This is a genomic window from Pseudomonas sp. 22072, assembly GCF_052046095.1.
In the GTDB taxonomy this organism is placed as follows: Bacteria; Pseudomonadota; Gammaproteobacteria; order Pseudomonadales; family Pseudomonadaceae; genus Aquipseudomonas; species Aquipseudomonas paracarnis.
Genome location: NZ_JBQEQE010000021.1, coordinates 1 through 55,520, shown reverse-complemented (window position 1 = coordinate 55,520; position 55,520 = coordinate 1). Strand labels below are relative to the sequence as shown.

Annotated in this window: 53 protein-coding genes (1 of these 53 running past the window's edge); 21 read left to right on the top strand and 32 right to left on the bottom strand. The window is 61.0% G+C overall.

All coding sequences use genetic code 11. The features are described 5' to 3' along the window. The 3 genes in view from mfd to ACTJLA_RS20210 are tightly spaced (at most 10 nt apart) and all read left to right on the top strand, a layout consistent with a single transcriptional unit that may run on beyond the window. Positions 1-84, top strand: partial view of a transcription-repair coupling factor gene (mfd, locus tag ACTJLA_RS20220; protein ID WP_440841980.1) — the 3' end only. Its footprint begins 3,366 nt before the window's first position; the window shows 84 of its 3,450 coding nt (coding positions 3,367-3,450); its start codon lies off the left edge, out of view; its stop codon occupies positions 82-84. A 10-nt stretch (positions 85-94) separates the two neighbouring features. Next, entirely contained in the window at positions 95-661 is a 567-nt protein-coding gene (locus tag ACTJLA_RS20215) for a CsiV family protein (RefSeq protein WP_072446777.1), read from the top strand. Positions 662-670: 9 nt separating this feature from the next. Next, positions 671-3,361 (top strand): DEAD/DEAH box helicase, encoded by a 2,691-nt coding sequence (locus tag ACTJLA_RS20210; protein ID WP_440841978.1) that lies wholly within the window; start codon positions 671-673, stop codon positions 3,359-3,361. Between the two features lie 101 nt (positions 3,362-3,462). Here the strand turns inward: ACTJLA_RS20210 and nagZ are convergent, their stop codons facing one another. Next, on the bottom strand, positions 3,463-4,473 hold the full coding sequence (gene nagZ, locus ACTJLA_RS20205) for a beta-N-acetylhexosaminidase (protein WP_019818244.1): 1,011 nt from the start codon (positions 4,471-4,473) through the stop codon (positions 3,463-3,465). 135 nt (positions 4,474-4,608) lie between these two features. Further along, the gene (locus tag ACTJLA_RS20200) at positions 4,609-5,316 is read right to left on the bottom strand and encodes a TetR/AcrR family transcriptional regulator (protein WP_034126647.1); all 708 of its coding nucleotides are present in this window, start codon (positions 5,314-5,316) and stop codon (positions 4,609-4,611) included. A 263-nt stretch (positions 5,317-5,579) separates the two neighbouring features. Here ACTJLA_RS20200 and lexA point away from each other — a divergent pair, with 263 nt between their 5' ends. Together lexA and sulA are read left to right on the top strand one after the other, a co-directional pair. Beyond that, entirely contained in the window at positions 5,580-6,188 is a 609-nt protein-coding gene (lexA, locus tag ACTJLA_RS20195) for a transcriptional repressor LexA (RefSeq protein WP_003172575.1), read from the top strand. Between the two features lie 10 nt (positions 6,189-6,198). After that, positions 6,199-6,672, top strand: a complete 474-nt coding sequence (gene sulA, locus ACTJLA_RS20190; RefSeq protein ID WP_005786162.1) for an SOS-induced cell division inhibitor SulA — start codon at positions 6,199-6,201, stop codon at positions 6,670-6,672. A gap of 37 nt (positions 6,673-6,709) precedes the next feature. Here the strand turns inward: sulA and ACTJLA_RS20185 are convergent, their stop codons facing one another. The 8 genes from ACTJLA_RS20185 to ACTJLA_RS20150 all read right to left on the bottom strand — a co-directional run bounded on the left by ACTJLA_RS20185 (position 6,710) and on the right by ACTJLA_RS20150 (position 15,805). Continuing rightward, entirely contained in the window at positions 6,710-6,943 is a 234-nt protein-coding gene (locus ACTJLA_RS20185) for a hypothetical protein (RefSeq protein ID WP_003189656.1), read from the bottom strand. A gap of 702 nt (positions 6,944-7,645) precedes the next feature. Beyond that, a complete protein-coding gene (locus ACTJLA_RS20180) occupies positions 7,646-8,167 on the bottom strand; it encodes a DUF6586 family protein (protein ID WP_314548265.1) in 522 nt (173 codons plus the stop codon). 219 nt (positions 8,168-8,386) lie between these two features. Further along, complete coding sequence (gene topA / locus ACTJLA_RS20175; protein WP_003189652.1) at positions 8,387-11,008, bottom strand: type I DNA topoisomerase; 2,622 nt, start codon at positions 11,006-11,008, stop codon at positions 8,387-8,389. Between the two features lie 114 nt (positions 11,009-11,122). Next, on the bottom strand, positions 11,123-11,359 hold the full coding sequence (locus ACTJLA_RS20170) for a DUF1653 domain-containing protein (RefSeq protein ID WP_003189651.1): 237 nt from the start codon (positions 11,357-11,359) through the stop codon (positions 11,123-11,125). Positions 11,360-11,457: 98 nt separating this feature from the next. Further along, a complete protein-coding gene (gene fadA / locus ACTJLA_RS20165; protein WP_003189650.1) occupies positions 11,458-12,633 on the bottom strand; it encodes an acetyl-CoA C-acyltransferase FadA in 1,176 nt (391 codons plus the stop codon). A 29-nt stretch (positions 12,634-12,662) separates the two neighbouring features. After that, on the bottom strand, positions 12,663-14,810 hold the full coding sequence (gene fadB, locus ACTJLA_RS20160; RefSeq protein WP_003189649.1) for a fatty acid oxidation complex subunit alpha FadB: 2,148 nt from the start codon (positions 14,808-14,810) through the stop codon (positions 12,663-12,665). Between the two features lie 365 nt (positions 14,811-15,175). Beyond that, positions 15,176-15,346 (bottom strand): hypothetical protein, encoded by a 171-nt coding sequence (locus ACTJLA_RS20155; RefSeq protein ID WP_196492034.1) that lies wholly within the window; start codon positions 15,344-15,346, stop codon positions 15,176-15,178. 21 nt (positions 15,347-15,367) lie between these two features. Beyond that, on the bottom strand, positions 15,368-15,805 hold the full coding sequence (locus tag ACTJLA_RS20150) for a hypothetical protein (protein WP_072446782.1): 438 nt from the start codon (positions 15,803-15,805) through the stop codon (positions 15,368-15,370). 105 nt (positions 15,806-15,910) lie between these two features. On the opposite strand from ACTJLA_RS20150, the gene ACTJLA_RS20145 reads away from it, so the two are divergent. Beyond that, positions 15,911-16,351: a universal stress protein gene (locus ACTJLA_RS20145; protein ID WP_034126643.1), complete on the top strand. Its 441-nt coding sequence runs from the start codon at positions 15,911-15,913 to the stop codon at positions 16,349-16,351. 164 nt (positions 16,352-16,515) lie between these two features. On the opposite strand, the gene ACTJLA_RS20140 is transcribed toward ACTJLA_RS20145, so the two are convergent. After that, positions 16,516-18,438 (bottom strand): ATP-binding cassette domain-containing protein, encoded by a 1,923-nt coding sequence (locus ACTJLA_RS20140; protein ID WP_440841971.1) that lies wholly within the window; start codon positions 18,436-18,438, stop codon positions 16,516-16,518. Positions 18,439-18,651: 213 nt separating this feature from the next. Here ACTJLA_RS20140 and ACTJLA_RS20135 point away from each other — a divergent pair, with 213 nt between their 5' ends. Further along, positions 18,652-20,580 carry a transglycosylase SLT domain-containing protein gene (locus tag ACTJLA_RS20135; protein ID WP_054919957.1) on the top strand — a complete coding sequence of 643 codons (1,929 nt, stop codon included), beginning with the start codon at positions 18,652-18,654 and terminating at the stop codon, positions 20,578-20,580. A 133-nt stretch (positions 20,581-20,713) separates the two neighbouring features. Here ACTJLA_RS20135 and ACTJLA_RS20130 read toward each other — a convergent pair whose 3' ends face one another. Continuing rightward, positions 20,714-22,522 carry an ABC transporter ATP-binding protein/permease gene (locus ACTJLA_RS20130; protein ID WP_236281220.1) on the bottom strand — a complete coding sequence of 603 codons (1,809 nt, stop codon included), beginning with the start codon at positions 22,520-22,522 and terminating at the stop codon, positions 20,714-20,716. 214 nt (positions 22,523-22,736) lie between these two features. Between ACTJLA_RS20130 and ACTJLA_RS20125 the strand changes: the two genes are divergently transcribed. Further along, positions 22,737-22,910: a PA1571 family protein gene (locus ACTJLA_RS20125; RefSeq protein ID WP_014717504.1), complete on the top strand. Its 174-nt coding sequence runs from the start codon at positions 22,737-22,739 to the stop codon at positions 22,908-22,910. 154 nt (positions 22,911-23,064) lie between these two features. On the opposite strand, the gene pdxB is transcribed toward ACTJLA_RS20125, so the two are convergent. Beyond that, positions 23,065-24,207, bottom strand: coding sequence for a 4-phosphoerythronate dehydrogenase PdxB (pdxB, locus tag ACTJLA_RS20120; protein WP_314549654.1), 1,143 nt, complete (start codon positions 24,205-24,207; stop codon positions 23,065-23,067). Positions 24,208-24,457: 250 nt separating this feature from the next. On the opposite strand from pdxB, the gene ACTJLA_RS20115 reads away from it, so the two are divergent. After that, complete coding sequence (locus tag ACTJLA_RS20115; protein ID WP_014717502.1) at positions 24,458-25,852, top strand: MATE family efflux transporter; 1,395 nt, start codon at positions 24,458-24,460, stop codon at positions 25,850-25,852. On the opposite strand, the gene tusA is transcribed toward ACTJLA_RS20115, so the two are convergent. Together tusA and rlmM are read right to left on the bottom strand one after the other, a co-directional pair. Continuing rightward, complete coding sequence (tusA, locus tag ACTJLA_RS20110; RefSeq protein ID WP_054898798.1) at positions 25,849-26,094, bottom strand: sulfurtransferase TusA; 246 nt, start codon at positions 26,092-26,094, stop codon at positions 25,849-25,851. The genes ACTJLA_RS20115 and tusA overlap by 4 nt on opposite strands. Positions 26,095-26,223: 129 nt before the next feature. Continuing rightward, entirely contained in the window at positions 26,224-27,300 is a 1,077-nt protein-coding gene (rlmM, locus tag ACTJLA_RS20105) for a 23S rRNA (cytidine(2498)-2'-O)-methyltransferase RlmM (RefSeq protein WP_054898799.1), read from the bottom strand. A 196-nt stretch (positions 27,301-27,496) separates the two neighbouring features. On the opposite strand from rlmM, the gene acnA reads away from it, so the two are divergent. Further along, a complete protein-coding gene (acnA, locus tag ACTJLA_RS20100; protein WP_314549642.1) occupies positions 27,497-30,238 on the top strand; it encodes an aconitate hydratase AcnA in 2,742 nt (913 codons plus the stop codon). Between the two features lie 177 nt (positions 30,239-30,415). Here the strand turns inward: acnA and ACTJLA_RS20095 are convergent, their stop codons facing one another. Further along, on the bottom strand, positions 30,416-31,354 hold the full coding sequence (locus tag ACTJLA_RS20095) for an aspartyl/asparaginyl beta-hydroxylase domain-containing protein (RefSeq protein WP_005786126.1): 939 nt from the start codon (positions 31,352-31,354) through the stop codon (positions 30,416-30,418). A gap of 248 nt (positions 31,355-31,602) precedes the next feature. Continuing rightward, positions 31,603-32,577: a cysteine synthase A gene (gene cysK, locus ACTJLA_RS20090; protein ID WP_003189630.1), complete on the bottom strand. Its 975-nt coding sequence runs from the start codon at positions 32,575-32,577 to the stop codon at positions 31,603-31,605. A 127-nt stretch (positions 32,578-32,704) separates the two neighbouring features. Here cysK and ACTJLA_RS20085 point away from each other — a divergent pair, with 127 nt between their 5' ends. The 3 genes from ACTJLA_RS20085 to ACTJLA_RS20075 all read left to right on the top strand — a co-directional run bounded on the left by ACTJLA_RS20085 (position 32,705) and on the right by ACTJLA_RS20075 (position 36,018). Then, positions 32,705-33,781 (top strand): DUF748 domain-containing protein, encoded by a 1,077-nt coding sequence (locus ACTJLA_RS20085; RefSeq protein ID WP_054898991.1) that lies wholly within the window; start codon positions 32,705-32,707, stop codon positions 33,779-33,781. Positions 33,782-33,994: 213 nt separating this feature from the next. Beyond that, positions 33,995-34,840, top strand: coding sequence for an AAA family ATPase (locus ACTJLA_RS20080; protein ID WP_003189627.1), 846 nt, complete (start codon positions 33,995-33,997; stop codon positions 34,838-34,840). Then, positions 34,840-36,018 (top strand): vWA domain-containing protein, encoded by a 1,179-nt coding sequence (locus ACTJLA_RS20075; RefSeq protein ID WP_003189625.1) that lies wholly within the window; start codon positions 34,840-34,842, stop codon positions 36,016-36,018. Before ACTJLA_RS20080 ends, ACTJLA_RS20075 begins: the two co-directional genes overlap by 1 nt. 42 nt (positions 36,019-36,060) lie before the next feature. Here ACTJLA_RS20075 and ACTJLA_RS20070 read toward each other — a convergent pair whose 3' ends face one another. The 4 genes from ACTJLA_RS20070 to ACTJLA_RS20055 all read right to left on the bottom strand — a co-directional run bounded on the left by ACTJLA_RS20070 (position 36,061) and on the right by ACTJLA_RS20055 (position 39,058). Beyond that, positions 36,061-36,603, bottom strand: a complete 543-nt coding sequence (locus ACTJLA_RS20070; RefSeq protein ID WP_252950348.1) for a hypothetical protein — start codon at positions 36,601-36,603, stop codon at positions 36,061-36,063. A gap of 105 nt (positions 36,604-36,708) precedes the next feature. Next, positions 36,709-37,620, bottom strand: coding sequence for a biotin-dependent carboxyltransferase family protein (locus ACTJLA_RS20065; protein ID WP_054919978.1), 912 nt, complete (start codon positions 37,618-37,620; stop codon positions 36,709-36,711). Further along, complete coding sequence (locus ACTJLA_RS20060) at positions 37,617-38,321, bottom strand: allophanate hydrolase subunit 1 (RefSeq protein WP_314549625.1); 705 nt, start codon at positions 38,319-38,321, stop codon at positions 37,617-37,619. The genes ACTJLA_RS20065 and ACTJLA_RS20060 overlap by 4 nt, the downstream gene beginning before the upstream one ends. Beyond that, on the bottom strand, positions 38,318-39,058 hold the full coding sequence (locus ACTJLA_RS20055; RefSeq protein WP_054898996.1) for a 5-oxoprolinase subunit PxpA: 741 nt from the start codon (positions 39,056-39,058) through the stop codon (positions 38,318-38,320). The genes ACTJLA_RS20060 and ACTJLA_RS20055 overlap by 4 nt, the downstream gene beginning before the upstream one ends. Before the next feature lie 175 nt (positions 39,059-39,233). Here ACTJLA_RS20055 and ACTJLA_RS20050 point away from each other — a divergent pair, with 175 nt between their 5' ends. After that, the gene (locus tag ACTJLA_RS20050) at positions 39,234-40,154 is read left to right on the top strand and encodes a LysR family transcriptional regulator (RefSeq protein WP_034126629.1); all 921 of its coding nucleotides are present in this window, start codon (positions 39,234-39,236) and stop codon (positions 40,152-40,154) included. Positions 40,155-40,268: 114 nt separating this feature from the next. On the opposite strand, the gene ACTJLA_RS20045 is transcribed toward ACTJLA_RS20050, so the two are convergent. Genes ACTJLA_RS20045 through ACTJLA_RS20035 form a run of 3 tightly spaced genes read right to left on the bottom strand, consistent with a single transcriptional unit; the run spans position 40,269 to position 42,156 of the window. Further along, positions 40,269-40,811 carry a DUF2937 family protein gene (locus ACTJLA_RS20045; protein ID WP_034126628.1) on the bottom strand — a complete coding sequence of 181 codons (543 nt, stop codon included), beginning with the start codon at positions 40,809-40,811 and terminating at the stop codon, positions 40,269-40,271. A 10-nt stretch (positions 40,812-40,821) separates the two neighbouring features. Next, a complete protein-coding gene (locus tag ACTJLA_RS20040; protein WP_003189615.1) occupies positions 40,822-41,598 on the bottom strand; it encodes a class II glutamine amidotransferase in 777 nt (258 codons plus the stop codon). A 30-nt stretch (positions 41,599-41,628) separates the two neighbouring features. Further along, entirely contained in the window at positions 41,629-42,156 is a 528-nt protein-coding gene (locus ACTJLA_RS20035; protein ID WP_054919983.1) for a hypothetical protein, read from the bottom strand. Positions 42,157-42,180: 24 nt separating this feature from the next. On the opposite strand from ACTJLA_RS20035, the gene ACTJLA_RS20030 reads away from it, so the two are divergent. Beyond that, positions 42,181-44,223 (top strand): S9 family peptidase, encoded by a 2,043-nt coding sequence (locus ACTJLA_RS20030; protein WP_314549613.1) that lies wholly within the window; start codon positions 42,181-42,183, stop codon positions 44,221-44,223. On the opposite strand, the gene ACTJLA_RS20025 is transcribed toward ACTJLA_RS20030, so the two are convergent. Then, on the bottom strand, positions 44,220-44,501 hold the full coding sequence (locus ACTJLA_RS20025; protein ID WP_054919987.1) for a hypothetical protein: 282 nt from the start codon (positions 44,499-44,501) through the stop codon (positions 44,220-44,222). The two genes, ACTJLA_RS20030 and ACTJLA_RS20025, sit on opposite strands and share 4 nt — an antisense overlap. Positions 44,502-44,579: 78 nt before the next feature. Between ACTJLA_RS20025 and ACTJLA_RS20020 the strand changes: the two genes are divergently transcribed. The 4 genes from ACTJLA_RS20020 (at position 44,580) to ACTJLA_RS20005 (ending at position 46,776) form a co-directional block, all read left to right on the top strand. After that, positions 44,580-45,266, top strand: coding sequence for a spermidine synthase (locus tag ACTJLA_RS20020; RefSeq protein ID WP_034126624.1), 687 nt, complete (start codon positions 44,580-44,582; stop codon positions 45,264-45,266). An 89-nt stretch (positions 45,267-45,355) separates the two neighbouring features. Then, positions 45,356-45,730: a YajD family HNH nuclease gene (locus ACTJLA_RS20015; protein ID WP_054898999.1), complete on the top strand. Its 375-nt coding sequence runs from the start codon at positions 45,356-45,358 to the stop codon at positions 45,728-45,730. 160 nt (positions 45,731-45,890) lie between these two features. Further along, a complete protein-coding gene (locus ACTJLA_RS20010; protein WP_014717486.1) occupies positions 45,891-46,358 on the top strand; it encodes an RNA methyltransferase in 468 nt (155 codons plus the stop codon). A gap of 67 nt (positions 46,359-46,425) precedes the next feature. Further along, on the top strand, positions 46,426-46,776 hold the full coding sequence (locus ACTJLA_RS20005) for a YgaP family membrane protein (protein WP_014717485.1): 351 nt from the start codon (positions 46,426-46,428) through the stop codon (positions 46,774-46,776). 136 nt (positions 46,777-46,912) lie between these two features. On the opposite strand, the gene ACTJLA_RS20000 is transcribed toward ACTJLA_RS20005, so the two are convergent. Both ACTJLA_RS20000 and ACTJLA_RS19995 read right to left on the bottom strand, forming a co-directional pair. Then, positions 46,913-48,133 carry a hypothetical protein gene (locus ACTJLA_RS20000; protein WP_054919989.1) on the bottom strand — a complete coding sequence of 407 codons (1,221 nt, stop codon included), beginning with the start codon at positions 48,131-48,133 and terminating at the stop codon, positions 46,913-46,915. A gap of 13 nt (positions 48,134-48,146) precedes the next feature. Continuing rightward, entirely contained in the window at positions 48,147-48,596 is a 450-nt protein-coding gene (locus tag ACTJLA_RS19995; protein ID WP_003172524.1) for a YcgN family cysteine cluster protein, read from the bottom strand. Between the two features lie 153 nt (positions 48,597-48,749). On the opposite strand from ACTJLA_RS19995, the gene ACTJLA_RS19990 reads away from it, so the two are divergent. Then, positions 48,750-49,343, top strand: a complete 594-nt coding sequence (locus ACTJLA_RS19990; RefSeq protein WP_034126620.1) for a nitroreductase family protein — start codon at positions 48,750-48,752, stop codon at positions 49,341-49,343. Between the two features lie 140 nt (positions 49,344-49,483). On the opposite strand, the gene ACTJLA_RS19985 is transcribed toward ACTJLA_RS19990, so the two are convergent. The 5 genes from ACTJLA_RS19985 to ACTJLA_RS19965 all read right to left on the bottom strand — a co-directional run bounded on the left by ACTJLA_RS19985 (position 49,484) and on the right by ACTJLA_RS19965 (position 54,140). Beyond that, positions 49,484-50,416 (bottom strand): D-2-hydroxyacid dehydrogenase, encoded by a 933-nt coding sequence (locus ACTJLA_RS19985; protein ID WP_054919992.1) that lies wholly within the window; start codon positions 50,414-50,416, stop codon positions 49,484-49,486. A gap of 107 nt (positions 50,417-50,523) precedes the next feature. Next, positions 50,524-50,817, bottom strand: a complete 294-nt coding sequence (locus tag ACTJLA_RS19980) for a YcgL domain-containing protein (RefSeq protein WP_003189597.1) — start codon at positions 50,815-50,817, stop codon at positions 50,524-50,526. Next, positions 50,814-51,947: a ribonuclease D gene (gene rnd, locus ACTJLA_RS19975; RefSeq protein WP_034126618.1), complete on the bottom strand. Its 1,134-nt coding sequence runs from the start codon at positions 51,945-51,947 to the stop codon at positions 50,814-50,816. The genes ACTJLA_RS19980 and rnd overlap by 4 nt, the downstream gene beginning before the upstream one ends. Positions 51,948-52,069: 122 nt before the next feature. Then, positions 52,070-52,669, bottom strand: coding sequence for a class I SAM-dependent methyltransferase (locus tag ACTJLA_RS19970; protein WP_259038396.1), 600 nt, complete (start codon positions 52,667-52,669; stop codon positions 52,070-52,072). A gap of 100 nt (positions 52,670-52,769) precedes the next feature. After that, positions 52,770-54,140 (bottom strand): glutamine synthetase family protein, encoded by a 1,371-nt coding sequence (locus ACTJLA_RS19965; RefSeq protein WP_259038397.1) that lies wholly within the window; start codon positions 54,138-54,140, stop codon positions 52,770-52,772. A 364-nt stretch (positions 54,141-54,504) separates the two neighbouring features. Here ACTJLA_RS19965 and ACTJLA_RS19960 point away from each other — a divergent pair, with 364 nt between their 5' ends. Further along, positions 54,505-55,278 carry a transporter substrate-binding domain-containing protein gene (locus tag ACTJLA_RS19960; protein ID WP_072446802.1) on the top strand — a complete coding sequence of 258 codons (774 nt, stop codon included), beginning with the start codon at positions 54,505-54,507 and terminating at the stop codon, positions 55,276-55,278. Positions 55,279-55,520 lie beyond the last annotated feature (242 nt).

The window sequence follows — 55,520 nt, the reverse complement described above, 5'->3', positions numbered from 1 at the left end:
TTCATGGTGCCGATGGAACGTGCCGAAGAACGCTTCAACACCTTGGAGGCGCTGTTTGAACGCCTCATTCCGAAATCCGTTTAAGGACGCCCCCATGCGCGTGTTCCGTATTTTGAGCCTGTTGTTGGTGGTACTCGCACCTTCGGCCTTTGCCGACAGCCTGTATCAGGTGGAAATGATCCTGGTGCGCCAGAATGCAGAGCCGGTGATCAGTAGCCGCGCCGCGCCGGAAAACTGGGATGCCGGAGCGCCGCGCCTGGGTGAGCGGATGAGCCCGCCGCGCCTGGGCAATATCGTCGACAAGCTGCGCGCCGACGCCAACTACACGGTATTGGCCCACAAGGCCTGGGAACAGAACCTTGGCGAGCAAGCGGTGAAGGTGGCGATCACCGACGGCCAGGAGCAATTCGGCCAGTTCCCTATCGAAGGGGTGTTGAGCCTGCAACTGGGGCGCTTTACCGATATCGACGCGGACTTCTGGATCAACCAGTTCGATGGCAACGGCAGCGTGATCGCCAGCGAACACTTGAGCCAGAAAGACGTGCGCACCAAGAACAACCAGCTCAACTACCTGGACGGCGGCCACCTGGCGCTGCTGATCAAGATCACCTCGCTGACCGCCAAGCCACCCAGCGCACCACCGCCCGACCTTCAGGACTGATTGCGCGCCATGCCCCTGACGTCGTCGTTGACCAAACCCCTGGCCCCTTCGTGGGCCAATCGCTTCAAAGAGCAAAGCCTCGAGCGCGGGCGGCGCTACGCCCTGGAGAACCGCGTGCGCATCGTCGAGTGCGGCGACAGCACCATCACCGCCAGTTGCGAAGGCTCGGGTGGCAACGTTTACCGCCAGACCATCTCACTGCGCGAATCGGCCAAGGGCCTGCTGATCCTGGTGGACAGCCGCTGCACGTGCCCGGTGCACACCAACTGCAAACACATCGCGGCGGTGCTGCTCAAGGTCCAGGAAACCCTGGCCTACCCGGCAGCGGCCCAGGATGCGCAACTGCTGGAAAAACTCCAGGCCGTGCTCGATAACCGCGTTGTCCTGCCGCAGGTGGTGATGGACGACGTGCAACCGGTGCCACGCCTGTGGCTGGCCAGCGTGGAATTCAGCGCGTTCGAGCCGCGCAACGGCAAGATGCAGCGCTATATCCAGCACCGTGCGGCGCTGTCGTTCAACTACCTGGGCAACTATGTCAGCGGGCAAAAAAATGCCGACATCATTGTGCGCCAGGAGACGCAGAGCTTGCGAATCAAGCGCCAACCAGAGCAAGAACAGGCCTATCGCGAACACCTGCGCCTGCTTGGCTTCAAGATCGCCACGCGCCAGAGCAAGGCCCTGCCGGAAAGCGCCGGCGAGCTGTTCGAGATGGTCAATGACAGTGCCTGGCTGAACTTCACCCTCAATGTGTCGCCCACTTTGCGTGCCGAGGGTTGGGAGCTGCAGATCGATGAAGACTTCGGCTTTGACCTCAGCCCCGTCGATGACTGGTATGCCACGGTCGATGAAGGGCCGGAACGCGATTGGTTCGACCTGGAGCTGGGCATCATCGTCAACGGCGAACGCTTGAGCCTGCTGCCGATCCTGCTGAACCTGATGCGCTCTCATACCGAGATCCTCAACCCGGAGAAACTCGCGCGGCGCCGCGATGAAGAGCTGATCCTGGTGAACATCCCCGGCCTGCCCAACGGCCACGGCCCGCTGCAAGTGGCGCTGCCCTACGGCCGCTTGAAGCCGGTACTGGCGACCCTCGGCGAGTTCTACCTGCAGGAAGCCGGCACCACCGCGCTGCGCTTGGCCAAGGCCGACGCCATACGCCTCAACCCGCTGGAAGACCTGCCTCTGCAATGGGAAGGCGGCGAGAAGATCCGCAACTTCGCCCAGCGTCTGCGCGATATCAAGGATTTCACCTGCGTGGCGCCCGAAGGTCTGAATGCGACCTTGCGCCCCTACCAGCTGGAAGGTCTGAGCTGGATGCAGTCGCTGCGCCAACTGGAGGTGGGTGGGATACTCGCGGATGACATGGGCCTGGGCAAAACCTTGCAGACCCTGGCGCACATCCTCACCGAAAAAAACGCAGGGCGCCTTGATCGGCCGTGCATGGTCGTGATGCCTACCAGCCTGATTCCGAATTGGCTTGATGAGGCGGCGCACTTCACCCCGCAGTTGAGAGTGCAAGCACTTTATGGCGCAGGACGTAAGAAACATTTCGCCAACCTGAATGACTACGACCTGTTGCTGACCACCTACGCCCTGCTGCCCAAGGACATTGAACAGCTCGCCGCCCTGCCCTTGCACGTCTTGATCCTGGATGAAGCGCAGTACATCAAGAACCCGTCCAGCAAGGCGGCCCAGGCCGCACGCGAGCTGAATGCCCGCCAGCGCCTGTGCCTGAGCGGCACGCCTTTGGAAAACCACTTGGGCGAACTGTGGTCGCTGTTCCACTTCCTGCTGCCGGGCTGGCTGGGCGACGTGAAGAGCTTCAACCGTGATTACCGCGTGCCGATTGAAAAACGTGCCAGCGAGGTGCGATTGCAGCACCTCAACGGTCGGATCAAACCCTTCCTGCTACGCCGCACCAAGGAACAAGTGGCAACCGAACTGCCACCCAAGACCGAAATCATCCACTGGGTCGACCTCAACGAGGCCCAGCGCGACGTGTACGAAACCATGCGCCTGGCCATGGATAAAAAGGTCCGCGACGAGATCACCCGCAAGGGCGTGGCCCGCAGCCAGATCATCATCCTCGAAGCCCTGCTCAAACTGCGCCAGGTGTGCTGCGACTTGCGCCTGGTCAACGACGCCAACCTGCCCGCCCGCGGTAGCAGCTCGGGCAAGCTCGACAGCCTGATGGACATGCTCGACGAGCTGTTTGCCGAAGGCCGCCGGATCCTGCTGTTCTCACAGTTCACCTCGATGCTGAGCCTGATCGAGGCCGAACTGAAAAAGCGCGGCATTGCCTACGCCCTGCTGAACGGCCAGACCCGGGATCGACGTACACCGGTGAAGGATTTCCAGAGCGGTAAGTTGCAGATCTTTTTAATCAGCCTGAAGGCCGGCGGCGTCGGCTTGAACCTGACCGAAGCCGACACGGTTATCCACTATGACCCCTGGTGGAACCCGGCCACGGAAAACCAGGCCACCGACCGTGCATACCGCATCGGGCAGGAAAAGCCGGTGTTCGTGTACAAGATGATTGCCCGGGGCACGGTGGAGGAGAAAATCCAGCATTTGCAGAAGGAGAAGTCCGATCTGGCTGCGGGCGTGCTGGATGGGCGAACGACGGGGGATTGGCAGTTGGGCAATGACGAGATTGAAGCGTTGTTTGCGCCGTTGCCCAATAAGCAAGAGAAGCGCTGACTGTTAGGCCGCCTTCGCGAGCAAGCCAGCTCCCACACCTGAATGTATTCACAAATCAAAATGTGGGAGCTGGCTTGCCTGCGATGGCCGCGCTTCGGTTTTCAGTCGATCAACTGCGCATCACGCAACGCAGTAAGCGCTGTCAGCCAACGCGGATCCTGTTTGTAATCAGTCGACGCAACCGCCTGCCCACGCATACGCGCAATCCGCGCCGATGGCGTGACCTTCATCCGCTGTGCTGCACTGAGCGCCAGCTCGGCCGCCGCACGGTCATTGCACACCAAGCCCATGTCACAACCAGCGGTCAGCGCCGCTTCGATCCGACTGGCCGCATCGCCGACCACATGGGCGCCGGCCATGGACAGGTCATCGCTGAAGATCACCCCGTCAAACTGCAACTCACCGCGCAGGATGTCCTGCAACCAGCGACGCGAAAAACCAGCAGGCTGGGCATCGACCTGCGGGTAGATGACGTGCGCCGGCATCACGGCGGCTAATTGCTTGCTCAGGCGTGCGAAAGGCACCAGGTCGTTGGCGCGAATCTGCTCCAGGCTGCGCTCGTCATTGGGAATGGCGACGTGGGAATCGGCCTCGGCCCAACCATGGCCAGGGAAGTGCTTGCCGGTGGCGGCCATGCCGGCGCTGTTCATGCCACGGATAAAGGCACCCGCGAGCACGGCAGCGCGCTCGGGGTCGCCTTCGAAAGCACGGGTACCGACCACGGCGCTGCGTTGGTAGTCGAGGTCCAGCACGGGGGCAAAACTCAGGTCCAGGCCCACCGCCAGCACCTCGGTGGCCATGATCCAGCCGCACTGCTCAGCCAGGTATTCAGCGTTTGGGTTATCCGCCAGCGCACGCATGGCCGGCAGGCGCACGAAGCCTTGACGCAGACGCTGTACGCGGCCGCCTTCCTGGTCCACAGCCAGCAGCAGGTCCGGGCGCACTGCGCGAATGGCTGCGCTCAATTCGCGAACCTGGCGTGGGTGCTCGATATTGCGCGCAAAAATGATCAGGCCGCCCACTTCCGGTTGGCGCAACAGATGACGATCCTCGGCCGTGAGCCAGGTACCGGCGACGTCGACCATCAAAGAACCTTGCAGGGCAGCAGTCATAAACCTTCCTTAAATAACGCACACAACCCGTGGTCCCTGCCAGACACGGCAAGGACGACGGGTTGCGAATAAATAGCTGAAATCGGCATGGCGGCTAGCTTAGCGGATGCAAGCGGCCGCGCCCACCCGCAGCGATCAAACCTTGGCGGCGACCGGTACGGTTTTGCTGCGCGGGCGCAACTGGGCGGTGGCCATGGCCGGGTCGGTGACGCCGGTTTCGGCGCGCATGCCAGCGGCAAGGAACGGCACCATCAGGCGCATGACTTGCTCGATGGACGTGTTCACACCGAAATCGGTCTCGGCAATTGCCCGCAACGCCTTGATACCCGACATGCTGAAAGCTGCGGCACCGAGCATGAAATGCACACGCCAGAACAGTTCGATAGGCGGAATACGCGGCGCCGCTTCGTTGACCAGCAGCATATAGCGGCGGAACACCTTGCCGTACATGTCTTCCAGATAACGGCGCAAGTGGCCCTGGCTCTGGCTGAACGCCAGGCCAAGCAGGCGCATGAAGATCGATAAATCGTTGCCGCTACGGGGCTGCACGACCAACGCTTGCTCCACGAGGATTTCCAGCAGCTCTTCCAGGCTGGGCTTGTGATCGGCCTTGGCCTGGCGGCGTTCCAGCTCACGGTCGAGGCTGGCGCAGAACGGGCCCAGAAAGCGTGAGAACACCGCCTGGATCAGGGCCTTTTTCGAGCCGAAGTGGTAATTCACGGCGGCCAGGTTGACCCCAGCCTTGCTGGTGATCAGACGCAATGAAGTTTCAGCAAATCCTTTTTCCGCGAACAATTGCTCGGCAGCATCGAGAATGCGTTCAACGGTTTCCGACTGGGCCATGGCTACTCCGCCTGACAAACACTTGTTTGAAACATACGTTTCAGAGTGTGTCTTGTCAAGCCTGCGGGTCCGCTTTGCGGCTGGTCGGTCATCTGTTTCACCGCTATTTAATCATATCCTCGCAGCTCTGTAGGCAGCGCCGCTTCTGCTCTGTAGGACGGCTGACGGATGACCGTCCAGCGGAGCCGCCAAAAAGGATGATTGCCAAGCGCAGTTCACTGTATATAATCCCAGTCACTGTATAAAAAGACAGAGCGATCAACATGCTAAAACTGACGCCACGCCAAGCTGAGATTCTGGCTTTTATCAAGCGCTGCCTTGATGACAATGGTTACCCGCCTACTCGTGCGGAGATTGCCCTGGAATTGGGGTTCAAGTCCCCGAACGCCGCCGAGGAACACCTCAAGGCCCTCGCTCGCAAAGGTGCGATCGAGATGACCCCGGGTGCTTCGCGGGGTATTCGCATCCCTGGCTTCGAAGCCAAGGCAGACGAGTCGACATTGCCGATCATCGGTCGCGTCGCCGCAGGTGCGCCGATCCTGGCGCAGCAGCACGTCGAGGAATCCTGCAACATCAACCCGACCTTCTTCCATCCGCGTGCCGACTACCTGTTGCGTGTGCACGGCATGAGCATGAAGGACGTGGGCATCTTCGACGGCGACCTGCTGGCCGTGCATACCACCCGCGAAGCCCGCAATGGCCAGATCGTCGTTGCCCGTATCGGCGACGAGGTCACGGTCAAACGCTTCAAGCGCGAAGGCAGCAAGGTCTGGCTCCTGGCCGAAAACCCTGAGTTTGCCCCGATCGAAGTCAACCTGAAAGACCAGGACCTGGTGATCGAAGGCTTGAGTGTCGGCGTCATTCGCCGTTAAAGGAGGCATCATGCAGCTCGTGCACACCCCACAACACACACAACTGTCGCTGTTCGAGGCCTTCATGGCCCAGCCCCTTGCGCCAATCCTCAAGGAAACGGTCGAAGCCCCCTGGGGCGGCGAACCTGAGGCGTTCAGTGAATTGTCGTTGCGCGGTGCGGCTGAGAGCTGCCTGAACCTGCTGGCACCTATCCTGCGCGAATTGAGCGAAGATCAGGACGCCCGCTGGCTGACATTGATCGCCCCGCCCGCCAGCCTCACCCAGGCCTGGCTGCGGGACGCCGGGCTCAACCGCGAGCGCATCCTGTTGCTGCAACCACGCGGCGCACAAAGCGCCCAGCAACTAACCTGCGAAGCCTTGCGCCTGGGCCGTAGCCATACGGTGGTGAGCTGGTTGAACCCACTGAATGCCAGCGCCAAGCAGCAACTTATCAGCGCTGCGCGCACGGGTGATGCACAGAGTTTGAATATTCGATTGGGGTAATGATGGGCGCGCCACAGAAGCAGCCTTCACGAAGGACTCAGTGAAGAACGCGCGGCCCTTCTTCTTTCTCCGGCTCGCCTTCGGCAAGGCGACCTGCCATCTGCACACCCACGCTCAACATGGCTTTAGCCACTTCGACGTGCTGGCCTTGCAGGAAGACTTTGGCGTCTTCGGAGAAATCCAGAATAACCAGAGAACCCTCGTCCTCCGCCCGGCGCAGTTCGATTCGGCCGTCAGGCAGTTCAACAATTTCCAGAAAGGACGTTGGCATAAAAGTCTGTTCTCCACGAAAGGCCTGGATTATATCAGTCATCCACCCAGCCTCGCAGGGGATATGGACAGGTTTGTTGACGGCTTGATGAATGGTGCCCTAGGGAACACGCTTCTCTGTGTGGGAGCTGGCTTGCCTGCGATGGCGGTGGGTCAGTTATCACAGGGCTTTTCTGACTCGCCTCTATCGCAGCATGGGCATCACAGAACTTTGCAAGCTGTAGCAGCCAACGGTAACCACGATGCGAAGCGAGCCGGTCCTGATCTTGATCTGCTTGTGATCTTGATCTGCTTGTGATCTTGATCTGGCTTTTGATCTTAGGCGCCCCGTTAAACCACGCTGGCCGAGCCTAGGCGAGGTGCCGAGTGGTGGGGCAAGAGCGCTTTGGTTACTTTCGCGCTTTTCGAAAGTGACCCGCCGGCGGAACCCTAAGTGGCCGTTACCGCAGGAATGGATATGTACTCGGTATAACAGGGTCGCCTGTCAGGCCGCCATCGCAGGCAAGCCAGCTCCCACAGTTTGATCGCAGGGAATCAGGTAGATAGGTGTCGGCTGGCAGGCCGTCATCGCAGGCAAGCCAGCTCCCACATTTGGATCCTAGGGCGTCAGGTAGATAAGCGTCGGCCGTCCGGCCGTCGCGGGAGCAAGCTCCATCGCCACAGGTTCAGCGTCGCTGCGCAGCCAGCCCCCTCATTTACTCCTTCAACACTCGTTGAGCCCTTCACGAAAGCGCAGCGCCATCTTCTTCAACTCCTGGCGCCAGCCTTCCAACTCTTCGCGGCTCAAAGGCTTGGGCTCATCCTGTTCCAAGGCCACGGCGACGATCAGCGGCTGGGTGACATCCCCCTTGGGCACATGGGGAATACGCGGCGGCTGAAACATATCCGCATGTGCTTTGAGCAGCCGCGCCACCCAACTGTCGGGGCTCTGGGCCATTTCCACCAGTTCGGCCAACTCGGGGATCGCCATGGCGTCCAGCACTTCACGATTCATGATCATTTCTGCACGCGGCACACCGGCCTGGGGTAGGCGGTAGAACCCGGCGATTTCATGGCACAGCCCCAGCAAGGCACCGTACAGGTGGAACAACGCCGCTTCGCGCCCCGCCTGTACCAGCGCGATGGCGTTCATCTCTTTCCCTTCCTCGGCACGGCCAAGGGCCTCCAGGGATAAACCCGCGAAGTAAATTTTCTGATTGGTACGGGTATAGAGTTCGTTGGCCATGACGGCAATCTCCACAACGAATAGGCGTGATGCTGACTGCGTAGGAGCGAGCTTGCTGTGGCGAGGGAGCTTGCTCCCGCTCGACTGCGTAGCAGTCGCCAGCTATTGGGGGCGCTTCGCACCCCAGCGCAAGCAAGCTTGCTCGCCACAACAAACTCAATCCTACAGTAAGCAAAAGCCGTCTATACAGACGGCTTTTGGCGTTAACAGACTAGCGGATCAAGCGCCCTGGCGCTTGTCCTCGACCTTCCACTTGCCGCCGTCGTAGAACGCTTTCCAGCCAGTAGGCTTGCCGTCCACTTCGGTCTGCACGTACTGCTCCTTGGTCTTGCGGCTGTAGCGGATCACGGCTGGACGACCATCCGGGTCCTTCTTCGGCGCTTCACACAGGAAGTGGTACTTCGGATCGATCTCGTCCTTGTGCGGCACGATCTCCATCACCAGTGGCGCACGGGTCTCGCGGTTTTTCGGGAACTGGCTCGCAGCCAGGAACAGCCCCGAAGCGCCGTCACGCAGGATGTAGGTGTCGTTGACCTTCTCGCACTTGAGCTCGGGCATTTTCACCGGGTCCATCTTCGGCGGCGCCGCATCACCGCTTTTCAGCAGTTTGCGGGTGTTCTTGCAGGTTGGGTTGGTGCACCCGAAGAACTTGCCGAAACGGCCAGTCTTGAGCTGCATCTCGCTGCCGCACTTGTCGCATTCCAGGCTCGGGCCTTCATAGCCCTTGATGCGATAGGTGCCCTCTTCGATCTCGTAGCCGTTGCAATCCGGGTTGTTACCACAAATATGCAGCTTGTGCTTCTCGTCCAGCAGGTAGGCGTCCATCGCCGTGCTGCAGATTGGGCAACGGTGCTTGCCACGCAGCACCAGCGACTCGGACTCACCCTCGTCGTCAGCCGCGATTTCATCGCCCGGTACCAGGTTGACGGTCGCCTTGCAGCGCTCTTTGGGCGGCAGGCTGTAGCCCGAGCAACCGAGGAACACGCCGGTGGAGGCGGTACGAATCTGCATCGGTCGACCGCAGGTAGTGCACGGAATATCCGTCATCACCGGCTGGTTGGCGCGCATCCCGTTCTCGGGGTTCTCAGCCACTTCGAGCTTTTTCTTGAAGTCGCCGTAGAACTCGTCCAGCACGTTTTTCCAGTCGCGTTCGCCCTGGGCCACGTCATCGAGGTTCTCTTCCATGCCGGCAGTGAAGCCGTAGTCCATCAGGTTGGAGAAGCTCTCCGACAGACGCTCGGTCACGATGTCACCCATCTTTTCCGAATAGAAACGACGGTTGTGCAACGCAACGTAGCCACGGTCCTGGATGGTGGAAATGATCGCCGCGTAGGTCGACGGACGACCGATACCGCGCTTCTCCATCTCTTTCACCAGGCTGGCTTCGGAATAACGCGCCGGTGGCTTGGTGAAGTGCTGGGACGGGTCGAGCTTGATCAGCTTCAGCGTGTCGCCCTGGGCCATGTCCGGCAGCACATCATCATCGCCAGGCTTGGCGATCTGCGGCATCACACGGGTGTAGCCGTCGAACTTGAGGATACGGCCCTTGGCACGCAACTCGAAATCGCCCGCGCCCACGCTGACGGTAGTAGACAGGTATTGCGCCGGCAGCATCTGGCAGGCCAGGAACTGGCGCCAGATCAGCTCGTAGAGGCGCTCAGCGTCGCGCTCCATGCCGCTCAGCTTGGCAGGCGTGGTGTTGGCGTCAGAAGGACGAATCGCTTCGTGAGCCTCTTGTGCGCCTTCCTTGCTGCTGTAGACGTTCGGCTTCTCCGGCAGGTAGGTCTTGCCGAATTCGCTTTCAATATAGGTACGCGCCATCGCCACCGCGTCTTGCGAGAGGTTGGTGGAGTCCGTACGCATATAGGTGATGTAGCCAGCCTCATACAGACGCTGGGCCATCATCATGGTCTTCTTCACCCCGAAGCCCAGGCGGTTGCTCGCGGCCTGTTGCAGGGTGGAGGTGATGAACGGCGCCGACGGCTTGCTGCTGGTCGGTTTGTCTTCACGCTTGACGATGCTGTAGCTGGAAGCCTTGAGCTTCTCCAGCGCGGCCATGGCCTGGGCTTCGTTCAGCGGTTTGAAGGCCTCGCCTTTCTCACGGGCCACTTCAAAGCGCACATTGGCGCCCTTGGCAGTGCCGAGGTCGGCGTGGACTTCCCAGTATTCTTCAGGAATGAACGCACGGATCTCGCGCTCACGTTCCACCACCAGCTTCACCGCAACCGATTGCACACGGCCGGCGGACAGACCACGAGCGATCTTCGCCCACAGCAGTGGCGAGACCATGTAGCCGACGACGCGGTCGAGGAAGCGACGGGCCTGCTGGGCGTTGACACGGTCGATGTCCAGCTCGCCCGGCTTGGAGAAGGCTTCCTGAATGGCTTTCTTGGTGATTTCGTTGAACACCACGCGCTTGTAGCGGCTGTCATCACCGCCGATGGCTTCGCGCAGGTGCCAGGCAATGGCTTCCCCTTCGCGGTCCAAGTCCGTCGCGAGATAGATGGTGTCAGCATCTTTGGCGAGCCGGCGCAGCTCTTCGATGACCTTTTCCTTGCCCGGAAGGATTTCGTACTTGGCCTTCCAGCCATGGTCCGGGTCCACACCCATGCGCGAAACCAGTTGCTTGCGCGCTTTTTCTTTAGGCGTGAGTACCGGACCTTCGCCCGCGGCGGCCTTGCCGCGCTTGGCGGCAGGCTCCTTGCTGGCGCTAGCCGAACCGCTGGTGGGCAGGTCTCGGATATGGCCGATACTCGACTTCACCACGTACTCGTTGCCCAAGTACTTGTTGATGGTCTTGGCCTTAGCCGGGGATTCCACAATGACCAGCGATTTGCCCATGGATCGGAAAATTCCTGAATTCGAGAAGTGAAAGGCAGTTGGCGCCTGACGCGGCAACGCTATATATAGTGGCAACCGGATGAGGTCAAGCGCAGCATTCTGCGCGACCTGCCGTTATTGCCCTGTAAAAAGACTGGGTTCGGCCGTGACCAAAGCAAAGCGCGGGACCTGCTCGCCGTCAACTTCGACGGTCTCCAGGAACATGCTCAAAGGGCGCACCCAAAAGCCGTATTCGCCATACAGCGCTTGGTAAAACACCACTTCTTCTTCGGTTTCAGAGTGGCGCGCCACGCTGAAAACACGGTACTGCGGCCCCTTGTAATGCTGGTAGAGCCCTGGTTCGACTTTCATGCTCTGGCCCTCATGCAAAATTTGTTGAAAAAAAATATTTAAAAGTTCCAAAAAACAAAAACCGGGGCACTGGGCCCCGGCTTCCGTCAACCGAACGTTTAGACGCGTTCGAAGACGGTAGAGATGCCTTGGCCGAGACCAATGCACATGGTTGCAACCCCAAGGTTGCCGCCATTTTGCTTCATCACGTTAAGCAAAGTGCCAGAGATACGTGCACCGGAGCAACCGAATGGGTGGCCCAGGGCAATCGCACCGCCGTGCAGGTTAACCTTCTCGTTCATCTTGTCGAGTACTTTCAAATCTTTCAGCACTGGCAGGGCCTGTGCGGCGAAAGCTTCGTTGAGCTCGAAGAAGTCGATATCGGAGATGGAAAGGCCTGCGCGCTTCAAGGCTTTTTGTGTGGCCGGTACTGGACCATAGCCCATGATCGCCGGATCCACACCCGCCACCGCCATCGAACGAATCACGGCCAGCGGCTGGATACCCAGGTCCTGGGCACGCTGTGCCGACATCACGATCATGCACGAAGCACCATCGGTGATTTGCGAGGAAGTACCGGCTGTCACGGTGCCGCCCTTTGGATTGAAGGCTGGCTTGAGGGCCGCCAGGCTTTCCAGGGTAGTGTCCGGACGAATGGTTTCGTCGTAGTCGAACAGTTTCAGGAAGCCATTCTCGTCGTAGCCGTTCATCGGGATGATTTCATCCTTGAACTTGCCTTCCACAGTCGCCTTGTGGGCGAGCTGGTGGGAGCGCAGGCCGAAGGCGTCCTGGGCTTCACGGGTGATGCCGTGCATTTTGCCGAGCATTTCCGCGGTAAGGCCCATCATGCCCGAGGCTTTCGCCGCGTAGAGGGACATGTGCGGGTTAGGATCGACGCCGTGCATCATGCTGACGTGGCCCATGTGCTCCACGCCGCCGACCACGAACACATCGCCGTTGCCGGTCATGATCGCTTGCGCAGCGGTGTGCAGCGCGCTCATCGACGAACCACACAGACGGCTGACGGTCTGGCCGGCCGCGGTGTGCGGGATCTGGGTCATCAACGACGCCATGCGCGCGATGTTCCAGCCCTGCTCCAGGGTCTGGTTGACGCAGCCCCAGATCACGTCCTCGACTTCGTTCGGGTCGACCTTGGTGTTGCGCTCCAGCACTTTGCTGATCAGGTGCGCCGACATGTCTTCGGCGCGGGTGTTGCGGTGCATGCCGCCCTTGGAGCGGCCCATCGGCGTACGACCGAAGTCGACGATCACGACGTCTCTTGGATTCAAGCTCATAAATATTCTCGCTCTAGTCGTCTGGGCACTTAACCGAAGAAGCTCTGGCCATTCTTGGCCATTTCACGCAGCTTCGCGGTCGGGTGGTACAGCGGGCCCAGATCAGCGTACTGATCAGCCAGGGCAACGAACTGGGCCACACCGATGGAGTCGATGTAACGCAGCGCACCACCACGGAATGGAGGGAAACCAATGCCGTACACCAGGCCCATATCGGCTTCGGCGGCGGTTTCGACGATGCCGTCTTCCAGGCAACGCACGGTTTCCAGGCACAGGGCGATCATCATCCAGTTGATGATGTCCTCGTCGGACACCTCACGCTGTTCGTAGATGACCGGAGCGAGTACTTCGTGCACCGACGGGTCGGCCACTTTCTTCTGCTTGCCCTTCTTGTCGGTCTCGTAGGCGTAGAAGCCCTTGCCGTTCTTCTGGCCCAGGCGCTTGGCTTCGTAGAGTGCATCGACAGCCGAACGACGGTCGTCTTTCATGCGGTCCGGGAAGCCTTCAGCCATGACGTCGCGACCGTGGTGGCCGGTGTCGATGCCGACCACGTCCATCAGGTACGCCGGGCCCATGGGCCAGCCGAATTTTTCCATGACCTTGTCGATGCGCACAAAATCTACACCGGCGCTGACCAGCTTGGCGAAACCGCCAAAGTACGGGAACAGCACGCGGTTGACCAAAAAGCCCGGGCAATCGTTGACGACGATCGGGTTCTTGCCCATTTTCTTGGCGTAGGCAACGGTGGTGGCCACGGCCAGCTCGCTGGACTTCTCGCCACGGATCACTTCTACCAGCGGCATCATGTGCACCGGGTTGAAGAAGTGCATGCCGACGAAGTTTTCCGGACGCTTGAGGGCCTTGGCCAGCAGCGAGATGGAAATGGTCGAGGTGTTGGAGGCCAGGATGGTGTCATCTTTGACCTGGGCTTCCACTTCAGCCAGTACGGCTTGCTTGACCTTCGGGTTTTCGACAACCGCTTCGACCACCAGGTCGACGTGGCCGAAATCGCCGTAGGACAGCGTAGGACGAATGCCGTTAAGCACTTCAGCCATTTTTGCAGCGGTCATGCGACCTTTATCAACGCGGCCCACCAGCAGCTTGGCGGCTTCGGCCAGGCCCTGCTCGATACCGTGTTCGTTGATGTCTTTCATCAGGATCGGCGTGCCTTTGGACGCCGACTGATAGGCGATACCGCCGCCCATGATACCGGCGCCGAGTACGGCGGCCTGTTTCACGTCCTTGGCGATTTCGTCGTAGGCCTTGGCCTTTTTCTTCAGTTCCTGATCGTTCAGGAACAGGCCGATCAGGCTCTGGGCCGCCGAGGTTTTCGCCAGTTTGACGAAGCCTGCCGCTTCCACTTCCAGGGCTTTGTCGCGACCGAAGTTCGCGGCCTTCTGGATGGTCTTGATCGCTTCCACCGGCGCCGGGTAGTTCGGGCCGGCCTGGCCGGCCACGAAACCTTTGGCGGTTTCGAACGACATCATCTGTTCGATGGCGTTGAGCTTGAGTTTTTCCAGCTTCGGCTGACGCTTGGCCTTGTAGTCAAATTCGCCGCTGATGGCGCCCTTGATCAGGTTCAGCGCGGCTTCGGCCAATTTGTCCGGGGCAACGACAGCGTCGACAGCACCGACTTTCAGTGCATCTTCAGCTTTGTTTTCCTTGCCGGCGGCGATCCATTCGATCGCGTTGTCGGCACCGATCAGGCGCGGCAGGCGCACGGTACCGCCAAAGCCTGGGTAGATGCCCAGCTTGACTTCCGGCAGGCCGATCTTGGCCGTCGCAGACATGACGCGGAAGTCTGCCGCCAGGCACATTTCCAGGCCGCCGCCCAACGCGATGCCATTGATGGCAGCAACGGTCGGCACGTTGAGGTCTTCGAAATCGCTGAAGATCTTGTTGGCTTCGAGGTTGCCAGCCACCAGCTCGGCATCGGGCAGCTTGAAGTTGTCGACGAATTCGGTGATGTCAGCGCCGACGATAAACACGTCCTTGCCGCTGGAGACGATCACGCCCTTGACCGAAGCATCTGCTTTGATGGTGTCTACGGCCTGACGCAGTTCGTTCAGGGTTAGACGGTTGAACTTGTTGACGGACTCACCCTTGAGGTCGAATTTGAGTTCGACGATGCCACTTTCAAGAGCCTTAACCGTGATGGCTTTACCTTCGTAAATCATCAACTGATCTCCACGATATGGAAGCTGAACAGTACACACTGGACGCTGGTCTCTGGTTTGACATTGACAGTTGAATCAATGCTCACGCCAATCCGCCAGGCACACCCGCCAGTGCGATAGTCGGGTTTTGTATGAGTCGTCTGACAGGCAAACGCTCAATTCATACGCCCGTTTGATTTGGGTACGCCACCTTCATCCAATTCCGAGCAATTGTCAATCGCTCCAAAGGCTAGGAAAAACGCGACTTTCCGGTCATTTCAGAACCCGGCCCACCGGCTGGCCACCCGCCAATATTCAAATATTCACAGGATCAATAATAGAAAAGGTGTGGGAAAAAGCTGTACAGAACGCAATACACGGCTAGGCTAGCGGCAACCTACAGATTTACCGGCCTGCCTGGCCAGCTCCAGCCCGATGATGATGTCGGGCTTTTTATTGGCCGGCTTTTCTGTAGGAGCGAGCTTGCTCGCGAAAACCTGGAGAGCGCCGCGTATAGCCTGGTTATCCGCGTTATCGTTGGCGATTTTCGCGAGCAAGCTCGCTCCTACAGGTGTGGGTCAGGCCAGGGCCTTGAGCAGCGTATCAATATCTTTCAGGACGCTCGCGTCGCCCTTTTCGCCCCAATACAGGGCAATCATTTGTTTGTCGGCCTCGACCTTGTAGACGTTTGCCGGCAGCGTTGCAAAATGCGGCAACAACTTCTCATCCACACAGGGTTCACGCCACTGATTGACCCACAGCCCGGGCTCCAGCTGCCAGTAGCTCCAGGTTGCGGGCGCGTTGCCGCGTCGTGGCCGGCAATACTGCGCGCACGGGCTCGGCGGCTCCTGTTTGAGCCAGTGCGGCCACTCCTGGGGCGCCAACTGCATGGCCAGCCCGATGCGGCGTGCCTCCATGCGCAGGGCCATGCGCCCACTCTGCTGGCGCGAAGGGCGCAGCCATACCAGGGGGCTTAAAACCACCGCAAGGATTGACACCACTATCCAGACCGTCATATGTGTACTCCCGAATTTCTAGATGAGCGGATTTGATCTGCGGCAACCCCATCCGCTTGAAAGCAGCCATACTGAACTTATTGCAGCCCCCTGGAGGAACGCCTCATGCCCTACGAACATATTCTGGTCGCTGTCGACCTGACCGAAGAGTGCGATCCAGTGATCAAGCGCGCACAGGAATCCGCGATTGCCAATGGCGCCAAACTGTCGTTGGTACACATCGTCGAGCCCATGGCTATGGCCTTTGGTGGTGACGTGCCAATGGACCTTTCCCAACTGCAGCAGCAACAGTTCGACCAGGCCAAGGAGCGCCTTGACCGCTTGATTCTCAAGTATCCCAAGGTCAGCAAGGAAAATTCCCATCTTACCTACGGCCAACCGCGCCAGGAAATCCACCACTTGGCCAAAGAACAGGGTTGTGACCTGATCGTAGTGGGTAGTCATGGGCGACACGGTTTGGCACTGCTGCTGGGCTCGACCGCCAATGATGTATTGCACGGCGCACCGTGCGATGTACTGGCCGTCAAACTGGTAAAGAGTTCGTAAGACCGATGAAGGTCTAATGTGGGAGCTGGCTTGCCTGCGATAGCGGTGTATCANGACAGACTGCTATCGCAGGCAAGCCAGCTCCCACAGTTGAATCGCATTTCATATTAAAAAGCCCGGCGCTCATAGAAGAGCGCCGGGCTTTTTTATTGCGGGTCGATCAGTCAGGCATCCAGCTCGGCCCAACGCTCAACCAACGCTTCCAGCTCCTGGTTCAGCGTCTCCAGAGAGGCGATGACCTTGGCGGTTTCTGCCGCAGGGCGCAAGTAGAAGCCGGCGTCAGCCATTTCCGCTTCGACCGCAGCGATCTGCTGTTCCTTGGCATCGATATCGCCTGGCAAGGCTTCCAGTTCACGCTGCAACTTGTAGCTGAGCTTTTTCTTGGCAGGCGCACCTTCAGCAGCCGGTGCAGGCGTTTCGGCAGCGACCGGAGCCACCACCGCCGTGTTCAGGTCGGCCTTGCCCGACTTGCTCTCGGTCACGCCCAGCAGGCGCGGCGAGCCGCCCTGACGCAGCCAGTCCTGATAACCGCCCACGTATTCGCGCACCTTGCCTTCGCCTTCGAAAACCAGGGTGCTGGTGACCACGTTGTCGAGGAATTCCCGGTCGTGGCTGACCATCAGCACGGTGCCGTTGAAGGTCAGCAAGACCTCTTCCAACAGTTCCAGGGTTTCCACGTCGAGGTCGTTGGTCGGTTCGTCGAGCACCAGCAGGTTGGCCGGCTTGCTGAACAGCTTGGCCAGCAGCAGGCGCGCGCGCTCACCACCAGACAGAGCCTTGACCGGCGTGCGCGCACGTTGCGGGCTGAACAGGAAGTCGCCCAGGTAGCTGAGTACGTGGCGGCTCTGGCCGTCGATGTCGATAAAGTCGCGACCTTCGGCGACGTTGTCGATCACGGTCTTTTCCAGGTCCAACTGGTGGCGCAACTGGTCAAAGTAGGCCACGTCGATGCGAGTGCCCTCCTCTACCTTGCCGCTGGTCGGTTGCAGACCGCTGAGCATCAGCTTGAGCAAGGTGGTCTTGCCGGTACCGTTGGCGCCCAGCAGGCCGATACGATCGCCACGCTGCAGGACCATGGAGAAGTCCTTGATCAGGAACGGGCCGTCCGGGTGATGGAAGCTGACGTTCTCCAGCACCATCACTTGCTTGCCCGACTTGTCGGCAGTATCGAGCTGGATATTGGCCTTGCCGGTACGCTCGCGGCGCTCACTGCGCTCGACGCGCAAGGCTTTCAAGGCACGCACGCGGCCTTCGTTACGGGTGCGACGGGCCTTGATGCCCTGGCGGATCCAGACTTCTTCCTGGGCCAGCTTCTTGTCGAACAGCGCGTTGGCGGTTTCTTCGGCCGCCAGGGCGGCTTCCTTGTGCACCAGGAAGCTGGCGTAGTCGCCGTTCCAGTCGATCAGGCCGCCACGGTCCAGCTCGAGGATGCGCGTAGCCAGGCTCTGCAGGAATGCACGGTCGTGCGTGATAAACAGCACGGCGCCCTGGAAGTCCTTGATGGCCTCTTCAAGCCAGGCGATGGCGCCGATGTCCAGGTGGTTGGTCGGTTCGTCGAGCAGCAGCAGGTCCGGCTCGGACACCAGCGCCTGGGCCAGCAGCACGCGACGACGCCAGCCACCGGACAATTCGGCGAGGGTCTTGTCGGCCGGCAGTTGCAGACGGCTCAGGGTGCTGTCCACCAGTTGCTGCAAGCGCCAGCCATCACGGGCTTCGAGGTCTTGCTGGACGTGCATCAGTTTGTCCAGGTCTTCTTCGGTGACGCAGTTCTGTGCCAGGTGATGGTATTGCGCGAGCAACTCGCCTACGCCGTCCAGGCCTTCGGCTACCACGTCGAACACTGTCCGTCCGTCGGCCACGGGCAATTCTTGCGGCAATTCGCCGATCTTGAGGCCCGGGGCACGCCAGACAGAGCCGTCATCGGGCTTCTGGTCGCCTTTTACCAGCTTCATCATGCTGGACTTGCCGGTGCCGTTGCGGCCGATGATGCACACCCGCTCACCACGGGCGATCTGCCAGGACACCTTGTCCAACAACGGCATGGCGCCGAAAGCAAGGGACACATCGCTGAATTTGAGCAGGGTCATACGCTTCTCCAAAAACTGGGCGCGCATTCTACCTGAGTTGAAGGTGGGATGCGGTCGGGATTTTCTGTATAGACACGTTCTGTAGGACATTTCCGGCGAACTTGAACGAACCAGCCGGCAAAGCTTTCGCGGGCCGCTGGCAAAAGGCTAAGCTAGGGGCAATCAGTGTCGGCGGTGCCGGTGCTAGTCGTGATTTCTCTGCACGGACGTCTCATGCGCAGTCGCCTTTTCAACTTTTTGTCTTGTCTGCTCCTTTCCGCCACTGCCGTTCAATCCGCCCAGGCGGTGGATCTCACCACTCAACGCCAGTATTACGATCAAGCCAAACGCGCCCTGGCCAAGGGCGACACCGGCCCTTACATGCAATACAGCCAGGCCCTGGCCGACTACCCGCTCACGCCCTATCTGGCCTATGACGAACTGACCGCGCGCCTGAAAACCGCAAGTAACGAGGAAATCGAACAATTCCTCGCCAAACACGGCGACCTGCCCCAGGCCAACTGGATGAAACTGCGTTGGCTGCGCTGGCTGGCCGAACGCGGCGATTGGCAGACTTTTGAAAAGTACTACGACACCAAGCTCAATTTCGTCGAGCTGGACTGCCTGCATGGCCAATACCAGCTCAGCCACAACCTGAAGGCCGAAGGCTACAAGACCGCCGAAAAACTGTGGATGACCGGCAAATCCCAGCCAGCCGCCTGTGACGTCACGTTTGGCCAATGGGCCGCTGCCGGCCAACTCACCGAGCAGAAGATCTGGGACCGCGCCAAGCTCGCCGCCGAAGCGCGTAACTACGCGCTGGCCAACAGCCTGGTCAAAACCCTGCCGACTCTTGGCGCCCAGGGCCGCCTGATGGTGGATGTGGCACAGAAGCCAGACATGCTCAGCGACCCGTCACGCTTCCAGCCGGCCACCGAGGCCATGTCTGACGCCGTGGGCCTGGGCCTGCGTCGCCTGGCGCGCCAGGATCCGGACAAAGCCATGTCGCTGCTCGATGGCTACGCCAGCAGCATGCACTTCTCCCGTGACGAAAAGGTGTCGATTGCCCGCGAGATCGGCTTGACCCTGGCCAAGCGCTTCGACCCGCGTGCGCTGGAGGTCATGACCAAGTACGACCCCGAGTTGCGCGACAATACGGTTTCAGAGTGGCGTCTGCGCCTGCTGTTGCGCCTGGCGCGCTGGGAAGACGCCTACCAGTTGACCCGCAAACTCCCACAGGACCTGGCCACCACCAACCGTTGGCGCTACTGGCAGGCACGCAGCCTGGAGCTGGCCGAGCCGAAAAACCCGCAGGCTTTGGTGCTGTACAAAAACGTGGCCAAGGAGCGGGACTTCTACGGTTTCCTCGCTGCTGACCGCTCCAAAGCCCCTTACCAGTTGAACAACAAGCCGCTGGTGATGAGCCAGGCGCTGGTCAACAAGGTGCGCAATACTCCTGGGGTGCGGCGTGCCCTGGAATTCTACGCCCGTGGCCAGATCGTCGACGGTCGCCGTGAGTGGTACCACGTCAGCCGTCATTTCAACCGTGACGAGATGGTCGCCCAGGCCAAGTTGGCCTACGACATGAAGTGGTACTTTCCGGCCATCCGCACCATCAGCCAGGCGCAGTACTGGGACGACCTGGACATCCGCTTCCCGATGGCCCACCGCGACACCCTGGTGCGCGAAGCCAAGGTACGCGGCCTGCACTCCAGCTGGATCTTTGCCATCACCCGCCAGGAAAGCGCGTTCATGGACGATGCCCGCTCCGGCGTCGGCGCCAGCGGCCTGATGCAACTGATGCCCGGCACCGCCAAGGAAACCGCACGCAAGTTCAGCATCCCCCTGGCCTCCCCGGCCCAGGTGCTGGACCCGGATAAAAACATCCAGCTCGGCGCTGCTTACCTGAGCCAGGTGCACAGCCAGTTCAACGGCAACCGCGTGCTCGCCTCCGCTGCCTACAACGCCGGCCCAGGCCGCGTGCGCCAATGGCTGCGCGGCGCAGACCACCTGAGTTTCGACGTGTGGGTGGAAAGCATCCCCTTCGACGAAACCCGCCAGTATGTGCAGAACGTGCTGTCTTATTCGGTGATCTACGGGCAGAAGCTCAACTCACCGCAGCCGTTGGTGGATTGGCATGAGCGGTACTTCGACGACCAGTAGGAGCGAGCTTGCTCGCGAAGAACGTCAACGCTAACGCGTGCTTCCTGGATAAACGCGGCGCCTGTGAGTTTTTCGCGAGCAAGCTCGCTCCTACAGAGGTTTCATTGCCCGCATCGAAAGATGCGGGCATTTTTTATGGGCGCTGATTCACCTGTTCATCTCCATCACTGAACTGCAACGCCGCCAACCGCGCATACAGCGGATTGCTCGCAATCAACTGCTGATGCGTGCCCACCGCCACCAGCTTGCCCTGGTCCATCACCGCAATGCGGTCGGCATTCTTCACCGTGGCCAAACGGTGGGCGATCACCAGCGTGGTGCGCCCCTGCATCAGCTGCGGCAGCGCTTGCTGGATAAGGTGTTCACTCTGGGCGTCGAGGGCGCTGGTGGCTTCGTCCAGCAGCAGGATCGGCGCGTCGACCAGCAAGGCGCGCGCGATGGCCAGGCGTTGGCGCTGACCGCCGGAGAGGCCCTGGCCACTTTCGCCGAGGTGGGTTTGGTAGCCGTCGGGCATTTGCAGGATGAAGTCGTGGGCGTGGGCAATACGCGCGGCGGCTTCCACCTGGGCGGTGGTGGCGGACGGGTTGCCGTAGCGGATGTTGTCCTCGACGCTGCCGAAGAACAACGCCGGGCTCTGGGACACCAGAGCGAAGTGGCGCCGCAGGTCCAGGGGGTCTAGCTCGGTCAGCGGCTGGCCTTCGAGCAGGATTCGGCCTTGCTGGGGGTCGTAGAAGCGCAGCAGCAGATCGAAAATCGTCGACTTGCCCGCACCGGACGGCCCTACCAACGCCAGGGTTTCGCCCGGGTTGATGGTCAGGTTCAAGCCGTCGATGGCGTAGCTGTCCGGTCGCGAAGGATAGGAAAAGCGTAGGTCCTGCAGCTCCATGCGGCCACTGACCCGTTCCGGCAAACGTACGCCGCCAGTGGCCGGCGCCTGGATCTCGTTGCCTGACTGCAACAGCTCACCGATACGCTCGGCTGCCCCGGCGGCACGCTGCAACTCGCCAAGCACTTCGCTAAGGGTGCCGACGGCGCTGCCGACAATCAGGCTATAGAACACGAACGCCGCCAGCTCACCGCCGGAAATGCGTCCGCTGATCACGTCCATGCCGCCCACCCACAGCATCACGCCTACCGCGCCGAGCACCAGCATGATCACCAGGGTGATCAGCCAGGAACGCTGCAAGATGCGTTTACGTGCCGTGACAAAGGCGTCCTCGACGGTGACGGCAAAGCGTTGTTCGTCCTGCACCTGATGGTTATAGGCCTGCACGGTCTTGATCTGGCCCAGCGTCTCGGCGACATAGCTGCCGACGTCCGCGATACGGTCCTGGCTCAAACGCGACAGGCTGCGCACACGGCGCCCGAAGATCAGAATCGGCGCCAGCACCAGCGGCAACGCCACCACCACGATGCTGGTGAGCTTGGGGTTAGTGATAAACAGCAACACGATGCCGCCGATCACCATCAGGGCGTTGCGCAAAAACAGCGACAGTGATGAGCCGATCACCGATTGCAGTAAGGTGGTGTCGGTGGTCAGCCGCGACTGGATTTCCGAGCTGCGGTTGTTCTCGTAGAAGCCGGGGTGCAGGTAGATCAGGTGGTTGAACACCTGCCGACGAATATCGGCCACCACCCGCTCGCCAATCCACGACACCAGGTAAAACCGCGTGAAGGTGCCCACGGCAAGGCCGAGCACCAGCAGCATGAACAGGCCTATAGACTGGTTGAGCAGATGCGGCGACTGGGTCATGAAGCCCTGGTCCACCAACAGGCGTATGCCCTGCCCCATGGACAAGGTGATGCCAGCGGTGACGATCAGCGCCAACAGTGCGCCAAGCGCCTGCCAGCGGTAGGGCGCGATAAAGCGGCTGGCCAGGCGAATCGCACGGCGTTGACGGATTGAGAACATGGAAGGATCACCAATGGAGAGTCTATACATCAACATTGGGGGAACTTGCACAAATAACAATGAGTCAGGTTAATTATGCCCACCGATGCAGGCCGCTAGAGGCTATCGGTCTAAGACTCATCTGGAAATATGTACCGGTTTCTGGTGGACTGGGTGTTCGAACCGACGAGCGTGTAAGGAGTTGTAACAGCGCGTTCATGTGGGGGAATTAAAGTAGGTACACAACCTGATGAGGAGACAGGCCATGACCTTGCAAAATAGCAGCGACGCCAAGATTGAAGTGATCCGCCAGCCGCAGCAGCTGCCTTGCTCGTATATCGATGCCAAGGGCCGGGAAGTGCAGATTACCGAAGAAATGATCCAGCAAGCCTGCAGCGAGCTGGAACAGCGACTGGTCAAGCCTGCCCAGCAAGGCTGAAGCGCCCACGCTCTTTCAAACCCGGCCCAAGTGGCCGGGTTTTTTGTGCCCCCTGTAGGAGCGAGCTTGCTCGCGAAAAACCTGAGGGCGCCGCGTTAAATCAGAAACGCTGCGCTATCGTTGACGTTTTTCGCGAGCAAGCTCGCTCCTACAGTTATAGGTGTTCGGCACCCAGAGCAGTCACGATCTGTGACAGCACCGCCGACTCCCCCTTGATGCGCACCTTCAAGCCATCGATCTCGCGACGCTCCGGATAGTGCTTGCGCAGCAGGTCGAAGGCTTGGCGCTGTTCCTGCACGGTGCCCACCAGGCTGCGGCGGAAATCCGCGTCGTCACGGCGTGGGTCGTACACACTGCGGCACAAGGTCGCCAGCGCCCAGGCCGGGTCAGTCTCAGGATGCAGGTGCATCTCGGCCAGCCAGGGGGCCGGTAGCAAATCACTCAGTCGAATACTCGGTTCCTGGCCCAGGTGCGCGCACAGCGCCTGGTAAATCTGCGCGGTGCCACGCTGCTTGCCATCGAGGCTGTAGCCGGCAATATGCGGCGTGGCCAGCACGCACAGGTCAGCCAGGTCGACGTCCACCTCGGGCTCGCCTTCCCACACGTCCAGCACCGCTTGCAGGTCTTCGCGCGCCAGCAACACCTCGCGCAGGGCCGCGTTGTCCACCACCGCGCCCCGGCTGGCGTTGATGAGCCAGGTGCCCGGCTTGAGCTGTTCCAGGCGCTGGCGATCAAGCAGGTGCCAGGTAGAACCGTTGCCGGACTTGATCAGCGGCGTATGCAAGCTGATTACGTCGCACTGTTCGATGATCTGCTGCAGGCTGACGTAGTCGCCGTCTTCGGTAATCTGGCGCGGCGGATCGCACACCAACACATTCCAGCCCAGGCCCTTGAGCACCTTGACCAAGCGCCCGCCGACTTCACCCGCGCCGACGATGCCGTAGGTACGCTGCTTGAGGTCAGCGCCTTCGATTTCAGCCAGGGTCTGCAAGCTGCCAAGCACGTAGTCCACCACCCCACGCGCATTGCAGCCGGGCGCGCTGGACCACTGGATACCCGCTTGCCTGAAGTAGTCGAGGTCCAGGTGGTCGGTGCCGATGGTGCAGGTGCCGACAAAGCGCACGTTACTGCCCTCAAGCAAGGCACGGTTGACGTTGGTCACCGAGCGCACCAGCAGTACATCGGCCTGCTCGACGGTGGCGCGGTCGATGGAACGGCCGGGCACGCGGCGAATCTCGCCAAACCCTTCGAAGAATGCATCGAGCAGCGGGATATTTTCGTCGGCAACAATCAGCATGGCAGGCTCCTTTGGCGGATTGGCAGTGTACAGAAGATCCTGTGTAGGAGCTGGCTTGCCTGCGATTGCATCGACCCGGTTTGCCTGATGGACCGAGGTGCCCGCATCGCAGGCAAGCCAGCTCCCACAGGGGTCAGCGCTGGCCTGGGCGCATCGCTTACAAATCCCTAACACAGGTTTTTTCCTGACCGCTGCGTCAACGCGTAGAATCCGCCGTCCTTGCGACTGCCTTTCTATTGGACACCTGTACGTGAACACTGCCACCGCTACCCTCTCCCGCCCCGCCCGCATCAGCCGGGAAGTGCGCGGCCTGCTGACGCTGGCCTTGCCGATCATGATCGGCCAACTGGCCACCACCGCGATGAGCTTCGTCGACGCGGTGATGGCCGGGCGCGTGAGCCCGCAGGACCTGGCGGCGGTGGGCCTGGGTAATTCGATCTGGATCCCGGTGTACCTGTTGATGACCGGCACTCTGCTTGCCACCACGCCGAAAGTCGCCCAGCGCTACGGTGCGGGCCAGTTCAGCGAGATCGGGCCCTTGGTGCGTCAGTCATTGTGGCTGGCCGTCGTGGTTGGCATCGCAGGGGCGCTGTTGTTGCTATGCGCCGAGCCGATCCTGCATGCGATGAAGGTCGAACCCGACTTGATCGAGCCGTCCATGGGCTACCTGCACGGCATCGCCGCCGGTATGCCGGCGGTGGCGTTGTACTACGTGTTTCGCTGTTTCAGTGACGGCCTGGGCCGCACACGGCCGAGCATGGTCATGGGCTTGTGCGGCTTGGCGCTGAATATTCCGCTGAACTACATCTTCATCTACGGCCACTTGGGCGTACCGGCCATGGGCGGCGTGGGTTGTGGCTGGGCTACCGCGATTGCGATGTGGGTGATGATGATCGGCCTGGCCATCTGGACGCGCTGGGGCGCGGCCTATCAAAGCAGCGAATTATTCAAGCGCTTCGACTGGCCGCAGTGGGCGGTGATCAAGCGCGTGTTGGGCATTGGCCTGCCGATAGGCGTGGCGATCTTTGCCGAATCGAGTATTTTTGCGGTGATCGCCTTGTTGATCGGCAGCCTGGGCGCCACGGTGGTCTCCGGTCACCAGATCGCGCTGAACGTCAGCTCCCTGGTGTTCATGATCCCCTATTCCCTGAGCATGGCCGTCACCGTGCGCGTCGGCCAGGCGCTGGGGCGCGGCGAACCTCGGGAAGCACGCTTCGCCGCCGGCGTCGGCATGGGCACCGCACTGGCGTATGCCTGCTTTTCCTGCAGCTTGATGCTGTTGTTTCGCGAGCAGATTGCAGCGATCTACACCCCCGACCCGGTAGTGATCCACCTGGCGTCGATGCTGATCGTGTTCTCGGCGCTGTTCCAGTTCTCTGACTCGATCCAGGTCACCGCCGCCGGCGCATTGCGCGGCTACCAGGACACCCGGGTGACCATGGTGCTGACCTTGTTCGCCTATTGGGGCGTGGGCCTGCCGGTAGGTTACGCCCTGGGCCTGACAAACTGGCTCGGCGAGCCCAGCGGCCCGAGCGGTTTATGGCAAGGGCTGATCGTGGGCTTGAGCTGTGCGGCGGGGATGTTGGTGGTGCGCCTGGCGCGCAGTGCACGCCGACGCATTCGGGCCGAAAAGGCGCAGGCTTAATCGGCTTTCTTGCGGATCCAGTACAGGTAGGTGCCAGCATCTTCCCGCTGATCCACCAGTTCATGGTCGAGAAACACGCAGAACTTGGGGATATCGCGACGGGTCGACGGGTCGGTCGCGATGACCTTGAGCAGGCCGCCCGCCGGCAGGTCGCGGATGTGCTGGTGCAGCATCATCACGGGTTCCGGGCAGTTGAGGCCGGTGGCGTCGAGGGTGCCGTCGACAGGCTGTTCAAGACTCATACTTCACTCCTAAAACTGGCACCGCTCAACAATGTGGGAGCGGGCTTGCCCGCGATGACGGGGGCACATTCAACATAAACTTCGACTGTAATACCGCTTTCGCAGGCAAGCCAGCTCCCACATTTAATATCAGCGGCCTTTGGATTTCTTTACGTCTACCAGGCGGCGCAGGTGACAGGTCACCTCTTCGCGGTCGTGGTAGAGCTGCTTGCAGCCGATCTCCACACGAATGCCGCGCGCCTTGAAGCCCTCTTCGATGCGCTCCAGCAGACGCTTCACCTCGGCGTAACGCTGCTTCATCGGCAACTTCAGGTTCACCACCGCCTCGCGGCAATGCCCTTCGCCAATCCAGGTTTCCAAGAGTGCCGCGTTGCGCGCAGGTTTCTCGACGATATCGCAGACCATCCAGTCCACCGGCTGCTTGGGCACGAAGGTGAAGCCGTCGGCCATCAGGTGTTGCACCAGGCCGGTGTCCATCAGGCTTTCGGCCATGGGGCCGTTGTCGATGGCGGTCACCAGCATGCCACGGTTGACCAGTTGCCAGGTCCAGCCGCCCGGTGCTGCGCCGAGGTCGACGCCGGTCATGTCGCCGTGCAGGCGTTCGTCCCACTGGTCACGGGGGATGAAGTGGTGCCAGGCCTCTTCCAGCTTGAGGGTCGAGCGGCTGGGCGCATCACGCGGAAACTTGAGGCGCGGGATGCCCATGGGCCACATCGCCGAGTTGTTCGACTCGGCCAGGCCCATGAACACTTCGCGGCCGCTCTTGAAGGTCAGCAGCAGGCGCGGCTTGCTCGGGTCGTCCACCAGCTTGCCGGCGTTAAGCAGGGCTTTGCGCAGGTGCACTTCGAATTTCTTGCAGAAGTTCGACAGTTCCTTGCCGTCATTGGTGTCGACCATCTCCAGCCACAAGCTACCGCACAGCGGAAACTCGCGCAGGTGGGCGAGGATCACGCTGATGCGGTCGGTTTCCGGCAGGTCGATAAACACCCCGCGCGCCCACTGCCTGGGGAAGATCAGCTCGGCAAAGCGCTGGCCGTGCATCAGGCGCTGGGCGCCGTCTTCTTCGGTGCAGACAAATTCGGCGCAGGCGCTGCCGGTCTTGGCCTTGGCGTAGCCGGAAACGTTCAGGCGCGCGGCGTGCTCCGCGATCTCGGAACAGACTTCGCCTTCAAAACCCGAGCGGCAGTGCATAAAAAGGGTGTTCATTGAATCTCCTGGTGAATCAACCGGCGTTGCGCTATCGCAATACCTGTCATGAAAACGCGCGCATGATAGCCGAGTTCGGAACCTTGGACTCAGCGATAGAGTCCAGTTATTAGCCTGCTAATGAAAACAGCGCTAACGTGATAGCTCTGTTCGTCCCGTCAGGTCCGTAGCCGTGCGGACCATAAGGAGTCATGTAATGTCATCCCTTGATAGCCTGAGAACCCTTAAGACACTGCAAATAGACAGCAAAACCTACCACTACTTCAGCCTGCCCGAAGCCGCCAAGAGCCTGGGTGACCTGGACAAGCTGCCGATGTCCCTCAAGGTGCTGCTGGAAAACCTGCTGCGCTGGGAAGACGCCAAGACCGTCACCGGCACCGACCTCAAGGCCATCGCCGCCTGGCTCAAAGAACGCCAGTCCGACCGCGAGATCCAGTACCGCCCCGCTCGCGTGCTGATGCAGGACTTTACCGGGGTACCCGCGGTGGTCGACCTGGCCGCCATGCGCGCCGCCGTGGCCAAGGCCGGCGGTGACCCGCAGCGCATCAACCCGCTGTCACCGGTCGACCTGGTGATTGACCACTCGGTGATGGTCGACAAGTTCGGCAGCACCAGCGCCTTTGAACAGAACGTCGATATCGAGATGCAGCGCAACGGCGAACGCTACGCCTTCCTGCGCTGGGGCCAGAGCGCTTTCGACAACTTCAGCGTGGTACCGCCGGGTACCGGCATCTGCCACCAGGTCAACCTCGAATACCTGGGCCGCACCGTGTGGACCAAAGAAGAAGACGGCCGCACCTACGCCTTCCCCGACACCCTGGTAGGCACCGACTCCCACACCACCATGATCAACGGCCTCGGCGTATTGGGCTGGGGCGTGGGCGGGATCGAAGCCGAGGCGGCGATGCTCGGCCAGCCGGTGTCGATGCTGATCCCGGAAGTGATCGGCTTCAAGCTCACCGGCAAGCTCAAGGAAGGCATCACCGCCACCGACCTGGTGCTGACCGTCACGCAAATGCTGCGCAAGAAAGGCGTGGTGGGCAAGTTCGTCGAGTTCTACGGCGACGGGCTGGCCGATTTGCCCCTGGCCGACCGTGCCACGATCGCCAACATGGCCCCGGAATACGGCGCGACCTGTGGTTTTTTCCCGGTGGATGAAGTGACCCTGGACTACCTGCGCCTGTCCGGCCGCCCGGCTGAGACGGTCAAGCTGGTGGAAGCCTATACCAAGGCCCAAGGCCTGTGGCGCAACGCAGGCCAGGAGCCGGTGTTCACCGATACCCTGGCCCTAGACATGGGCACTGTCGAGGCCAGCCTTGCCGGGCCTAAACGCCCCCAGGACCGCGTCGCCCTGCCGAACGTAGGCCAAGCGTTCAGCGATTTTCTCGACCTGCAATTCAAGCCCACCAGCAAAGAAGAAGGCCGCCTGGAAAGCGAGGGCGGAGGCGGCGTTGCCGTGGGCAATGCCGATCTGGTCGGCGAGGCGGATTATGAATACGAAGGCAACACCTATCGCCTGAAAAACGGCGCGGTGGTGATCGCCGCGATTACCTCCTGCACCAACACCTCCAACCCCAGCGTGATGATGGCGGCCGGGCTGGTGGCGAAAAAAGCCGTGGAAAAAGGCCTGACCCGCAAGCCCTGGGTGAAAAGCTCCCTGGCGCCGGGCTCCAAAGTGGTCACCGACTACTACAAGGCTGCGGGCCTCACCCAGTACCTGGACAAGCTTGGCTTCGACCTGGTGGGCTACGGCTGCACCACCTGTATCGGCAACTCCGGGCCCCTGCCCGAGCCGATCGAAAAAACCATCCAGAAGGCCGACCTCACCGTGGCCTCGGTGCTGTCCGGCAACCGTAACTTCGAAGGCCGCGTGCACCCACTGGTGAAAACCAATTGGCTGGCCTCGCCCCCCCTGGTCGTCGCCTACGCGCTGGCCGGCACCGTGCGCATCGACATCAGCAGCGAGCCGCTGGGCAATGACCAGCAGGGTAATCCGGTGTACCTCAAGGACATCTGGCCCAGCAGCCAGGAAATCGCCGAAGCGGTGGCCCAAGTCAGCACCAGCATGTTCCACAAGGAATATGCCGAAGTGTTTGCCGGCGACGAGCAATGGCAAGCCATTGAAGTACCGCAGGCAGCCACCTACGTATGGCAGCAGGATTCCACCTACATCCAGCACCCGCCGTTCTTCGACGACATTGCTGGCCCGCTGCCGGTGATCGAGGACGTCAAGGGCGCCAACGTGCTGGCCCTGCTGGGGGATTCGGTAACCACCGACCACATCTCCCCTGCCGGCAATATCAAGGCCGACAGCCCGGCCGGACGCTACCTGCGCGAACAGGGCGTGGAGCCGCGTGACTTCAACTCCTACGGCTCACGCCGGGGCAACCATGAAGTGATGATGCGCGGCACCTTCGCCAATATCCGTATCCGCAATGAAATGCTCGGCGGCGAAGAAGGCGGTAACACGCTGTATGTCCCTACGGGCGAGAAAATGGCGATCTATGATGCCGCCATGCAGTACCAGGCCTCGGGCACACCGCTGGTGGTGATCGCCGGCCAGGAATACGGTACCGGCTCCAGCCGCGACTGGGCGGCCAAGGGCACTAACCTGCTAGGGGTCAAGGCGGTGATCGCCGAGAGTTTCGAGCGTATCCACCGCTCCAACCTGGTAGGCATGGGCGTGTTGCCGTTGCAGTTCAAGCTGGATCAGAACCGCAAGACACTCAAGCTCACCGGCAAGGAGAAGATCGATATCCTCGGACTGACAGCTGCCGAGATCGAGCCGCGAATGAACCTGACGCTGGTGATCACGCGGGAGGATGGCAGCAGCGAGAAGGTTGAGGTGCTGTGCCGGATTGATACCTTGAATGAAGTGGAGTACTTCAAGGCCGGTGGGATTCTGCACTACGTGCTGCGCCAGTTGATCGCCTCTTAAGAGCAACGCAGATCAAAGGTGGGAGCTGGCTTGCCTGCGAAAGCGGTGGGTCAGCCAACATTTTTATNGCTGATACTCCGCCATCGCAGGCAAGCCAGCTCCCACAGTCTTGATCACATTCCAGGCATGAAAAAGGCGCTGTATCTTTCGATACAGCGCCTTTTTACGGTGTGCGGTTTAGCCGAACAACCACTTCCAGAGCAGCACCAGCACCACCACCGCCAGCACCGGCCGCGCAATGCGGTAGGCTTTGGGATGCTTGCGCTTCCACTGTTTGACCTGGCCGCTGAACTTGTCGCTGAAGGTCTTGCTCCAGGCGTACGCCTGGTTGATGCCGCCCACGCGCTCGTCATCGAGGTTCTGCGGTGCGGTTGCGCGGCCCAGTTGCTTGCTGACCCAGCGGTTGATGCGGGTCATCACGCGGTTGCTCAGTGGCCGCTCGATGTCGCAGAACAGGATCACACGGGTCTGTTCGGTTTCGTTTTTCACCCAGTGCACGTAGGTTTCATCGAACATCACGTCTTCACCGTCGCGCCAGGCGTAGACCTGGCCGTCGACGAAGATACGGCAGTCGTCGGAGTTCGGCGTGGACAGCCCCAGGTGATAACGCAGGGAACCGGCAAACGGGTCGCGGTGCGGGTTGAGGTGACTGCCGCCCGGCAACAGCGCAAACATCGCGCCCTTGACGTTAGGGATGCTGCTCACCAACGCCACGGTCTTGGGGCACAGCGCCTCGGCCGATGGCAGCGGCTTGTCGTACCACTTGAGGTAGAAACGCTTCCAGCCCTTCTTGAAGAACGAACCGAAACCGGCGTCGTTGTTCTTTTCGGCGGCGCGGATGTAGCCCTCGTCGAACAGGTGCATGGCCTCTTCGCGGATCACTTCCCAGTTGTCCTTGAGCACATCCAGTTCCGGGAACTTGCTGCGGTCCAGGTAGGGCTTGGACGGCACCGCGGAAAACAGGTACATCAGGGCGTTATATGGGGCGAACAGCGCCGAATGGTTGACGAACTGACGCAACATCGGCAAACGGGCCTTGCCACGCAGGTGCACATACAGCGTGCTGCCGATGAACAGCAGCAACACCGACAGTTTGGCGGCCAAAGAAAAGGTCATGCAGCAACTCCTGGAAATAAGCGCCTGGCCAGCAAATTTCCGTCAATGGGAAACCAGACGTAACAGCCGGCCATGATAAACACTTGAGCCATTATGCAGAAGGCCCAGACCGACCGGGTGACATACATCAACCTTGTGGCGAGGGAGCTTGCTCCCGCTGGAGTGCGAAGCGCTCCCAGAATNGAATAATGGGGCCGCTGCGCAACCCAGCGGGAGCAAGCTCCCTCGCCACAGGGTTGCCCTTAAGATCAGGCCTGGTTTTCCTGCTCGGTAAACAAATCGCTGAACAACATGCTCGACAGGTAGCGCTCACCGGAGTCCGGCAAGATCACCACAATAGTCTTGCCCTGCATCTCCGGCTTCTCGGCCAGGCGCACGGCCACGGCCATGGCGGCGCCACAGGAGATCCCGCACAAGATGCCTTCTTCCAGCATCAAGCGTCGGGCCATGGCCTTGGACTCTTCGTCGGTCGCCAGCTCCACGCGGTCGACCATCGACAGGTCGAGGTTTTTCGGCACAAAACCGGCGCCGATACCCTGGATCTTGTGGGGGCTGGGTTTGATCTCTTCACCCGCCAAGGCCTGGGTGATCACCGGGGAAACCATGGGTTCCACGGCCACCGACAGAATCGGCTTGCCCGCCGTGTTCTTGATATAGCGTGATACTCCGGTGATCGTGCCGCCGGTCCCCACGCCTGCCACCAGCACGTCCACGGCGCCATCGGTGTCGTTCCAGATTTCCGGGCCGGTGGTTTTCTCGTGGATCGCAGGGTTTGCCGGGTTATCGAACTGGGCCGGCATAAAGTAGGTGGCCGGGTCGCTGGCGACGATCTCGGCAGCCTTGTCGATGGCGCCCTTCATGCCCTTGGCCGGCTCGGTCAGCACCAGTTCGGCGCCCAGAGCCTTGAGCACTTTACGGCGCTCAAGGCTCATGGACGACGGCATGGTCAGCAGCAATTTATAGCCACGGGCGGCGGCGACAAACGCCAGGCCGATACCGGTGTTGCCCGAAGTCGGCTCGACAATGGTCATGCCCGGCTTGAGCTTGCCGCTGCTTTCCGCATCCCAGACCATGCTGGCGCCAATGCGACACTTGACCGAATAACTCGGGTTGCGCCCTTCGATCTTGGCCAGGATCGTCACGCCACGCGGTGCGATGCGGTTGATCTGAACCAGAGGCGTATTACCGATGGAGTGCGCGTTGTCTGCGAAGATGCGGCTCATGGCGATTCCTGTTGTCGAGACTTTGGGAAAGGCCCCAAGGGTATGCCTCGTGCTCCCAAGCGTCCAGAAGGAGGAACGTTGCGACGATCAGAACAGTCAATCCCCTACAAGCTAGGAGAACTGCCCAATGAAACGTCGCTACAGTTGGCCGTTAGGGACAATCGCCGCTCTGGTGCTGGTCCTGATTGCCGTGCACATCGCGCTGCCCTACCTGGTACGCAACTACCTGAACGACAAACTCGCCAATATGGGCGATTACCGCGGCGAGATTGCCGATGTGGACCTGGCGCTATGGCGCGGCGCATACCGGATCAACGGCCTGCAAATCGTCAAGGTGGACGGCAAGGTCCCGGTGCCGTTCGTCAAGGCGCCGCTGATCGAGTTCGCAGTGAGCTGGCATTCGCTGTGGTACGACCATGCCGTCGTGGCCGAGGGGCATTTTGTGCGCCCGCAGATCAACTTCGTCGACGGCGGGGCCAACAAACAGGCGTCCCAGACCGGTAAGGGCACCGACTGGCAGGAACAACTGCGCAAGCTGCTGCCGATTACCCTCAATGAAGTGCGCATCGAAGACGGCGAGATCGCCTTCCATAACTTCAGCTCCAAGCCCCAGGTGAATATCAACGCCACTGCGGTCAACGCCAGCTTTTATAACCTGACCAATGTGGTGGATGTCAAAGGCAAGCGCGATGCACGCTTTGAAGGCAAGGCACTGCTGCAAGGCCAGGCGCCTCTAGAAGCCAACGCCACCTTTGACCCGCTGAGCGATTTCGAAGAGTTCGAGTTCCGCTTCCGCGCCCGCGACCTGCAACTAAAACGCATGAATGACTTCGCCTCTGCCTATGGCAAGTTCGACTTCAAGGCTGGCACGGGCGATGTGGTGATCGAAGCCCAGGCTGAAAATGGCCGGCTCACCGGCTACATCAAGCCGCTGCTGCGCGATGTGGAGGTGTTCGACTGGCAACAAGACGTTGAAAACCAGGACAAGAATATCTTCCGTTCGATCTGGGAAGCCGTGGTGGGCGCCAGCGAAACCGTGCTGAAAAACCAGCGTAAAAACCAGTTCGCCACCCGTGTAGAGCTGAGCGGTAGCGTGCATCAGCAAAATGTCAGTGCGTTTTCTGCGGTGATCGCGATTCTGCGCAATGGGTTCATCCAGGCGTTCAATGCTCGTTACGAACAGCCCAAGCCCAGCGCTGATTAACCTTGTGGGAGCTGGCTTGCCTGCGATGGCGGTGNGTCAGCCAACTCATCTGTCACTGATACACCGTCATCGCAGGCAAGCCAGCTCCCACACTTCCTGCATGGGCCAGGGCTGATGTGACCCGCCATTCAGAGACTGAATGCCCCGTCTGCGTTCACAGTCGCCGGGGCTGCGCGGTATAGTCAGGCCATTGATGAATTCGAGGAATGACCGATGAAGTTCGAAGGCACCCAGGCCTATGTGGCTACCGATGACCTGAAACTGGCCGTCAACGCCGCCATCACCCTGGAGCGGCCGCTGCTGGTCAAGGGCGAACCGGGCACCGGCAAGACCATGCTTGCCGAGCAACTGGCCGAATCCTTCGGTGCCAGGTTGATCACCTGGCACATCAAGTCCACCACCAAGGCGCACCAGGGCCTGTACGAGTACGACGCGGTCAGCCGCCTGCGCGACTCGCAACTGGGCGTGGACAAGGTGCACGACGTGCGCAACTACCTGAAGAAGGGCAAGCTGTGGGAAGCCTTTGAATCAGAAGAGCGGGTGATCCTGCTGATCGATGAAATCGACAAGGCCGACATCGAGTTCCCCAACGACCTGCTGCAAGAACTCGACAAGATGGAGTTCTACGTCTACGAAATCGACGAGACCATCAAAGCCAAGAAGCGCCCGATCATCATCATTACCTCCAACAACGAAAAAGAGCTGCCGGACGCGTTCCTGCGCCGCTGCTTCTTCCACTACATCGCCTTCCCCGACCGTACCACCCTGCAAAAGATCGTGGATGTGCACTACCCGGACATCAAGAAAGACCTGGTCAGCGAAGCGCTGGACGTGTTCTTCGATGTGCGCAAGGTGCCGGGCCTGAAGAAAAAACCTTCCACCTCCGAGCTGGTCGACTGGCTCAAGCTGCTGATGGCCGACAATATTGGCGAAGCAGTGCTACGCGAGCGCGACCCGACCAAGGCCATCCCTCCCCTGGCTGGCGCCCTGGTGAAGAACGAGCAAGACGTGCAGTTGCTGGAGCGTCTGGCGTTCATGAGCCGTCGCGGTAATCGCTGATGCTGCTCAACCTGTTCAACGAAATGCGTGCCGCCAAGGTACCGGTGTCGGTGCGCGAGCTGCTCGACCTGATCAACGCGCTCAAACAGCGCGTGACCTTCGCCGACATGGACGAGTTCTACTACCTGGCCCGGGCGATCCTGGTCAAGGACGAGCGGCATTTCGACAAGTTCGACCGGGCCTTCGGCGCCTATTTCAACGGCCTGGAAAAGCTCGACGACCACCTGCAGGCGCTGATCCCCGAAGAATGGCTACGCAAGGAATTCGAACGTTCCTTGAGCGATGAGGAACGCGCGCAGATCCAGTCCCTGGGTGGCCTCGACAAGCTGATCGAGGAGTTCAAGAAACGCTTGGAAGAACAGAAAGAACGCCACGCCGGTGGCAACAAGTGGATCGGCACCGGCGGCACCAGCCCCTTTGGTTCTGGCGGCTACAACCCCGAAGGCATTCGCGTCGGTGACGCCGGCAAGCGTCAGGGCAAGGCGGTGAAAGTCTGGGACCAGCGCGAGTACAAGAACCTCGACGACCAGGTGGAACTGGGCACGCGCAACATCAAGATCGCCCTGCGCCGCCTGCGCAAGTTTGCGCGCCAGGGCGCGGCCGAAGAGCTGGATATCGACGGCACCATTGACCACACCGCCCGCGATGCCGGCTTGCTGAATATCCAGATGCGCCCCGAACGGCGTAACACTATCAAGCTGTTGCTGCTGTTCGACATCGGCGGCTCGATGGATGCCCACGTGAAGATCTGCGAGGAGCTGTTCTCCGCGTGCAAGACCGAGTTCAAGCACCTGGAATATTTTTACTTCCACAACTTCGTGTACGAATCGGTGTGGAAGAACAACCAGCGCCGTACTTCCGAACGCACCTCCACCCAAGACCTGCTGCACAAATACGGCGCCGACTACAAAGTGATTTTTATCGGCGATGCAGCCATGGCGCCCTATGAAATCACCCAGGCCGGTGGCAGCGTCGAGCATTGGAACGAGGAGCCCGGGTATGTGTGGATGCAGCGTTTCATGGCCAAGTACAAGAAGCTGATCTGGATTAACCCTTACCCGAAAGATACCTGGGGCTATACGGCGTCGACGGGGATTGTGCGGGAGTTGGTGGAGGATCAAATGTATCCGCTGACGCTGCGCGGGCTTGAAGAGGGCATGCGTTTTCTATCCAAGTGAACCCTGGCCTGTAGCCGATGCTATCGGCTACAGGCACGGCACTCAGCAGTGCTCGTTGTCGACCCAGGAAAACCTGAGAAAGAGCGCAGCGAACTGTTTGATCAGTTCAGAATCCTGGCGGTCTACTTTCCCGTCGTTGTTCACATCCTGATTGATCGAAACACTGGCCCCTTGACCATTCCCGTCGCTGTATACCGCCGCCGAATAGACGATGGTTTCATCTCGAGGGTCTCCCTCGCCCTGGTGGAAGTGCAGCCGTACCGTATCAGGAATCCCGTTGTCATCGAAGTCGCCGGCAAACACCTTCAGGTATTTGTCAAAGGGCTCATCAAGACTGAACCACTGGAAAGCCAGAAACAGCTGGGAAAACTCCAGTGCCATCTCCTGGTCAACCTTGTCGACAATGCCGTCTTGATTGAGATCATCCGCAATAATCCAGTCAAACTGGCCATCGTCAGTAATATCAAATGCCGTTGCCCGATGCACAAGCGCGGGGGTTTGGGCGGTGTCATAAAACTCCAGATAGACCACATCCGGAATATCGTTATCGAGTACATCCTGGGCATATATCTTCAAATAGCGCATAGCAAAGCCTGATAGTGAATAAGCCAATCAAGGCTTGCATGGCTGTGCGCTGGGGCAAAGACGACAAAATTCTGCAATGTCGTAGGACTCATCTTTAAAACCCACTTACGCTGAAAACCTGCGTAAATACTCTATGTGCTGCCGATGCGCAGCCTCCTGCACCACCGGTGCCAACCGCACCTTCTCCCCCGGCAAACACTGCGCCAGCCGCGCCAAGGATAAAGGCGTCAACGCGCCCAACCGCGGATAACCACCGATCGTCTGCCGGTCATTGAGCAACACAATCGGCTGCCCATCCGGGGGCACCTGGATCGCGCCCAACGGTATCCCTTCGGAAATCAACGACGGCCCCTGATACTGCAATGGCGTGCCGAGCAAACGCACGCCCATACGGTCGGCACGGCTGTCCAGAGACCATTCGGCGTTGAAGGCATCAAACAGGCTCTGCCCGCTGAACTGGCCTATCTGCGCGCCGATGATCACGTCCAGTGATGCAGCGGATTGCACATCCGGGTTGGCCAGCACCTTCATTGCACCGCCCGTACCGGAATAAGCCAACCGCCCGCCTTCGGCCAAGGCTTTGCCGAAACCGTCCACCCCGCCCAATGCCTCGCGCACGACCGTGGCACAACTGCCCAGTACAGTCTGCGCATCAAAGCCACCGGGCGCGGCCAGATAAGCGCGTGCCCCATTGCACGGCTGGGTGAAGCGCAGTCGCTGGCCCTTTTGCAGGATAAAACTGCGACCGGGGCTTATCGCCCGCTCATCGACATAGGCGCCCAGGTCCGCACCGGCCAAGGCCAGCAGGCAATAATCCTCAGCCTCTACGGTAAAGCCCCCAAGGGTGATCTCCACCACCGGCGCATCCAGGGCATTGCCCAAAAGCCAGTTGGCCCAGGACATCGACACCCAATCCAGCGCGCCGCCCTGGGTCACGCCCAGATGACGCACGCCGAATCGCCCGCCGTCTTGCAACAGGCACAGCGGCGTGCTGGCCTCGATGATCAAGCGGCTCATGCCTGCGCCTCCAGCGGCGTGTCGTCGCCACCCAAGTGGATGAATTGCGCGTGGCTGACCGCTTCGAAGCGCACCGTGTCGCCGGGCTGCATAAGGCTGTAGCCGTCGCGCTCACGGTCGAACAGTTTGGCCGGTGTGCGGCCGATCAGGTTCCAGCCGCCTGGGGACACCACCGGGTAAGCGGCGGTCTGCCGTTCGGCGATACCGACACTGCCAGCGGCCACGCGTTTGCGCGGCGTGTTGAGGCGTGGGGTGGCGAGCACTTCGTCCACCAGCCCCATAAAGGCAAACCCAGGGGCAAAGCCCAGGGCGAACACCTGATACTCGTGGGCGCTGTGGCGGCGGATCACCTCCTCCACGGCCAGCCCGCTGCGCTGGGACAGCAAGGTCAGTTCCGGGCCGACACTCAGGTCGTACCACACTGGCAACACATGGCACTGGCCGCTGCCCTGGGCCTGGGGTTGCAGATCGGCGAGGGCCTGGTCAATCAGCGCCCGGGCCTGGGCCGGGGTTAGCGCAGTGAGATCGTAATGCACCATCAAGGTGGTGTAGGACGGCACCAGGTCCACCAATGCCAAGCCAAAGCCATTGCGCAGGCGCTCGGTAGCCGCGAGCATCCACGGCATGTTGGCTTCGGCGATCACGTCAAACAGACGCACCATCAGGCAGTCGATCGCCACCACTTCGATGCGTGGGCTCATGCTGTTTTCAACGCTTCACGGATACGCTGCACGGCAGCCACCGAGCTGGCGTTGTCGCCATGCACACACAGGGTATTGGCCTGGAGTACCAATGAACTGCCGTCGCTGGCAATCAGCGATTCGCCACGGGAAAGGGTCAGGGCCTGCTGCACAATGGTTTCGCTGTCGTGGTGCACCGCGCCGGGCAACTGGCGGGAAACCAGATGGCCCTTGCTGTCATAGGCACGGTCGGCAAAGGCTTCGAACCACAGCGTCACCCCGTATTCATCACCCAACGCTTGGGCAGCGCGGTTATCCCGGGTGGCCAGCAGCATCAGCGGCAGGTCGCCGTAGGCGGCCACGGCCTGGATCACCGCACGCAACTGCGCGGGGTTGGCCATCATGTCGTTGTACATCGCACCATGGGGTTTCACATAGCTGACGCGCCCGCCCTGAGCGCGGCAGATGCCGTCCAGCGCGCCGATCTGATAGTGCAACAGGTCCTGGATTTCCTGCGGCGTGTAGTTCATGGAGCGCCGGCCGAAGCCTTGCAGGTCCTGGTAGGCCGGGTGGGCGCCCACTTGTACGCCGTGCTTGAACGCCAGACTGACGGTCTTGCGCATGATGCTCGGGTCGCCGGCATGGAAGCCGCAGGCCACGTTGGCGCAATCAATGAACGGCATGACTTCGGCGTCCAGACCCATGGTCCAGTTACCAAAGCTTTCGCCGATGTCGCAGTTCAGTAGCAGGCGGCTCACGGTGGTCGCTCCTCTAGGCTTTGTTTTCTTGTAGTGTGGGATTTTTTACGCAGAACTCGCAACTTGTCCTGACACCCCGACGACGCTTATCGTGGAATAGCTCGATTTTTGGCGCTTGCCCGCTGCGACGTCCAACTAATAAAAACCGATCCATGCATAAGAAAAAGTTGATCCCATGAATTTGAAGTTCCTCGAAACCTTCGTCTGGGTGGCCAGGCTCAAGAGCTTCCGGCTCACGGCCGAGAAGCTGTTCACCACCCAGGCCTCGATTTCCAGCCGCATTGCCGTGCTTGAAAGCGAGCTGGGCGTGAAGCTGTTCCTGCGTGACTCGCGAGGCGTGAGCCTGACCCCGGAAGGCTTGAAAGTGCTCGACTATGCCGAGCAAATGATGGTGACCATGCAGGGTTTGAAGCAGTCTCTGGAGACCACCAGCAGCAAGGTCGGGCGCATTCGGATCGGCGCGATGGACACGGTGATCCACACCTGGCTCAGCCCGCTGGTCGCTGAACTGATGAAACTGTTCCCGCTGGTGGAGATCGAGCTGATCGCCGATACCGCGCTGAACCTCAGCGATCAGCTACAAAAAGGCTTTCTTGACCTGATCCTGCAAACCGACCTGCTGCGCCTGGAAACCGTGCGCAGCCTGGAACTGGCCAGCCACCCCATGGCCTGGATCGTGGCCAGCCAGTCGATCTACAACCGCGACTACGCCTCCCTCGCCGAACTGGCCCAGGAGCGCATCATCACCTACTCGAAAAACTCTCACCCGCATCAGGACGTGTTGAGTTTGATGCAGGCCAATGGCGTGGCCGCACCGCGCATGAACTGCGTGAACTCGGTGTCGGCGATTACCCGGTTGCTGCGCGATGGCTTCGGCATCGGCGCACTGCCGCCGGTGCTGGTGAGCGAAGAGCTGGAGCGAGGGGAATTGGTGATGCTGCCCATGGCCCAGCGCCTGCCGAACTTGCAAGTAGTGGTGTCGTGGCGCGTGGGGGTGGAGTTGGTGGAGGAAATTGTGGGGTTGTGCCAGAAAGTCGTCGCCCGCTATGCCGAGCAAGTCGGTGCAGAACGCATGCAACTGCATAAACCCGATTAATCGTTCCCACGCTCTGCGTGGGGACGCAGCCTAGGGCGCTCTGCGCCTCCAAGCGCGACGCGGAGCGTCAGAAAAAGCATTCGCACGCGGAGCGTGGGAACGATCAGTGGGTCGTTAGAGGCCCTTGAGGTCCCGCTCTTCGATGGGCCGGCTCTGGCGCAGGCGTCGGCCGCCTAACACCACCCAGTCGATCAAGCGGTACAGGCACTCGATGCCGAACGACAACAGCATCGCCCCGCCCAGGCCCCAGCCCATGGCTTCAGGCGTCAGCAGAATCTGGTAGCTGTAGCCATTCCAGGTCTCCGAACGGATATCCGGGTCGGCAGCCACCGCCACTTGCAGGGCACGGATGTACCACGGGCCCTGCATGGCCTGGTATTGCTTGTCCAACTCGAGCTGACGATCGAGCATAGCGCCCAGGCTGCTGGCGTCGCTCTGGAATACCGGGTCATCGCTGGCGCGGTAATGCGCCACCAAGGCTTGCATATCGCCGTTGAAGAACTGCTGCGCCGTGGACTCGAAACCGCGCAAGCCGGTCTGGGCCTCGATCAGGTGGGCTTCGACGCGCTTGGCGTAGTCATTGATAAACCCCGGCACCTGCACGCCGACCAACAAGCCAACGGCAAACAGCACCAACCGCAGATAGCTCAGCAACATGCTCGATTCCTTACTCGGTAACGCCCTGGCTGACACATTCACCGCGTCGCCACAGGCTCCATTGGCCCGGTTCGTAGCGGGTCCAGTTTTCGTTGTCGGTCAACGGCTCGGTGGCGATCACCGTTACCACATCATTGGGGGTGGTTTCGGCCTGAAAATCGACGATCACGTCGACATCTTTCAAGCGCGCCGGGCCAAAAGGCGCCCGCCGGGTGATCTGTGCCAGCTTGGTCGAGCAATAGCAGAACAGCCAGTCGCCGTCGCTGAGCAGGCAGTTGAATACGCCCTTGCTGCGGTATTCGGCGCAGGCGGCGATCAGGTCGGGCAGCACCTGTTCGATGTCCACCGGCTCGGGGAAGGCTTCGCGCACACGGTTGAGCAAGTCGCAGAACGCCGCTTCGCTGTCGGTATCGCCCACCGGGCGGTAAAAGGTGGCGCGGGGATTGAAGTCCGCCAGTTGGCCGTTGTGGGCAAAACACCAGTTACGCCCCCACAGCTCGCGCACAAACGGATGGGTATTGGCCAGGCTGACCTTGCCCACATTGGCCTGGCGGATATGGCCGATCACCACTTCGCTCTTGATGGGATAACGCTGAACCAGCAATGCGACTTCCGACTCGCTACTGGCAGCCGGGTCCTGGAACAGGCGCAGGCCACGGCCTTCATAGAAGGCAATGCCCCAGCCGTCGCGGTGCGGGCCAGTGCGCCCACCGCGCTGCATCAGCCCGGTAAAGCTGAACACGATATCGGTGGGGACGTTGGCACTCATGCCCAATAATTCACACATGCCAGGGCTCTCGCTGCAGGGCAAACAACGTTAAAGGCGCGGTTCGACCCGCATACCACCGGCAGGCGCCGGACGACGGAACGGTTCGTCGTCTTCCGGCTCGACGGCCAAGGCCGCATCCGCAGCAGCCTTGCGCTCACGGCGAGCGTTGGCGGCGCGCTCGATGGGCCAGCGAATCAGCACAAACACGATGTACAGGGCAAACGCGATCATCGTGTACATGAACAGGTCGGAAATGGCGCGCCAGGCGTTGTTGCCGACCTTGAGCACCAGGTCCAGGGCGGTAATGGCCACGGCCGGCGCAAACTGGGTCTTGACCGGGTCGACAATGGTCGGGCTGAGCAGCAACACCGCCATCAGCAATTGCAGGGGCTCGCGCAGCCAGCGCCAGATCCAGCGGGTCATGCGCCACCACACCAACAGGCAGCCCAAAGCGGCGAAGGCGTAAAGGCCCCAAGCGGTCAGATAGTCGTTCTCGGTCATGGTGTCCATGGCAAGGTTGGCAAACAGGCGGCTATGATAACGGCTTTTGCGTGTCGCGGCTGCAATGCCTGCCACCGTCTGCCAGATAGGGAATTATCCATGCCTATTTCCACCGCACCGATTGCCCGCAAGGCCCCAGGCCCAGACCCGTACGCTTGGCTGCAAGAACGCGACAACCCTGAGGTGCTCGACTACCTCAAGGCCGAAAACGCCTGGCAGGAAGCCCAACTGGCCGATCAGCAAGCGTTGCGCGAGACCCTGTTCGAAGAGATCAAGGGCCGCATTCTGGAAACCGACCTGTCCCTGCCCTCCCCTTGGGGCCCGTATCTGTATTACACCCGCACCACCGCCGGCGACGAATACGCCCGCCACTACCGCTGCCGCCGCCCGGCCGATGACAGCAACCAGGTGGACACCAGCAGCGAAGAGCTGTTGCTGGACCCAAACGTGCTGGCCAATGGCGGCTTTTTCTCCCTGGGCGCGTTCAGCATCAGCCCCGATCACCAACGCCTGGCCTACAGCCTCGATACCAGCGGCGAAGAGATTTACACCCTGTTCGTGAAGGAATTGGCGACCGACAAGGTCAGCGAACTGGCGTTCGACAACTGCGATGGCAGCATGACCTGGGCCAATGACAGCCTGACGCTGTTTTTCGGCGAACTGGACGACACCCATCGCCCGCACAAGCTGTATCGCTATCGCCTGGACGGCACCGCCGCGCAGGAAGTCTTCCACGAGCCCGACGGCCGTTTCTTCCTGCATTGCTACCGCTCAAGCTCCGAACGCCAACTGTTGCTGGCCCTGGGCAGCAAGACCACCAGCGAAGTCTGGGCGCTGGACGCCGAGCAACCGCACCTGGCCTTCACCTGCCTGGCGCCACGGGTCGAAGACCACGAATACGACGTCGACCACGGCAAGCACAATGGCCAGTGGACCTGGTTTATCCGCAGCAACCGCGATGGCATCAACCATGCGCTGTACGTGGCCGCCGACACCGGCACGCCGCCCACCGAAGCGGACTGGCAGAACCTGATCCCCCACAGCGACGAGGTCATGCTCGACGGCGTGAGCCTGAACGCCAACGCCATGACCTTGAGCCTGCGCATCGGTGGCCTGCCAGTCATCGAAGTGCACCCTGAGGATGTGCCGGCCTATCGGGTGCAATTGCCTGACGCCGCCTACAGCCTCTACGTGCAGAACAGCCTGGAGTTCCCCAGCGACAAGATCCGCCTGCGCTATGAGGCCTTGAATCGCCCGGCCCAAGTGCGTCAGCTCGAGCTGGCGACAGGCGCGCAGGTCGTGCTCAAGGAAACCCCGGTGCTGGGCGTCTTCAACGCCGACGATTACGTCAGCCAACGCCTGTGGGCCACTTCCGCCGACGGCACTCAGGTACCCATCAGCCTGGTGGTCAAGCGTGACCAGCTCGGCAAGCCGACGCCGCTGTACCTGTATGGCTACGGTGCCTACGGCTCAAGCCTGGACCCGTGGTTCTCCCATGCGCGCCTGAGCTTGCTCGACCGTGGCGTGGCGTTTGCCATCGCCCATGTGCGCGGCGGCGGTGAGCTGGGGGAAGCCTGGTATCGCAACGGCAAGCAGGAACACAAGCAGAACACCTTCAGCGACTTTATCGCCTGCGCCGAACATTTGATTGCCGAGGGCCTGACCACCTCCCAGCAACTGGCGATCAGTGGCGGAAGTGCCGGCGGCCTGTTGATCGGCGCGGTGCTCAACCAGCGTCCGGAATTGTTCCAGGCGGCGATTGCCGAAGTGCCGTTCGTCGATGTGCTCAATACCATGCTCGACCCGGAACTGCCGCTGACCATCACCGAGTACGACGAGTGGGGCAACCCCGAGGAACCCGAGGTGTATGCGCGCATCAAGGCTTACGCGCCGTACGAGAACGTCCGCGCCCAGGCTTACCCGGCCACGCTGGTGATCGCCGGCTATAACGACAGCCGCGTGCAGTACTGGGAAGCCGCCAAGTGGGTGGCCAAGCTGCGGGATATCAAGACGGACGACAACCTGCTGCTGCTCAAGACCGAGCTGGGTGCCGGCCATGGCGGCATGAGCGGGCGCTATCAGGGCTTACGTGACGTCGCCCTCGAATATGCCTTTGTGTTCAAGGCCCTCGGTCTGGTCTAACCGCCCGGCGTTTTCGGCTTGCTGTCGTTCTGCTGCAGGCCAGGGACCGTCTGGTCCTTGGGCGGCGCCGGCAGCACGATGGGCGCCAGCGGCGGCGAGCCATTATGGGTCTTGGGCGCAACGGGCGGCGTGACTTGCGGGTACAACGTGGGTGTTGGCGTGCCCGGCGCGCCTGGGGTTGGCGTGGGCGCGACCGGTACGGTTTGTAACTCCTGAGCCTGCGCGGTACCCAATGCGAGCGCGCTCAACACAATGACCGTTAGAATGCTGCACTTCATCGATGGCTCCATGGCCTGACCGGAATGCCCTAAGGCTACTCCCAACCGCGCAAGAATGCCCTTCCCAATGAGATTTCCATGAAACGTTTTGTTCTGCTGGACACCACCCCAATCCCCGACAACGGCGGTGCCTTGTGCCTGTTCGAATACGGCGAGGACTTCGTCATCAAGATCCAGGGCGGTGACGGTGGCCAGTTGATGAACACGCGCATGCACGGCTCCGAAGATGCCTTGGCGGAGATTCCCTGCCGCAAAGTGGCCGGACGCCCAGGATCACGGGTGCTGATCGGCGGCCTGGGCATGGGCTTTACCTTGGCCGCGGCGCTCAAGCATTTGGGCAAGAGCGCCGAAGTGGTGGTGGCCGAACTGGTGCCCGGCGTCGTGGAATGGAACCGTGGGCCACTGGGGGAGAAATCCGGACGCCCGCTGCTGGACCCGCGCACCGTGGTCCGCCTGGAAGACGTGGCCAAGGTACTGCAGGCCGAGCCCCAAGGCTTTGATGCGATCATGCTCGACGTCGACAACGGCCCCGAGGGGCTCACGCAAAAAGCTAACAGTTGGCTGTACTCGGCCAGTGGCCTGGCCGCGTGCGCCAAGGCCCTGCGGCCCAAGGGTGTGCTGGCGGTGTGGTCGGCCAGCGCCGACAAGCTGTTCAGTGACAAACTGCGCAAGGCCGGTTTCAAGGCCGAGGAAGTGCAAGTGTTTGCCCATGGCAACAAGGGCACGCGGCATACCATCTGGATTGCAGAGAAGCTCAAGGGCTGATCACGGTTGATTCAATAGCGCCAATCCCCTGTGGGAGCGGCTAGAATCAACCTTGTCCGTGAACCACCCAATAATAGCCAGGAGCCATGATGAGCTCGAATAACCCACCCTCCCACACCGCCAAGCTGGACCGCATCCTCGCCGATGCCCAGCGCGACCGCGAAATGGGCTACCGCGATAAAGCCTTGAAGATGTACCCCCACGTGTGTGGCCGCTGCGCCCGTGAGTTTTCCGGCAAGCGCTTGAGTGAACTGACCGTCCACCACCGCAACCACAACCATGATGACAACCCCCAGGACGGCTCCAACTGGGAGTTGCTGTGCCTGTACTGCCACGACAACGAACACTCGCGCTACACCGACCAGCAATACTTCGGCGAAGGCTCCACCAGCAGCCCGAGCATTGCCAAGGCAACGCACAACCCGTTTGCGGCGTTGGCGGGGTTGATGAAGAAGGAAGACTAACGTTCTTCTTTGCCTGTTCCGGCCTCATCGCAGGCAAGCCAGCTCCCACAGTAGGAATGTATTTCCCGGTGGGAGCCGGGCTTGCCCGCGATGACGATCGTCCAAGCACTGCATCCCCCCAGGCCGTATAATCGCCGTTTTTCTCAAGGCACCCTTCCCCGTGGGCAATAAACGCTACAGCTGCATCGGTCTGTACAACCCCAAATCTCCCGAAAACGTCGGCTCGGTGATGCGTGCCGCCGGCTGTTACGGCGTGGCCTCGGTGTTCTACACCGGCGTGCGTTACGAGCGCGCCCGGGATTTCATCACCGACACCAAGAAGGTGCACCACGATATCCCGCTGATCGGCATCGACGACCTGAAAAAGATCCTGCCCTTAGGCTGCATCCCGGTCGCCGTGGAATTGGTCGACGGCGCCCGCCCGTTGCCTGAATACACCCACCCCGACCGCGCGCTGTATATCTTCGGCCCCGAAGACGGCTCCCTGGACAAAGAGATCCGCGACTGGTGCGAGGACGTGGTGTACATCCCCACCACCGGCTGCATGAACCTGGCGGCCACGGTCAACGTGGTGCTCTATGACCGCCTGGCCAAGGGCAACAACACCCGTTCGGGCCCCAAGTACTGACATTGCGGGAACATCCGGCACATGCGCGCAGTCAGCTAGTAACACTTGCCCTTGTTGGAGACTGATCATGAGCGACAGCAAAACCTTGCGACCTATCATCGAAGCCGCCCCCTTGAAGCCTCAACCCACCCAGAACGTGCATGGCTGGGAGCGCATCGGCTCGGTGGCCGGCGGGGTAATGATGGTGGGTAAAGGCCTGCGCCGCGGCGGGATTTTCGGCTTGATCCAGGTGGCGATTGGTGGCGTGGCACTGGCCCGTGGCTTTACAGGGCACAGTTCGCTCAAGGACAAACTGGAACAGGGCCGCCAGGAAATGAACAGCGTGCGCACCAAGATCGAACGGGCCGGTGAAGAGTTGAAGAACCTGAAGACCAAGGCCGAAGTGGCGGCTGAAAAGGCGGTGAAACCTAAAGCCTGACCTGAGACTTGGACATGCTGGAGATTCAAATGTGGGAGGGGGCTTGCCCCCNGAGTGTCAGCAGCCTACTTTTTGCTGACCCACCGCCATCGGGGGCAAGCCCCCTCCCACATTTTGAATTGCACAGGGGTTTGGATCAGCGCAGCAGTTTGCTGTCCAGTACCACCGACGACTCACCGATCACACTCTCGGCCAACTGCACGAACTCTTTGGTGTTGATGCTGTTCACCCGCATCACTGCCTGCGCCAGATCGTCCAGGGAGCGTTTGTTGTGGGTCTTCACGCGGATCTCACGGTCCAGTTCCTGCAATACCACCACCGAACGCGCCAGCGTCGCGCCGTTGACGTGCTCGCCTTTGAGAGTGGTGACGTCTTTGCCTTCTTTGGTCAGCCTCGCCTGGATCGCCGCATAGCGTTCATCGGTGATGCCACCGGCACGCCGCATCAGCTCAATCGCGTAGTACTCGCCCAAGCCCTCGCTGATCCAGTCGCTGCTGTCGTGGTCATTGAAGCGTCCGATGGCCTGCACCACTTCGCGCAGCAACGGGCTGCTGCCATTTTCGCCCACCAGCGGCGTGCGGCTGTTGAGGTAGATCGAATCGCGTAACGAATAAGCGCCCCGCCGCATCGGGTCACTGGCACCGACAATCAACAGTTTGCCGGGATGGCGCGGGAACGCGGCTTCCACCTGGGGCCAGACAAACGTCAGCAACGTCAGCACGTCCATGCGGCGCATCCCCTGGCCCTTGGGCGAGGCCACGGTGACGTCGGTATCACCCAGGCGCAGGCGGCGGCTGCCGAGGTTGCCCGCCAGCATCCAGCCGGTGGGGCGGTCGAACAGGCGGGACACGTTGTCGATGCGGAATTTGTTCTGGCCGATGCGCGGCCAGGCGGTTTCGACGCTCTTCCAACCCGTCGGCAGTTCAAACATCAGGCGTGAGACCAGTTCGACGCCGTCTTGCTGGTCGAGACGTGCGGCCGGCACCAGGTCTTCGCCGCGCAGTAACGCCCAGCCGGGCGTGATGCGTGTGTCATACACGCCGGGCTTGCGCGCATGGGCCAGGCGCACCCGGTAGGTCAGGCTGGCCTTGTCAGGGCTGGGTTGCCACAGGCCACGGTTGCCCGTGACTTGCCACTGGCCATCGGCCTTGAAGTCGCTGTAGTCACCGTCGCGGCCCAGGTCGAAGTTCAGGCTGCGCACCGCCGCGCCCTGGGACAGGCTGACGCGCACCTCCGCCTGCTGGCTTTGGGGCAACAGCTTGATGTGGTAATCCAGGTCGACTTTCTTCGCGCACCAGCCCGGCCCGCTCAGCGCCAGCACGACCAGGCCCGCTGCCCACTTGGCGGCCACCTTCATACACACTCCTCATTCAGCCTGCGCGGAAAATCAGGTAATCCTCCCAGTCGTCCTCGGGCACGCTGCCTTCGCTGAGCATGCGCCCGGACTGGGAAATGCGTTCATGGTGCACCGCGTCACGGTCGCCGCAGACCAGGTGATGCCACAGCGGCAAGTCCTTGCGCTCGCTGACCAGGCGATAACCGCAGGTCGGCGGCAACCATTTGAACTGATCGGCCTGGCCCGGTGTGAGCTGAATGCAATCAGGCACCGAGGCGCGGCGGTTGGGGTAATCAGTGCACTGGCAGGTTTTCAGGTCGAGCAGTTTGCAGGCGATACGCGTGTAATAGACGCTGTTGTCGTCCTCATCCTCAAGCTTTTGCAGGCAGCACAGGCCACAGCCGTCGCACAATGACTCCCACTCCTCTTGGTCGAGGTGCTCAAGGGTTTTGCGTATCCAGAAAGGTTCGACTTTGGCGGCCATGGCTCTGCATCAGTATCGGAAGGTGAAAAGGCCGCCAGTCTAGTGCCCAAGCCCGTTGGGGCCAAGCGCTTACGACTGACGGTGTTGCAAGACTTGTCAGGCCTGGGTGGGCGCAGTAGTTTTGAATCCCGTTTTTTTCATCAGGGTCTGTCCATGAGCAATAACCCCCGTGTTGCCGATTATCCGATCCACACCCAATTCACCGAGCGCTGGTCGCCCCGCGCCTTTACCGGCGAGAGCATCCCGCAGGAGACGCTGCTGAGTTTCTTCGAAGCGGCACGCTGGGCGCCTTCGGCCTACAACTCGCAGCCGTGGCGGTTTCTGTATGCGCGCCGTGACACGCCGGACTGGGAGCGCTTCCTGGGCCTGCTGAATGAATTCAACCGCAATTGGGCGCAGCATGCGTCGGCCCTGATCATCATCGCGTCGAAAACCGACTTCATCGCCCCGGGTGCTACCGAAGAAACCCCGGCGCTGTGGCACACCTTCGACACCGGCTCGGCCTGGGGCCACCTGGCGCTGCAAGCCAGCCTCAGTGGCTGGCACACCCACGGCATGGCCGGTTTCGACCAGGAACTGACCCGCAAGGAGCTGAAGATTCCCCAGGGTTATGCGCTGCATGCGGCCGTGGCGGTGGGCAAGCTGGGTGACAAGTCGAGTTTGCCGGAGTACCTGCAAGGGCGCGAAATGCCGAGCCCGCGCAAGCCGTTGAGCGAGCTGGTGTCCGAGGGGAACTTCAGTCTCTAAGCATCGCCCTCTCATCCTCTGTAGGAGCGAGCTTGCTCGCGAAGAACGTCAACGATGACGCGCACTTTCTGAATAAGCGCGGCGCCTGTGAGTTTTACGCGAGCAAGCTCGCTCCTACATGAGGCCATCGGGCAAGCTCTTCAGTACCCGCGCTCGAAATCCACTTCCCCGCGTAGCGCTTGCTTGGCCTGATACGCCCGCAGGTTCTGCACAAACAACTCCACCATCATTGGCGGCGAGGTCGGGGCCGAGCTGTGCCCGGTCAACAGCAAACCCCACGCCGTCCAGAACGGGTGGCGTTGCGGCAAGGGCTCCTGGCGGCACACGTCGATCACCGCGCCGGCCAGGTGCCCTTCTTTGAGCGCCTCGACCAGATCGGCGTCCACCACCGCCACGCCGCGTCCGACGTTGATAAACAACCCGGTGGGCTGGAATTGCTTGAACAGCGCCGCGTCGTACAGGTCATGGGTATCAGGCGTGTTGGGCAGCAGGTTGATCACGTAATCCACCTCCCCCACCAGCCGGCCCAACTGGTCGAGCCCCGCCACTTCGATAAACGGTGCCTGCTCGCGGGCCTGGCTGGCGATGCCATACAACTGCACGCCGAACGGCAGCAGAAACTCGGCCACGCGCTGGCCGATGTCACCGGTGCCGACGATCAGCGCCTTACGCCCCGCCAGGCTCTGGCCCATGCGGTTATCCCATTTGCGCTCCACCTGGCTGACCAACCGCGCCAGCACTTCGCGCTCGTGGCCCAGCATGTAGGTGAGGACAAACTCGGCCATGACCTGGCCAAAAATGCCTACCGCGCGGGTCAGCCGGTAGTCGCGTGGCAAGCCATCGGCCAGCAGGGGCGTGATGCCCGCCCAGGTCGATTGCAGCCATTGCGGATGATGGCCCTGGCGCAGCAGGGTAGCCAACAGATCGGGCTGGCCCAGCCACACCGGACAGTCGGCGGCCAGGCGCGAGAGTTCGGCCGAGTCGCCGCTGGTCAGCACTTCGAGGTCTGGGGCGGCGTCCCTGAGCAATTGGGCGTAGAGCGGATGATCCTGTTCAGCAATCAGAACACGCATGGTTCAAACCTTTGAAAAAACAGTGCAGACGGCCGCCCGCATCCTTACGGCCACCGTCCTCTAATACGATTCCATTGAAGCTGTGCCCTGAAGCGGGCACTGGTCGATCACATCGGGTCGTTGCGGCGCAGCAGCTCTTCGGGCAAGTGCTCGATGTACTCGTCCTCGGCCGGCGGCATTTGCAGGTGGTAGCCCTGCTTGTCGAGGTTTTCCAGCACCACGGCGATGTCTTCGCGCGACAGCTTGCGCTCCGGCGTCAGCACCATGTCAAAGGCGTGATGCGCCTTGCCAAAGGCTTCCATCAACGGCTCGGGCACGCGCTCCAGGGCATCGCTTTTGAGCACATAGAGGTACATGCCGTCTTTTTTCTTGCTGCGGTAGATGGAGCAAATACGTTTCAAGGCTGTTCTCCGGCATTGGCCAGGCTGTCGAGCAACGCCTGGCCCATCAACTCGCGGCGCCAGCCACGCAGCGAGTCTGGCAATTGGTAAGGCCCATCGGGGTAGCCACTTTTAACCAGGGCTTCGAGGGTTTTCTTGCGCAGCATCAGTTCCGGCGCCATGTCCAGGCGCTCGGCGAAGGTTTGGCCCAGGGCACGCAGTTGCTTGATCAACGCTGCAGCGTCCACCGGTAACGGCTCTGCCACGGCAGGCGGCCATTGGTCCATGGGCAGGCTGGCAGTGCGTTTGATCAGGTCCAGCAGGAACTGGCCGTCCTGGCGCACCGTACGCGGGTGCATGTCTTCGATCTTGCCCAGGGCGGCGAGGTTATCCGGCTGGGATTTGGCCAGGGGCCATAACGAGTGCTCGCGAACGATGCGGTTGCGCGGCAAGTCGCGGGCACGGGCCTGCTGCTCGCGCCAGGCGCAGAGCTCACGCAGCACTGCGAGTTGGGCACGGGACAATTTCCACGCCAGCTTGGCGTCGCGGTACAGCTCGTAGGGGTCGATCTCACGGCGCAGGTTGGCCACCAGTTCGGCGCCGTCTTCCAATACCCACGCGTATTTGTCGTCCGACAGTTGCGGGCGCAGGCGGGTGTAAACCTCGGCCAGGTGCACGGCGTCTTCGGCGGCGTAGCTGACCTGCGTCTCTGACAATGGCCGCTGCAGCCAGTCGGAGCGGGTTTCGCCCTTGGGCAGCTCGATATCCAACACCGCCTGCACCAGGCGCGAGTAGCCCATGGAGAAACCGAGGTTGAGGTACGCCGCCGCCAATTGGGTGTCGAACAACGGCACTGGCAAGCTGCCAGTCAGGCGCAACAGCACTTCCAGGTCTTCGCTGCAGGCGTGCACCACCTTGATCACCGCCGGGTTCTCCAGCAAGGCGGCCAAGGGTTGCCAATTGTCGATAGTCAGGGGGTCGATCAGGTAAGCGCGCACGCCATCACCGATCTGGATCAGCCCGGCAATAGGGTAAAAGGTGTCGACCCGCATGAATTCGGTGTCGAGGGCGACGAATGGCAACTGCTGCCATTCGGCGCAATGCTGGCCGAGGCTATCGTTGTCGCAGATCCAGTGAATATCGATGGCCACACGGCTCTCCCTTGAAGAATGGCGCGCAGTATATATCGCGAAAGGGGCTTGCGAGCATCCGCAGTGCACACGCCATCATGAAAACTCCGACAGGAGATGAAGAATAGTCCGACAAACGGGCGTTATCCTCTCTTACGCAAAACGTAGACGCACCATCGCCGCGAGCCCGGCAGGAACTCTTGGTAACTGAGGATTTTGAAGCCGGCTTGGCGAAACTCGCTCTCTACCGGCGTACCCACGTTCACGGCAACAATCACCGTGTCGCGACTGACGCGGTGAAACTCGTGCAACAACATGAGTCGTGCATCGCTACCGGGCACATGGCGAAACAAATCCAGACAGAAAATGCAGTCCACCGCATTCGCCGAAAGGCCAATGGAAAACGCCGAGCCCTGGAATGTTTTGACACGCTTGAGCAACGCGCCCGGGTGATGGGTGCGCGCGTGATCGAGCATCGCCTGGGAGTTGTCCGAGGCCAGAATCACACGGTTGACGTGTTCGGCCAGCACCGGCCAGAAGCGCCCGGAACCGCACGCCAGGTCGAGGATAAGCCCTGGCTCGCCCGCCACTTTCAGGGCCTGGCGTACCAACCGCGCATCGCGCCACGCCGACAGGCGCTGCAACAGCCTGGGCGGACGCGGGTCGCCACAGCCCCTGGCATGCTCACGGTCATAGCGCTCGGTGAATTCGGTCTCGATGGAGGATGGAGGTTGTGGCGACATCGCGGGCTCATGTGAATGAAACGGTAGTGAACGACCTTGATCCGCAGCTTAACCTTCGCAACGTGAAAAAAAGGTCGAAAGCCCACCCCGCTAAAACCGGTCACGCTTGATGCAAGTACCACCGCCAATCCTGCTCCCCCACCTCGCCCATGAACTGGCGGTATTCGGCACGTTTGACCGCCAGGTAAACGCTTAGAAATTCGCGCCCGAACGCATCCGGTGCCCAGCGGGAGGTTTCCAGCGCGCGCAAGGTGGTCAGCCAGTCGGTGGGCAGCAGTTCCTTGGCCTGGGCGTAGCCGTTGCCTTGCACCGGGGCGCCAGGGTCGAGCTGTTCGCGGATGCCTCGATGAATCCCGGCCAGGATCGCAGCAGCCGCCAGGTAGGGGTTGGCGTCGGCACCGCAGATGCGGTGTTCGATATGCCGCGATTGAGCCGGGCCACCGGGCACGCGCAGGCTGACGGTGCGGTTGTCCACGCCCCAGGTGGCAGCGAGCGGCGCATAGCTGTTGGTTTGGAAGCGTCGATAAGAGTTGGCGTTGGGGCAGAACATCAACAGTGAATCGAGCAAGGTACTGAGCATGCCGCCCACGGCTTGGCGCAGCAGTGGCGTGCCGTCGGTCGCTTCACTGGCAAACAGGTTATTGCCCTGGGCATCGGCCAGGCTGACGTGCATGTGCATGCCGGTGCCGGCCAGGTCGTCGAACGGCTTGGCCATGAAACAGGCGGTCATTCCATGTTTGTGCGCCACGCCCTTGACCAGGCGTTTGTAGCGCACGGCTTCGTCCATCGCCTGCAGCGCGTCGGTGCGGTGTTCGAGGGTGATTTCCACTTGGCCCGGCGCGTACTCGGAGATAGCTGTGCGCGCCGGAATCCCTTGCAGTTTGCAGGCGCTGTAGAGGTCGGCAAGAAACGGCTCGATCTGCTCCAGTTCGCGCAGGCCGTAGACTTGCGTCGAACGCGGGCGATTGCCATCCACATCCCGCGCCGGTTGCGGGCGGCCGTTGCTGTCGGGCTTTTGGTCGAGCAGGTAGAACTCCAGCTCCGCCGCCATCACCGGGTAATAACCGTCGGCCTTGAGCGCCTCGATAACATTGGCCAGCAGGTGCCTGGGGTCGGCCACGGTGGCGGGCAGGCCTTCGGTGGGGTGCATGCTGACCTGCACCGCTGCGGTGGGGATCAAGCGCCATGGCATGCGCTGCAAGCTGCCGCTGATCGGGTAGGCGCGGCAGTCAATATCCCCCACCTCCCAGACCAGCCCGGAGTTTTCTACGTCATCGCCATTGATGGTCAGGCCGAGGATGGTACTGGGCAGAGGCCGGCCACTTTCGTACACCGCCAGCAGTTCGTCGCGGTGCAGCAGCTTGCCGCGCGGTACGCCGTTGTTATCGAGGATAAACAGCTCGAACATCTCAATGTCGGGGTTCTGTTCAAGGAAGGTCTGGGCTTCATGCAGGCTGGCAAAAACACTCATGGGAATTCTCATACGTTTGCGTCAGGCAAGCGCGCAGGCGCCGCCGGGCAGATGCGCACAGGTGCGCGTCATCCTTGGGGTAGATCAACGTAGGAGAGAGGTATCTGGCGGGCGCGCGTGTCGGCAATGGAACAAGGCCCAGAACGCAAGCGCAGACGGCAATGTCGCGGTGTGAGTGTCGGGGCAAGCGTGCATGCGCGGTCCACAGTGATAGAAAGACTTGAGCGTCACACGCGAGGATACGCGAGTAAATTCAGCCTTGATGGAGTTTGGTTGCAGTTTGGCTAAACATTCACCGCGCCTTGCCACCCTGCCCTGTGCTGGAAATAATGAGCCCCCGACCGTGCCCCAAGGATTCGACTCCATGAAAGCGCCTCTGGCCCTCTGTGTACTGGCAAGCCTGGCCAATGTCGCCCAGGCCAACACCGCTGCATCTCGCCTTGACGACGTGATTGCGCGCGGCACCCTCACCGTGTGTACCACCGGCGACTACAAGCCTTACACCTCGCTGCGCAGCGACGGCGGCTATGAAGGTATCGACATTGCCATGGCCGAGTCCCTGGCCAAGAGCCTCAACGCCAAAATCAACTGGGTGCCCACCACCTGGAAAACCCTGATGCCGGACTTTCTGACCCAACGCTGCGACATCGCGGTGGGCGGTATTTCCGTGTCGTTGGAACGTCAGAAAAAAGCCTTCTTCAGCCAGTCTCTCGGGGTCGATGGCAAGATCCCACTGGTGCGCTGCGCCGATGTGCAGCGCTACCAGACGGTGGAACAGATCAACCAGCCCCAGGTGCGAGTGATCGAGCCCGCCGGTGGCACCAATGAAGTGTTTGCCCGTGCGCACCTGGGCCAGACGCAGATTCGCCTGCATGACAACGTGACGATTTTTGATGAACTGCTGGCGGGCAAAGCCGATGTGATGATTACCGACGCCAGCGAGGCGCGTTATCAGCAGAAGCTCAAGCCTGGGTTGTGCGCGGTCAACCCGGAGCAACCGATGCAGTACAGTGAAAAAGCGTTTTTGTTGCCGCGAGATGATGTGGCCTGGAAGAGTTACGTGGATCAGTGGTTGCATTTGAGTGTGGCGACGGGGGCGTATGCAGGGATTGTGGGGCAGTGGTTGGCTGCGCCTTGAATGTGGCCCCCGCGATCTAAATGTGGGAGCTGGCTTGCCTGCGATAGCTATAAGTATCTACACAGCGCTGTAACGGTCGACGGTAACCACGATGCGAAGCGAGTCGCTCTTGATCTTGATCTGCTTTTGATCTCAGGCGCCCCGTTAAACCACGCTGGCCGTAATTCGACAGTGATTTGGGGGGTAAACCGGCAGGGATGCCGGTTTAGCCGCCCCGCGCCATGGATGGCGCGTGGCGGCGC

What these genes read in the sequence shown, in the direction of transcription:
- ACTJLA_RS20080 (WP_003189627.1), top strand. Translation starts at nt 33,995, where the DNA reads ATGAAGTTCGAAGGCACCCAGGCCTATGTGGCTACCGATGACCTGAAA.
- tusA (WP_054898798.1), bottom strand. Translation starts at nt 26,094, where the DNA reads ATGAGTCTTGAACAGCCTGTCGACGGCACCCTCGACGCCACCGGCCTC.
- ACTJLA_RS20030 (WP_314549613.1), top strand. Translation starts at nt 42,181, where the DNA reads ATGCCTATTTCCACCGCACCGATTGCCCGCAAGGCCCCAGGCCCAGAC.
- topA (WP_003189652.1), bottom strand. Translation starts at nt 11,008, where the DNA reads ATGGGCAAATCGCTGGTCATTGTGGAATCCCCGGCTAAGGCCAAGACC.
- ACTJLA_RS20150 (WP_072446782.1), bottom strand. Translation starts at nt 15,805, where the DNA reads ATGACGGTCTGGATAGTGGTGTCAATCCTTGCGGTGGTTTTAAGCCCC.
- ACTJLA_RS20075 (WP_003189625.1), top strand. Translation starts at nt 34,840, where the DNA reads ATGCTGCTCAACCTGTTCAACGAAATGCGTGCCGCCAAGGTACCGGTG.
- ACTJLA_RS20070 (WP_252950348.1), bottom strand. Translation starts at nt 36,603, where the DNA reads ATGCGCTATTTGAAGATATATGCCCAGGATGTACTCGATAACGATATT.
- ACTJLA_RS20130 (WP_236281220.1), bottom strand. Translation starts at nt 22,522, where the DNA reads ATGTATAGACTCTCCATTGGTGATCCTTCCATGTTCTCAATCCGTCAA.
- fadB (WP_003189649.1), bottom strand. Translation starts at nt 14,810, where the DNA reads ATGATTTACGAAGGTAAAGCCATCACGGTTAAGGCTCTTGAAAGTGGC.
- ACTJLA_RS20170 (WP_003189651.1), bottom strand. Translation starts at nt 11,359, where the DNA reads ATGAAAGTCGAACCAGGGCTCTACCAGCATTACAAGGGGCCGCAGTAC.
- acnA (WP_314549642.1), top strand. Translation starts at nt 27,497, where the DNA reads ATGTCATCCCTTGATAGCCTGAGAACCCTTAAGACACTGCAAATAGAC.
- ACTJLA_RS20045 (WP_034126628.1), bottom strand. Translation starts at nt 40,811, where the DNA reads ATGTTGCTGAGCTATCTGCGGTTGGTGCTGTTTGCCGTTGGCTTGTTG.
- ACTJLA_RS20025 (WP_054919987.1), bottom strand. Translation starts at nt 44,501, where the DNA reads ATGAAGTGCAGCATTCTAACGGTCATTGTGTTGAGCGCGCTCGCATTG.
- ACTJLA_RS20145 (WP_034126643.1), top strand. Translation starts at nt 15,911, where the DNA reads ATGCCCTACGAACATATTCTGGTCGCTGTCGACCTGACCGAAGAGTGC.
- lexA (WP_003172575.1), top strand. Translation starts at nt 5,580, where the DNA reads ATGCTAAAACTGACGCCACGCCAAGCTGAGATTCTGGCTTTTATCAAG.
- ACTJLA_RS20060 (WP_314549625.1), bottom strand. Translation starts at nt 38,321, where the DNA reads ATGAGCCCACGCATCGAAGTGGTGGCGATCGACTGCCTGATGGTGCGT.
- rlmM (WP_054898799.1), bottom strand. Translation starts at nt 27,300, where the DNA reads ATGAACACCCTTTTTATGCACTGCCGCTCGGGTTTTGAAGGCGAAGTC.
- ACTJLA_RS20005 (WP_014717485.1), top strand. Translation starts at nt 46,426, where the DNA reads ATGAGCGACAGCAAAACCTTGCGACCTATCATCGAAGCCGCCCCCTTG.
- ACTJLA_RS20020 (WP_034126624.1), top strand. Translation starts at nt 44,580, where the DNA reads ATGAAACGTTTTGTTCTGCTGGACACCACCCCAATCCCCGACAACGGC.
- ACTJLA_RS19995 (WP_003172524.1), bottom strand. Translation starts at nt 48,596, where the DNA reads ATGGCCGCCAAAGTCGAACCTTTCTGGATACGCAAAACCCTTGAGCAC.
- ACTJLA_RS20050 (WP_034126629.1), top strand. Translation starts at nt 39,234, where the DNA reads ATGAATTTGAAGTTCCTCGAAACCTTCGTCTGGGTGGCCAGGCTCAAG.
- ACTJLA_RS20085 (WP_054898991.1), top strand. Translation starts at nt 32,705, where the DNA reads ATGAAACGTCGCTACAGTTGGCCGTTAGGGACAATCGCCGCTCTGGTG.
- ACTJLA_RS20185 (WP_003189656.1), bottom strand. Translation starts at nt 6,943, where the DNA reads ATGCCAACGTCCTTTCTGGAAATTGTTGAACTGCCTGACGGCCGAATC.
- ACTJLA_RS20200 (WP_034126647.1), bottom strand. Translation starts at nt 5,316, where the DNA reads ATGGCCCAGTCGGAAACCGTTGAACGCATTCTCGATGCTGCCGAGCAA.
- ACTJLA_RS20210 (WP_440841978.1), top strand. Translation starts at nt 671, where the DNA reads ATGCCCCTGACGTCGTCGTTGACCAAACCCCTGGCCCCTTCGTGGGCC.
- cysK (WP_003189630.1), bottom strand. Translation starts at nt 32,577, where the DNA reads ATGAGCCGCATCTTCGCAGACAACGCGCACTCCATCGGTAATACGCCT.
- ACTJLA_RS20095 (WP_005786126.1), bottom strand. Translation starts at nt 31,354, where the DNA reads ATGACCTTTTCTTTGGCCGCCAAACTGTCGGTGTTGCTGCTGTTCATC.
- ACTJLA_RS19970 (WP_259038396.1), bottom strand. Translation starts at nt 52,669, where the DNA reads ATGTCGCCACAACCTCCATCCTCCATCGAGACCGAATTCACCGAGCGC.
- ACTJLA_RS19960 (WP_072446802.1), top strand. Translation starts at nt 54,505, where the DNA reads ATGAAAGCGCCTCTGGCCCTCTGTGTACTGGCAAGCCTGGCCAATGTC.
- sulA (WP_005786162.1), top strand. Translation starts at nt 6,199, where the DNA reads ATGCAGCTCGTGCACACCCCACAACACACACAACTGTCGCTGTTCGAG.
- ACTJLA_RS19985 (WP_054919992.1), bottom strand. Translation starts at nt 50,416, where the DNA reads ATGCGTGTTCTGATTGCTGAACAGGATCATCCGCTCTACGCCCAATTG.
- ACTJLA_RS19990 (WP_034126620.1), top strand. Translation starts at nt 48,750, where the DNA reads ATGAGCAATAACCCCCGTGTTGCCGATTATCCGATCCACACCCAATTC.
- ACTJLA_RS20015 (WP_054898999.1), top strand. Translation starts at nt 45,356, where the DNA reads ATGAGCTCGAATAACCCACCCTCCCACACCGCCAAGCTGGACCGCATC.
- ACTJLA_RS20065 (WP_054919978.1), bottom strand. Translation starts at nt 37,620, where the DNA reads ATGAGCCGCTTGATCATCGAGGCCAGCACGCCGCTGTGCCTGTTGCAA.
- ACTJLA_RS20215 (WP_072446777.1), top strand. Translation starts at nt 95, where the DNA reads ATGCGCGTGTTCCGTATTTTGAGCCTGTTGTTGGTGGTACTCGCACCT.
- ACTJLA_RS20140 (WP_440841971.1), bottom strand. Translation starts at nt 18,438, where the DNA reads ATGACCCTGCTCAAATTCAGCGATGTGTCCCTTGCTTTCGGCGCCATG.
- nagZ (WP_019818244.1), bottom strand. Translation starts at nt 4,473, where the DNA reads ATGACTGCTGCCCTGCAAGGTTCTTTGATGGTCGACGTCGCCGGTACC.
- ACTJLA_RS20180 (WP_314548265.1), bottom strand. Translation starts at nt 8,167, where the DNA reads ATGGCCAACGAACTCTATACCCGTACCAATCAGAAAATTTACTTCGCG.
- ACTJLA_RS20135 (WP_054919957.1), top strand. Translation starts at nt 18,652, where the DNA reads ATGCGCAGTCGCCTTTTCAACTTTTTGTCTTGTCTGCTCCTTTCCGCC.
- ACTJLA_RS20125 (WP_014717504.1), top strand. Translation starts at nt 22,737, where the DNA reads ATGACCTTGCAAAATAGCAGCGACGCCAAGATTGAAGTGATCCGCCAG.
- fadA (WP_003189650.1), bottom strand. Translation starts at nt 12,633, where the DNA reads ATGAGCTTGAATCCAAGAGACGTCGTGATCGTCGACTTCGGTCGTACG.
- ACTJLA_RS20040 (WP_003189615.1), bottom strand. Translation starts at nt 41,598, where the DNA reads ATGTGTGAATTATTGGGCATGAGTGCCAACGTCCCCACCGATATCGTG.
- ACTJLA_RS19965 (WP_259038397.1), bottom strand. Translation starts at nt 54,140, where the DNA reads ATGAGTGTTTTTGCCAGCCTGCATGAAGCCCAGACCTTCCTTGAACAG.
- pdxB (WP_314549654.1), bottom strand. Translation starts at nt 24,207, where the DNA reads ATGCTGATTGTTGCCGACGAAAATATCCCGCTGCTCGATGCATTCTTC.
- ACTJLA_RS20000 (WP_054919989.1), bottom strand. Translation starts at nt 48,133, where the DNA reads ATGAAGGTGGCCGCCAAGTGGGCAGCGGGCCTGGTCGTGCTGGCGCTG.